The sequence below is a fragment of the Paenibacillus sp. J31R109 genome (assembly GCF_059692055.1).
This window is the reverse complement of the sequence record NZ_JCAUAR010000014.1, coordinates 57,672-115,342: the sequence shown is the minus strand read 5'-3', so window position 1 is coordinate 115,342 and position 57,671 is coordinate 57,672. Positions and strand designations below refer to the sequence as shown.

The 57,671-nt window shown below is 46.2% G+C and carries 44 protein-coding genes (2 of these 44 cut by a window edge); 12 read left to right on the top strand and 32 right to left on the bottom strand.

The window, feature by feature from the left end; genetic code table 11:
• Together AC58QT_RS27005 and AC58QT_RS27000 are read right to left on the bottom strand one after the other, a co-directional pair.
• A protein-coding gene (locus tag AC58QT_RS27005) for a hybrid sensor histidine kinase/response regulator (RefSeq protein ID WP_497411715.1) crosses the window boundary here: on the bottom strand, positions 1–580 show its 5' portion. The gene continues 2,387 nt to the left of window position 1, outside the view; the window shows 580 of its 2,967 coding nt (coding positions 1–580); it begins with the start codon at positions 578–580; the stop codon falls past the left edge of the window.
• 358 nt (positions 581–938) lie between these two features.
• The gene (locus tag AC58QT_RS27000; protein WP_497411714.1) at positions 939–2,207 is read right to left on the bottom strand and encodes an EAL domain-containing protein; all 1,269 of its coding nucleotides are present in this window, start codon (positions 2,205–2,207) and stop codon (positions 939–941) included.
• 267 nt (positions 2,208–2,474) lie between these two features.
• Here AC58QT_RS27000 and AC58QT_RS26995 point away from each other — a divergent pair, with 267 nt between their 5' ends.
• Positions 2,475–3,188, top strand: coding sequence for a response regulator transcription factor (locus tag AC58QT_RS26995; RefSeq protein WP_310502226.1), 714 nt, complete (start codon positions 2,475–2,477; stop codon positions 3,186–3,188).
• A 115-nt stretch (positions 3,189–3,303) separates the two neighbouring features.
• A complete protein-coding gene (locus AC58QT_RS26990) occupies positions 3,304–4,002 on the top strand; it encodes an MBL fold metallo-hydrolase (RefSeq protein WP_497411713.1) in 699 nt (232 codons plus the stop codon).
• A 495-nt stretch (positions 4,003–4,497) separates the two neighbouring features.
• On the opposite strand, the gene AC58QT_RS26985 is transcribed toward AC58QT_RS26990, so the two are convergent.
• The 3 genes from AC58QT_RS26985 to AC58QT_RS26975 all read right to left on the bottom strand — a co-directional run bounded on the left by AC58QT_RS26985 (position 4,498) and on the right by AC58QT_RS26975 (position 8,937).
• The gene (locus AC58QT_RS26985; RefSeq protein WP_497411768.1) at positions 4,498–5,763 is read right to left on the bottom strand and encodes a voltage-gated chloride channel family protein; all 1,266 of its coding nucleotides are present in this window, start codon (positions 5,761–5,763) and stop codon (positions 4,498–4,500) included.
• A 75-nt stretch (positions 5,764–5,838) separates the two neighbouring features.
• Positions 5,839–7,275, bottom strand: a complete 1,437-nt coding sequence (locus tag AC58QT_RS26980; RefSeq protein WP_497411767.1) for a SulP family inorganic anion transporter — start codon at positions 7,273–7,275, stop codon at positions 5,839–5,841.
• Between the two features lie 165 nt (positions 7,276–7,440).
• A complete protein-coding gene (locus tag AC58QT_RS26975) occupies positions 7,441–8,937 on the bottom strand; it encodes a DHA2 family efflux MFS transporter permease subunit (protein WP_497411712.1) in 1,497 nt (498 codons plus the stop codon).
• Positions 8,938–9,165: 228 nt separating this feature from the next.
• Between AC58QT_RS26975 and AC58QT_RS26970 the strand changes: the two genes are divergently transcribed.
• Positions 9,166–9,738 carry a TetR/AcrR family transcriptional regulator gene (locus tag AC58QT_RS26970; RefSeq protein ID WP_497411711.1) on the top strand — a complete coding sequence of 191 codons (573 nt, stop codon included), beginning with the start codon at positions 9,166–9,168 and terminating at the stop codon, positions 9,736–9,738.
• Between the two features lie 95 nt (positions 9,739–9,833).
• On the opposite strand, the gene AC58QT_RS26965 is transcribed toward AC58QT_RS26970, so the two are convergent.
• From AC58QT_RS26965 to AC58QT_RS26920, 10 genes are all read right to left on the bottom strand, one after another.
• A complete protein-coding gene (locus AC58QT_RS26965) occupies positions 9,834–11,483 on the bottom strand; it encodes an extracellular solute-binding protein (RefSeq protein WP_497411710.1) in 1,650 nt (549 codons plus the stop codon).
• A 177-nt stretch (positions 11,484–11,660) separates the two neighbouring features.
• Entirely contained in the window at positions 11,661–12,581 is a 921-nt protein-coding gene (locus AC58QT_RS26960; RefSeq protein WP_497411709.1) for a carbohydrate ABC transporter permease, read from the bottom strand.
• A gap of 26 nt (positions 12,582–12,607) precedes the next feature.
• Positions 12,608–13,567, bottom strand: coding sequence for an ABC transporter permease (locus tag AC58QT_RS26955; protein ID WP_497411708.1), 960 nt, complete (start codon positions 13,565–13,567; stop codon positions 12,608–12,610).
• A gap of 192 nt (positions 13,568–13,759) precedes the next feature.
• Positions 13,760–15,160, bottom strand: coding sequence for a Sapep family Mn(2+)-dependent dipeptidase (locus tag AC58QT_RS26950; protein WP_497411707.1), 1,401 nt, complete (start codon positions 15,158–15,160; stop codon positions 13,760–13,762).
• Positions 15,161–15,202: 42 nt separating this feature from the next.
• Entirely contained in the window at positions 15,203–16,276 is a 1,074-nt protein-coding gene (bglB, locus tag AC58QT_RS26945; protein WP_497411706.1) for a beta-galactosidase BglB, read from the bottom strand.
• A 93-nt stretch (positions 16,277–16,369) separates the two neighbouring features.
• Complete coding sequence (locus tag AC58QT_RS26940; RefSeq protein ID WP_497411705.1) at positions 16,370–18,004, bottom strand: response regulator transcription factor; 1,635 nt, start codon at positions 18,002–18,004, stop codon at positions 16,370–16,372.
• On the bottom strand, positions 18,001–19,782 hold the full coding sequence (locus tag AC58QT_RS26935; RefSeq protein ID WP_497411766.1) for a sensor histidine kinase: 1,782 nt from the start codon (positions 19,780–19,782) through the stop codon (positions 18,001–18,003). Before AC58QT_RS26935 ends, AC58QT_RS26940 begins: the two co-directional genes overlap by 4 nt.
• A 117-nt stretch (positions 19,783–19,899) precedes the next feature.
• Entirely contained in the window at positions 19,900–21,750 is a 1,851-nt protein-coding gene (locus AC58QT_RS26930; RefSeq protein WP_497411704.1) for a heparinase II/III domain-containing protein, read from the bottom strand.
• Between the two features lie 59 nt (positions 21,751–21,809).
• Entirely contained in the window at positions 21,810–22,961 is a 1,152-nt protein-coding gene (locus AC58QT_RS26925) for a trans-sulfuration enzyme family protein (RefSeq protein WP_497411703.1), read from the bottom strand.
• A 13-nt stretch (positions 22,962–22,974) separates the two neighbouring features.
• Entirely contained in the window at positions 22,975–23,772 is a 798-nt protein-coding gene (locus AC58QT_RS26920) for a phytanoyl-CoA dioxygenase family protein (RefSeq protein WP_310502239.1), read from the bottom strand.
• Positions 23,773–23,951: 179 nt separating this feature from the next.
• Here AC58QT_RS26920 and AC58QT_RS26915 point away from each other — a divergent pair, with 179 nt between their 5' ends.
• Positions 23,952–24,830 carry a helix-turn-helix transcriptional regulator gene (locus tag AC58QT_RS26915; RefSeq protein ID WP_497411702.1) on the top strand — a complete coding sequence of 293 codons (879 nt, stop codon included), beginning with the start codon at positions 23,952–23,954 and terminating at the stop codon, positions 24,828–24,830.
• Here the strand turns inward: AC58QT_RS26915 and AC58QT_RS26910 are convergent.
• From AC58QT_RS26910 to AC58QT_RS26900, 3 genes are read right to left on the bottom strand one after another with little or no spacing between them, the layout of a single operon-like run.
• Positions 24,827–27,670, bottom strand: a complete 2,844-nt coding sequence (locus AC58QT_RS26910; protein ID WP_497411701.1) for a family 78 glycoside hydrolase catalytic domain — start codon at positions 27,668–27,670, stop codon at positions 24,827–24,829. The genes AC58QT_RS26915 and AC58QT_RS26910 overlap by 4 nt on opposite strands.
• A gap of 26 nt (positions 27,671–27,696) precedes the next feature.
• Positions 27,697–28,410: an SGNH/GDSL hydrolase family protein gene (locus AC58QT_RS26905; protein WP_497411700.1), complete on the bottom strand. Its 714-nt coding sequence runs from the start codon at positions 28,408–28,410 to the stop codon at positions 27,697–27,699.
• The gene (locus AC58QT_RS26900) at positions 28,407–29,417 is read right to left on the bottom strand and encodes an aldo/keto reductase (protein WP_497411699.1); all 1,011 of its coding nucleotides are present in this window, start codon (positions 29,415–29,417) and stop codon (positions 28,407–28,409) included. Before AC58QT_RS26900 ends, AC58QT_RS26905 begins: the two co-directional genes overlap by 4 nt.
• A 188-nt stretch (positions 29,418–29,605) precedes the next feature.
• Here AC58QT_RS26900 and AC58QT_RS26895 point away from each other — a divergent pair, with 188 nt between their 5' ends.
• The gene (locus AC58QT_RS26895; protein ID WP_497411698.1) at positions 29,606–30,847 is read left to right on the top strand and encodes a BNR-4 repeat-containing protein; all 1,242 of its coding nucleotides are present in this window, start codon (positions 29,606–29,608) and stop codon (positions 30,845–30,847) included.
• A gap of 532 nt (positions 30,848–31,379) precedes the next feature.
• Here AC58QT_RS26895 and AC58QT_RS26890 read toward each other — a convergent pair.
• Genes AC58QT_RS26890 through AC58QT_RS26880 form a run of 3 tightly spaced genes read right to left on the bottom strand, consistent with a single transcriptional unit; the run spans position 31,380 to position 34,928 of the window.
• Complete coding sequence (locus AC58QT_RS26890) at positions 31,380–32,240, bottom strand: DUF8832 domain-containing protein (RefSeq protein ID WP_497411765.1); 861 nt, start codon at positions 32,238–32,240, stop codon at positions 31,380–31,382.
• Positions 32,241–32,265: 25 nt separating this feature from the next.
• Positions 32,266–34,713, bottom strand: a complete 2,448-nt coding sequence (locus tag AC58QT_RS26885; RefSeq protein WP_497411697.1) for a heavy metal translocating P-type ATPase — start codon at positions 34,711–34,713, stop codon at positions 32,266–32,268.
• Positions 34,714–34,727: 14 nt separating this feature from the next.
• The gene (locus tag AC58QT_RS26880; RefSeq protein WP_497411696.1) at positions 34,728–34,928 is read right to left on the bottom strand and encodes a copper ion binding protein; all 201 of its coding nucleotides are present in this window, start codon (positions 34,926–34,928) and stop codon (positions 34,728–34,730) included.
• 250 nt (positions 34,929–35,178) lie between these two features.
• On the opposite strand from AC58QT_RS26880, the gene AC58QT_RS26875 reads away from it, so the two are divergent.
• A complete protein-coding gene (locus AC58QT_RS26875; protein ID WP_497411695.1) occupies positions 35,179–35,349 on the top strand; it encodes a hypothetical protein in 171 nt (56 codons plus the stop codon).
• Positions 35,350–35,421: 72 nt separating this feature from the next.
• On the opposite strand, the gene AC58QT_RS26870 is transcribed toward AC58QT_RS26875, so the two are convergent.
• On the bottom strand, positions 35,422–35,745 hold the full coding sequence (locus AC58QT_RS26870; protein WP_310502247.1) for a metal-sensitive transcriptional regulator: 324 nt from the start codon (positions 35,743–35,745) through the stop codon (positions 35,422–35,424).
• Between the two features lie 122 nt (positions 35,746–35,867).
• Between AC58QT_RS26870 and AC58QT_RS26865 the strand changes: the two genes are divergently transcribed.
• The 4 genes from AC58QT_RS26865 (at position 35,868) to msrA (ending at position 39,031) form a co-directional block, all read left to right on the top strand.
• Entirely contained in the window at positions 35,868–36,437 is a 570-nt protein-coding gene (locus AC58QT_RS26865; protein ID WP_497411694.1) for a TetR/AcrR family transcriptional regulator, read from the top strand.
• 163 nt (positions 36,438–36,600) lie between these two features.
• On the top strand, positions 36,601–37,314 hold the full coding sequence (locus tag AC58QT_RS26860; protein WP_497411693.1) for a cytochrome c biogenesis CcdA family protein: 714 nt from the start codon (positions 36,601–36,603) through the stop codon (positions 37,312–37,314).
• Positions 37,315–37,333: 19 nt separating this feature from the next.
• A complete protein-coding gene (locus AC58QT_RS26855; protein ID WP_497411692.1) occupies positions 37,334–37,888 on the top strand; it encodes a redoxin family protein in 555 nt (184 codons plus the stop codon).
• A 27-nt stretch (positions 37,889–37,915) separates the two neighbouring features.
• Positions 37,916–39,031, top strand: a complete 1,116-nt coding sequence (gene msrA / locus AC58QT_RS26850; protein WP_497411691.1) for a peptide-methionine (S)-S-oxide reductase MsrA — start codon at positions 37,916–37,918, stop codon at positions 39,029–39,031.
• A gap of 68 nt (positions 39,032–39,099) precedes the next feature.
• Here msrA and AC58QT_RS26845 read toward each other — a convergent pair whose 3' ends face one another.
• Positions 39,100–45,009, bottom strand: a complete 5,910-nt coding sequence (locus AC58QT_RS26845) for a galactose-binding domain-containing protein (protein WP_497411690.1) — start codon at positions 45,007–45,009, stop codon at positions 39,100–39,102.
• A 488-nt stretch (positions 45,010–45,497) separates the two neighbouring features.
• Positions 45,498–45,758 (bottom strand): hypothetical protein, encoded by a 261-nt coding sequence (locus AC58QT_RS26840; protein ID WP_497411689.1) that lies wholly within the window; start codon positions 45,756–45,758, stop codon positions 45,498–45,500.
• Positions 45,759–46,028: 270 nt separating this feature from the next.
• Between AC58QT_RS26840 and AC58QT_RS26835 the strand changes: the two genes are divergently transcribed.
• On the top strand, positions 46,029–47,006 hold the full coding sequence (locus AC58QT_RS26835; RefSeq protein ID WP_497411688.1) for a GntR family transcriptional regulator: 978 nt from the start codon (positions 46,029–46,031) through the stop codon (positions 47,004–47,006).
• Between the two features lie 176 nt (positions 47,007–47,182).
• Here the strand turns inward: AC58QT_RS26835 and AC58QT_RS26830 are convergent, their stop codons facing one another.
• The 5 genes from AC58QT_RS26830 to AC58QT_RS26810 all read right to left on the bottom strand — a co-directional run bounded on the left by AC58QT_RS26830 (position 47,183) and on the right by AC58QT_RS26810 (position 51,844).
• On the bottom strand, positions 47,183–48,388 hold the full coding sequence (locus AC58QT_RS26830) for an MFS transporter (RefSeq protein WP_497411687.1): 1,206 nt from the start codon (positions 48,386–48,388) through the stop codon (positions 47,183–47,185).
• A 58-nt stretch (positions 48,389–48,446) separates the two neighbouring features.
• Positions 48,447–49,157 (bottom strand): SDR family oxidoreductase, encoded by a 711-nt coding sequence (locus AC58QT_RS26825; protein ID WP_497411686.1) that lies wholly within the window; start codon positions 49,155–49,157, stop codon positions 48,447–48,449.
• 262 nt (positions 49,158–49,419) lie between these two features.
• The gene (locus tag AC58QT_RS26820; RefSeq protein ID WP_497411685.1) at positions 49,420–50,004 is read right to left on the bottom strand and encodes a TetR/AcrR family transcriptional regulator; all 585 of its coding nucleotides are present in this window, start codon (positions 50,002–50,004) and stop codon (positions 49,420–49,422) included.
• Between the two features lie 143 nt (positions 50,005–50,147).
• Complete coding sequence (locus AC58QT_RS26815; protein WP_497411684.1) at positions 50,148–50,996, bottom strand: sugar phosphate isomerase/epimerase family protein; 849 nt, start codon at positions 50,994–50,996, stop codon at positions 50,148–50,150.
• A gap of 269 nt (positions 50,997–51,265) precedes the next feature.
• A complete protein-coding gene (locus AC58QT_RS26810; protein WP_497411683.1) occupies positions 51,266–51,844 on the bottom strand; it encodes a TetR/AcrR family transcriptional regulator in 579 nt (192 codons plus the stop codon).
• Between the two features lie 184 nt (positions 51,845–52,028).
• On the opposite strand from AC58QT_RS26810, the gene AC58QT_RS26805 reads away from it, so the two are divergent.
• Positions 52,029–53,225, top strand: coding sequence for an MFS transporter (locus tag AC58QT_RS26805; protein WP_497411682.1), 1,197 nt, complete (start codon positions 52,029–52,031; stop codon positions 53,223–53,225).
• Between the two features lie 73 nt (positions 53,226–53,298).
• On the opposite strand, the gene AC58QT_RS26800 is transcribed toward AC58QT_RS26805, so the two are convergent.
• From AC58QT_RS26800 to AC58QT_RS26790, 3 genes are all read right to left on the bottom strand, one after another.
• Positions 53,299–54,387 carry a response regulator transcription factor gene (locus AC58QT_RS26800; protein WP_497411681.1) on the bottom strand — a complete coding sequence of 363 codons (1,089 nt, stop codon included), beginning with the start codon at positions 54,385–54,387 and terminating at the stop codon, positions 53,299–53,301.
• Positions 54,388–54,392: 5 nt separating this feature from the next.
• Positions 54,393–56,189: a cache domain-containing sensor histidine kinase gene (locus AC58QT_RS26795; protein WP_497411680.1), complete on the bottom strand. Its 1,797-nt coding sequence runs from the start codon at positions 56,187–56,189 to the stop codon at positions 54,393–54,395.
• 97 nt (positions 56,190–56,286) lie between these two features.
• Positions 56,287–57,671, bottom strand: the 3' portion of a protein-coding gene (locus AC58QT_RS26790) for an extracellular solute-binding protein (RefSeq protein WP_497411679.1). It continues 139 nt past the right edge of the window; only the last 1,385 of its 1,524 coding nucleotides appear in the window; the start codon falls outside the window, past its right edge — the gene reads right to left on this strand; it ends in the stop codon at positions 56,287–56,289.

Here is a 57,671-nt window from a genome sequence, read left to right as displayed (position 1 = left end):
AACTATTTTTATAAATCGGTTGTAAGCTGACTAAGATCGTAAAGCCGTTATAATCATACTCATAATTCACACGTTCGCCCTGCCAGGCCCGTTCATAATAACCTTTGATTTGGGCCTGAAAAGCTGAAGTGAATACTTTCACATCATCTATCTTTTTGCCAATGAATTGATGTGGATACAGACCTAACATTTGCAGCAGCTGTCCTTCAATCACAATGAAAACGTATTCATCCCGATGTTTATGCAGCTTAAATGTGAAACCTGGCTGAAACCGAAGCATATCAATCAACTCTTCTTCGACTTGTCGAAGCTGCTGCTTATATTCCCGATTTCGTAATAAATATCGCAAGAAGCACGCAATTACGAAGACACACATCAACTGGTAAGTGATATATTTCCAGATCGTATCGGGCGACGTCCCATACACCATCCACACCAACGTATAGTAGAGGACAAAAAAGAATGTGGAAGCCGACATCCATTGTAACCAATAGGTTTTTATCTTGGCAAAGATTATGCTCGTTCCCGTAATCGTTGCAAGCCCAATCAGCAATAGCGGCAAAGAAATCGTTCCGTCCATAATGAATCTTCCTATCCATAAACATACAAAAGTGATAAATATTGAAAACATACCACCCATATAGGCAGATAAGAGTAAACCTACACCCCTGAAATTTAGACTAACCAGCGGTTCCAACTGAATACTATAATTCAGTAAGACAACCACCAACGCTCCGTGCGCCAATCCGATATACACTTTGGTTAACCAGGTTGGCCTCTGATCAAGCTTCATGATGAGAAAGAAGTGTTCTACAAATACGACAAAAACAGTTATTACGGAAAAATTGATAATCAAATCACGTAACAGAACAATCACCAACCCGTTTATTGACTCTAGTGAGAACCTTATCTAATCCTTCATCATTCTATCATGTCTCTTAAGCTAGTTGAAACAACATTTGTTCAATATGGCATACTTCGACAGGCTTACTATAATAATACCCTTGAACGAAGCGACAACCATACTCACGCAGCACCTGCAGCTCTTCTTCCGTTTCAACACCTTCCGCCACAACAGACAGATTCAATTGCTTCGCCATAGAAAGCATCGTACTCACAATAACAGCATTCACATGTCCATGTTGTAAATCTTTAATGAAAGATTTATCAATTTTCACTTTGTCGACGGGTAAGTCACGCAGGTAACCAAGTGAGCTATAGCCCGTTCCGAAATCATCCATCGCAATTCTCAGACCTAGCTTCTTGAGTTTCCCTAGCGCATCTGCTGCAAGTCTAGCATCTACACTTAGACTCTCTGTAATCTCTAATTCTAAGTATTTAGGATCTAAGCCAGTTTCCTCTAAAATCGTTGCAATGGTCATACTTAACCGACAATCATTAAACTGCTTGCGTGATAAATTCACCGCCACAAACATAGGAGGAAGCCCTGCATTCCGCCATTTCTGGTTTTGTTGACATGCCTCTCTCAGCACCCACTCACCAATTTCGTGAATGAGCCCGCTTTCCTCTGCAATCGAAATAAACTCCATTGGCGGGACATCGCCAAAATTAGGATGATCCCAACGAAGCAGACATTCCAACCCGACAACAACGCTCGAACTGATATCAACAACAGGTTGATAGACCAGCTTTAACTCTCGCTTGGAGATCGCTTTGCGCAGATGAACCTCAATATCCATCCTTCTCTGCAGCATTTCGCTACTGATTAGTGGAGCGCTAGGCTGTGCACAATCCACATAACCCACATGGGCAGCGGCGGGGTAGACACCTTTGACCCCATTTTGAATAGCGACCTTACATCGTTCTAAGAAGTAGGTAATGACCCCTTCGCCATTTAATCCTGCAATTAACATCTCTTTATGAAAATAATCGACCGCGCCAAAGCGCATCGCTTGGATCGTTTGAACCGAGCCTTCTGAAGTATGTGTACTTAGCATTATCACAGGAATAGGGCTATGGTCCATAATGAGCTGAAGTGCTGTAAGTCCTAGCAAATTCGGTAAGTCCATATCAATAAGGACTAGATCAGGCTTATCACGAAGCATACATGCCAATGCGGCACTGCCATGTGCTACAATTCCTGTCAGAATAAGCTGCTCATCCTGCTTCAATATGGTCGTAATGACCTCTTGAGTTTGTTCGGACACACTCACTACTAGTACTCCATACCTGCCTGTCAGACTCATTTTTTCGCCACCTTTTCAAGCCATTCTTACTTATAATCCCATTGTACTTTCCACTTATTAGGTTACTTACTTAAATCCCATGAATTTTTTAGCTCTATTTCGCTAATATTTTACTAACATTTTTTTGAAATCCCTATATGAAAACGGTTTACTCTTAAAATTCGACAGCGTATAATAGAATTATTAGCTAAATATTAGCAATATCACTCACCTCATCACTTTTTACGATATTCAAATTAGAAAACTATGCGTTAGGGGGTACTTCTAATGGACAGAGTTCTATTAATTGAGGACGATGATATTATCGGTGAGATGATCTGCATGTATCTGAAAGAGGAAGACTTTTTAGTTCTCAGGTGCCACAATGGACAGGAGGGGCTCACAGCCCTACATGATTTCCAGCCAGATCTGATTCTACTTGATCTTATTCTCCCAGACTTCGAAGGTACAGAGCTATGCAATTCCTTACGAGGGCTTACACCTGTTCCGATCATTATCATCTCCTCAAACTCTAAAGTCAGTGAGAAAATCGAAGCTTTTACCGTTGGCGCCGACGATTATTTATGCAAACCATTCAGCATGCATGAAATGAAGGCCCGCATTCAAGTTCTTTTACGCCGCTTCAAAAAGGAACTACCCGCTGAGCAGCAACCTGCTGATCCTGCCCCGATTCGCCAACGGATTACCGTTCCCGCTATGGAGCTCCAGATTAATTTAGAGAAACGAACCTTGCACGTGCGAGGCGAATCGATCGAGATGACCTTCTCTGAGTTTGAACTCATTCGATTGCTAGTTGAACACCCTGAACGGGTTTACCGCCGCGAAGACCTGATTAATGCCTTACGTGGATTCGATTCTTACATAAACGAGCGGGCGATTGATGTACATATTACGAATTTGCGCAGGAAAATTGAGATCAATCCCAAAGAGCCAAAATATATTAAGACCGTATGGGGCGTAGGCTATAAATTTGTCATCTAAGCGACTTACATATTGACCTGATCCTGGATTGGATTCGGTCTTATTTTTTTGTTCTTTTTACTGTAAAATCGCAAACACTTTCAACTATTTACTAGTTAGCCTTGGGAGAGGGGACATGAAAATGAAAGTTCAACAAGTTGTTGCTGGTGTTTATAGGTTACCACTTGGGACCGTCAATGCTTACTTGATCCAAGCAGAAGACGGTCTTATTCTGATTGACACGGGAACGCCAGGAAGTGCACCTAAGATCTTGGAGGGTATCCAAGCCATCGGCTGCAAGCCTTCTGACTTGAAGACCATTCTCCTTACACATGGCCATCCTGACCATGTAGGGGGTACCGCTGAACTGAAGCGCGCGGTTCCGCATGTGAAGGTCTATATCAGCGAAGTGGATGCGCCGATCGTGGAGAAAGGGCACCCGCAGCGTCCGCTGACGGCCACGCCTGGACTGATGAATAAACTGTTGTTCCGTTTATTCATCAAAGAAACGCCGATAGAAACCTTTGCTATCGACGGTTATTTGAAAGCGAATGCCACGCTGGATTTCGCTGCTGGTCTACACACGATCGCTGCTCCCGCGCACAGCGCAGGGCAAATCGCCTTGCTGCTGCCGAAGCACGGCGGCGTGATGTTTGCCGCGGATGCAGCGGCAAATATGATGGGCCTTGGCTGGAGCATCGGCCACGAGAACTTCTCGCAAGCGAGGCAGGACTTGATCCGCCTGGGGAAGGCGGAGTTCAATGCCGCTTGCTTCGGGCATGGCAAGCCTTTGCTTGCTGGGGCTTCGCAAGCGTTTCGAGCCAAGTGGGCGTAGGGTCGCCGCTGGTGCGCCTGAGTTAGTCGATTAATTCGACTAACTACTCTGTTTTCGCCGCCGGCGCGCACGAGTTAGTCGATTATTTCGACTAACTACTCTGCTTTCGCCGCTGGCGCGCCCCAGTTAGTCGATTATTTCGACTAACTACTCTGCTTTCGCCGCTGGTGCGCCCCAGTTACTCGATGATTTCGACTAACTACTCTGCGTTCGCTTCCGGCGCGCCTATTAGTCCGATTTTGCCGAACTAATCCTACTGCGCGCGTCCATTCATCCTAATTAGTCCGAAATAGCCCAACTAAATCGCTCCAAACACCCCTTACACGAGGAAAATGCCGAAATAGTTCGGTAGAATCGGACTATTGGACTTGTATCACAAAAAATCCTCGATTTAGTTCGGCAGAATCGAACTAAACGAGGATTTCACAAAACTGAAGTAGACACATCTACTCTTCAGGACGACCTGCTTGCTTACTTGCTCGCTCACTCACGTACTCACTCATCCTTCTTCTTCACCCTAATCGAAGCCAATGTCTCCCCTTCGACAAGAATATGTCTTCTCGATTTGGACAATCCGATCCGCTGTGAGGTGTAAATCCCTGAGTGACCGGAGAACAGATAGCTCACGAGGCAAGCCATGAACATGTAGAGGATTCCTTCGGAGCCAAACAGCTCTACGCCCATGATGAAGCAGGCCAACGGTGTGTTGGTGGCGCCGCTGAAAACCGCAATGAGTCCGAGCGCAGCCAAGAATGGCGCAGAAAGCCCCAAAAGATCAGCAAGCGAATTCCCCAGCGTAGCACCAATAACAAACAGCGGGGTTACTTCCCCGCCGAGATAACCAGCACCGAGCGTGAGCGCGGTGAATACTGTCTTCCACAAGAAGGCAAAGTGAGCGACTGGCGCTTCAAAAGCTTGCTGCAGCAATGGGATGCCCAGTCCCAGATAGTCCCTCGTTTTGAATACCGCAACAAGCGCAATAATCACAATTCCGCCGACAAATGCTCGCAGCACCGGGTTCGCGAATAACCGCGTATAGAGCCTTTTCATCCCATGGGTAAGCTCGCTAAATAGGATACTGGCTCCACCAAATAACATCGAAGCAATCACTACCTTGAGAACAACCCCGACAGATAACAACGGGACCGCCCCCATTGCATAATGAATATGATGAATCCCCCATGCCATGGTCACCTGATGTGCTACCAGACTAGCAATGAAACAAGGAATCAGTGCTTGGTATCTCATCATCCCGATAGCAGCCACTTCCAAAGCAAAGATGGTACCTGCGAGCGGCGTCCCAAAAACAGAGCCAAACCCACTGCTGATACCGCACATGAGCAGGATTTTCCGATCCGTCTCATCTACTCGGAAGATGCGCCCTATCCATTCAGCTAAGCTTCCCCCCATTTGAACAGCCGTCCCTTCACGACCCGCTGATCCCCCAAAGAGATGCGTGACAAGGGTCCCGACGAGCACCAAAGGCGCCATGCGCAGAGGAATCCTCTCCTTGGCCTCATGAAGCTGTTCGAGGATCAAGTTATTCCCTTTCCCTGCATTTTTACCGATTTTCAAATAGAGATAGGCCATGAATGCCCCGCCTGCAGGCAAAAGAAATAGCAACCTCGGATAGGCAATTCTACGCTCCGTAACCAAGTCTAGACTGACGAGGAAAAGCGCTGAAGCTGACCCCGTTACGATGCCAACGATGCTGCCATACCAAATCCATTTTACGAATGAAGCTAGTAAGGCAACATGCATGTATTTAGCCACAAAATCTATCACTTTGGGACGATTTTTCAAAGTAATTCTCACCTCTCGTGGAAAGGCCTCGTGTTACAGTGTTCCGACTCGATCCATAAGAAGCTTGCTCTCCGCGTTCAAGCCAATGATCGTTACGGTTTTATTGATTTGCTCGTATCTTTGTATGGTTTTGGCAATCGCCGTCACCGCTGAATGGTCCCAAACATGAGACGAGGCGAAATCAATAATGATCTCTTCCGGATCATTTTTATAATCAAAAAGCTCAACAAAATGCGCCATCGTACCGAAGAATAGCTGTCCCTTTATACGATACACCTTAGCGCCATTCTTCTCAATTGTTGATTGTGCCTTAATTTTCGCTGACCGCCACCCGTAGACCAATGCACTCAAAATCACACCCGATACAACGCCAATCGCTAAGTCAGATGTTGCCAAAACAGCAGCCACCGTCACGATCATGATTAACGCATCACTCCGAGGAATTTTCGCGAGCGTTCGTAACGAGTTCCAATCGAAGGTACCGATCGACACCATGAACATGACGCCAACAAGTGCGCCCATCGGAATTTGCTTCACGACATCGCCGAGAACGAGAATAAGGAATAGCAGGAATACCCCAGATACGAACGTAGATAACCGCGCTCTACCGCCGGATTTCACATTAATCACGGTTTGCCCGATCATCGCGCAGCCTGCCATCCCGCCAAATAACCCGGAGACCACATTCGCAATACCTTGACCTTTTACCTCTTTATTTTTATCGCTTTTCGTATCCGTCATCTCATCAACAATCGTCGCCGTCATCAAAGATTCCGTCATACCCACGACAGCTAGCGCTAAAGAGAACGGCAACATGCGCCAGATAATCTCTAGAGAGAAATCAATTTGTGGCACATGGAAAAATGGCAGCTCTTGCGTAATTTTGCCCATATCCCCAACCGTACGAAGATCCAAATGCAGACTCATTGAGATTATCGTCATCACAATAATGGCTACGAGCGGTGAAGGAACAACCTGTGTGAATCTCGGCAGTATATAGATAATCACAAGCGTACCTGCAATCATCAGCGGCATTTGCCAATTCGCTCCTTCAAAACTTGGAAACTGCGCCATAAAAATAATAATGGCCAGCGCATTCACGAATCCTGTCATCACCGAATGAGGGATAAAGGTAATGAATCGCCCAAATTTCAATGCCCCCATCACATACTGGAGGACGCCAGTTAGTATCGTCGCGGCAAATAAATACTCAATCCCGTATTTCGCTACCACAGGTCCCATTAACGAAGCCATAGCCCCTGTAGCCGCGGAAATCATACCCCTGCGCCCGCCTACGATGGAAATCGTAACTGCAATACAAAAGGATGCATACAACCCTACCATCGGATCTACACCCGCCAAAATTGAAAAGGCGATCGCCTCTGGAATCAGCGCTAAAGCCACTGTTATGCCCGCGAGTACATCCTTACGGACGTTGGATAGCCACGCCATTTTAAACTTTTGAACCAACAACCTATCTCCACTCCTTTTTTTGTGTTTCTTGACCTTTCAGTCTCAGAAAAGTCGGGTCCGTTCGTCAACTTGTCTCATTATACACAAATGTTCGACATCCCTCTATGCAAAAATAAAGAGCTCCTCCATGAAACGGAGAAGCTCCTAAGTTACATCGTTCTGTTACTGTGAAACACTAACCGATTTCCGACTAGTCACGACTTCTGGTTCAACTTCCTCAGCCTGACCTACACGTTTAATGAAGAAGGATAGCACCAAGCCCACAATCGCAATTCCAATAATTACGAGATAAGAATCATTAATCCCCTGAATGGATGCCTCTTTAATCATTTCTTTCGTAGCAGTCGCCGTTTTACCTGCCGTCATTAACTCGATGACATGTGATTTGGTTCTAGTCGTCATAACCGTAATCAATAGTGCGGTACCCACACCACCAGCTACTTGCTTGATAGTATTGGATATCGCAGTACCATGTGCATTCAGCCTAGCAGGCAATTGATTGAGCCCCGCTGTCGTGATTGGCATTAAGAAGAGTGCCATACCAAAACGTCGTCCTGTGGACATGAGAACTAGGTACGTATAACTTGTAGAATCCGTCAAATTGATGAATCCAAGTGTCGTTATGATCGTAATAACCATACCAATAATGGACAACCATTTCGCTCCGAATTTATCGAACAACTTACCAGCTACTGGCATCATCAAGCCCATCAGCAATGCGCCAGGGAGCATAAGAATACCAGACTCCAACGCGGTATAGCCGCGAGCATTTTGCAAATACAACGGAAGCAGCATCATATCTGCATACATAACCATTGTTACAGCGATGTTGATTAAAGTGGTCAAAGTAAACATGTTATGCTTGAACGCTCTTAGATCTAGAAGTGGGTCTTTAATGACTAGTTGGCGCCATGTAAACAAAATTAATGCAACTACACCGACAACAATCGATAGGATGACCTCCATACTGGACCAGCCTTTGCCGCCCGCACTACTAAAGCCGTATAGAAGGAAACCGAATCCGATGGTTGAAAGAATGGCACCCCATGTATCAATTTTGGGATACTGACGTTCAGACACATTTTTCAGATAGATAAAAGCAACAGCAATGACGATAACAACAATAGGGATGATACCGTAGAAAAGCGTACGCCACGAATAATGTTCCAAAATATAACCTGCAAGAGCAGGACCTACTGCAGGGGCAAAAATGATGGCCAAACCGACCATGCCCATAGCTCCTCCACGCTTATCTGCCGGGAAGATTGTCAAAATAACATTCATAAGCAGCGGCATGATAATACCTGCCCCAGCTGCTTGAATTAGACGACCCGTCAACAATACCTCAAAGCCTGGCGCCACAGCTGATACAATGGTACCAATGAGGAAAATAATCATGGACGCTTGGAACAACTCCCGCGTCGTAAAGCGCTGCATGAGGAACGCTGTTATCGGAATCAAAACACCGTTAACTAACATGTAACCCGTAGTCAGCCATTGTCCTGTTGAAGCGGCAATATTGAATTCGACCATGAGTGGCGGTAAGGCAACGCTCATAATCGTTTGATTCAGCACGGCAATGAACGCCCCCAGAATCATAACAAAGAGAAGGGGACCTTTCTTAATAGAACTTGGATCAAACGCTGCAATTTTACTCATCGTATTATTCCTTTCACATTCGACTTCTAACTAATTGACATTGTGTTGTATAATTAACTCGATGTAAATAGTATTATAGTCATTGAACCTCATGTTCACAAGCAACAGCTTTTTTAGATATGTATATTAGTTAACAGTTTCTATGGATTTGTAGTCTATCTATTAGATAATCCACAGTTCCCGAAGAAATTGTCGTATATAACATTTGTGGAGAGGAAGAACTGACTCATGTCTACCAACATACAACGGATAGACCCGCGAGTACTTCGTACACGCCAATTAATTCGAGATGCTTTCATTGAATTGCTTCAGGAATTCGAACTAGAGAAAATAACGGTCAATCGCATCGCGAAGCGAGCCACCATTAATCGCGTCACCTTTTATCTGCATTATCGCGATATCCCAGATATGATGGACAGATTGGCAGAGGATATGATTAATGATATCGATGCTATCCTTAAGCAAGCGCCGGATCCTCCGGGTTTTAACATGCAGATTGTTGTCAAAATGCTGGAGCATATCGCAGACAATTCGCGATTTTATAAAACGCTGCTCGCTTCCAAGCGGTTTCCCGTTTTTACAGAAAGACTTATGAAGCTGATTGCTGAATTTATCACCAGTCGCATCGACAAGCTGGAGGCAGCCACCAAGCTGACCGTTAAGCGCGATATCGCGATCTGGTATGGCTCCTCGGCCATCATAGGCACGATTGTCTTCTGGCTTCGCAATGATTTGCCCTACACGCCAGAGTTCCTGTCTTCACAGCTTGCGGAGCTCCTGCATCTGACCAAACCAGAATAATCCCCCGATCATACGGGCATCTTATTTGTTATCTAAGGTAGGAAAAAAATAAAGGAGCGAACCAAAAATCAGTTCGCTCCCCTACATGAACCTTATTATTTTTTCATCGTTTTATAAGCATCGCTTATCTCTTTGTCGTAATCTTTTCCTCCAGCTCTTTCCCAAGCAGCTAGCATCTCCGCATACGTCTTCTCGAAGTCCGTAGAAATAATGACTTTAGAAACCCCTTCATACAGGCTCTTCTCGATGGCTGCAACGGTCTTCTGAGCTACAGGGCGAGGTGAGTCGATAACTGTGTTCGGTTTGCCGAATTTTTTGAAAATATCATAATAAAGAACGAATGAATTAGCATACTCTTCACGCTGCTTTTGATCTGGAAGTGAGAGGGCTACTGATTTCAGCAGTTGTTCTTTGTTTAAGGCAGGTCCCCCTTGTTGAACAATAGCAAGGTCTCCCGCAAGTGATACCCACGTGGTTTTCTTGTTCAGTTCGGGATCAATCTGGACTTTAACACCACCGTCATCCTTCCAGTTAACTCCCTCAATACCACTTTGTACGGTCGCAAGATTCTTCGGTTCAACCATCCAGTTCAGATACTTCATAACTGCATCCGGGTTCTTACTGGATTTCGGAACAGCCACAAGCATAGAGAAGTCGGATACCTTGTTCATCACTTGAGTGCCATCTGGACGTTTGAATGGCTCTACAGGTACCCAAGTTGCTGTTGGAACCGACTTACGTGTAGCCACATTCAGGTTCCAAGGGGTGTCGTTGGAGTCCACGAAGCCGGCAGCACCACTGTTAACCTGTTGCGTAAATTGCTGTGAGCTCACATCGGTAACGAACTCCTTGGAGATTAGCCCCTCTTTGTACACTTTGTTCATCCATTGGTAATAGGCTTTTCCTTCCGGTGTAGCAACGGAGGAGGTGAAGACACCATTCTTATAGTTGCCATCTGGCGCATAGAACTGATTACTTGGACCATCCATATTGACGCCGAAGCCAAACATTGGACCATAATAGAAGGCTTTCATAGATTGGTTGATCGCAGGGAGCGCCCACGGAATCACTTTGTCTTTACCTACTTTGCCCGGGTCTTTTTCTTTAAAGGCCTTTAGCACTTGATAAAGTTCTTCGTTCGTAGTCGGAATCTTCATCCCTAGCGCATCAAGCCAGTCTTGACGAATCTTCATGTTTGGACCGGAATAGGTGTTTGCTTTCAAAGCAGGAATCGCATACCGCTTACCTTTGTACATGCCTACTTGGTCAAGCGCGACTTTGTTATTCTTAATCAAGTCCGGATATTTGGCAAGATAGCTGTCCAACTCCCATAATCCGCCTTGTTCCGCGTATTTGAAAATCGTATCCATGGAATAGGTTAGAATAACGTCAGGTGCTTCGCCGGATGCCATCCATACGTTCAATTTCTCCGATTCCTGGGCTCTAGGCAGGGAAACGAATTCCACGTCGAGGCCAACCTTCTTCGTCTCATCAATGACATATTTAATAATGGAGTTATTACCCAGGTTCTGCCCCTCTGGCGCATTAGCACGATCCCATAAGGTGACACGGATCTTGGCTGGTTTTTCAGGTTCCTTGCTTGGTGTTGCTGCGTTACTGCCACTAGGTGAAGTTGTTGCTGTGCTTGCTCCTCCATCCTTATCGGAACAGGCAACCAAGAAACCCGAAAGCATGAGCATAGCCGTCATACTTCCTAATACCCCTTTTTTAAACACCTTTACCATACTGCTTCCTCCCTAGTTTTCATTTTCAGGCCTACTCGTTGAACTGGGATTTGACCCACATCTTGTTGGGAATATATCTACTTAAGCGCTTGCATTGTAAATATAGGCGCAATCAATATGCGATTCTATTCGATAATTTTGACATTTTGTTAGTTTTTTTGTTATCAACTTTATTCTTTATCCTTTAACCGAACCGAGGAACGAGCCCTTCACAAAATACTTTTGCAGGAAAGGGTATACGATGAGAATCGGAACTGTAGCGAAGACAATCGTAGCTCCTTTCAGAGACTCCTCAATGACGTTGAGATTATCCAAGGATTGCATCGTTTCCAGTGAAGTATCCATCTGGGCCAGCAGCAATATGTTCCTCAGTTTCACTTGTAACGTATAGAGCGCCGAATCGTCGATGTACAAGACGGCAGCAAAATAGGAGTTCCAGTGACCAACCGCATAAAACAGAGAGATCGTTGCTAATACGGCACCAGATAGAGGAAGCACCACCTGTGCTAAGTATCGCAAATTGCCACAGCCGTCCATGACGGCCGCCTCCCGCAACTCTTCAGGGAGATCCTGAAAAAATGTTTTCATAATAATAACATTAAAAGCGCTAATCAAACCTGGAAGCATTAACGCCCATAAGCTATTCAACAACCCGAGCGACTTGATCAACAAGTAGCTGGGAATCATCCCACCGCTGAAAACCATGGTCACAATCATGAAATTCATAAAATATTTGCGTCCCTTCAAGTCCTTTCTTGAAAGGGGATAAGCCGTTGTAATTGAAAATAGCATATTAAGTGCAGTACCGGCTACCGTGATATAAATCGTTACCCCTAACGACCTGATGATATTGGAATCGGTAACGACCGATTTCATCGCATCAAGCTGAAATTCCACTGGCCAAAGCACAACTTGGCCCGTCTGTATAGCATGGCTGCTGCTAAAGGCATTAGCTATCGTATTAATGAAGGGAAATATGCATATGAAGGTGAACAGGATTAGCAAGGAATAGTTAACGATGTTAAAGCTAACGTCCCATCCCGAATACTTGCTGAATAAGCTGCGTCTATTTCCATATTTCCGTGCAGTAGCCGCCATATCTCTACCCCCTACTCGTTTGAATTTTACCAAAGTCCTTCCTTACCGAGACGCTTGGCGAAATAATTCGCACCAAGCACAAGAATAAGATTAATAATGGATTGCGACATCCCGATAGCCGTTGTAATCCCGAATTGACCCTGTTTAATCCCCGAGGAGTACACATATGTGCTAATGACCTCCGAAATATTCGTAACAACCGGATTCTGTAGGGCAAAAGGATGCTCGAAACCGATAGATACCATATGACCGATGTTGAGAATCAACAAGATAATAACCGTCGGCATGATGCCCGGCAGCGTAATATGTACGATTTTCTTCCATCTGCCTGCACCATCCATGACAGCCGCTTCGTACAAAGAAGGATCAATCATCGTCATCGCCGCAAGATAAATGATCGTTCCCCATCCCGCTCCAGCCCATACGCTGGACAACGTGTAGGTGATGACCCACCAGGTCTCATCGATCATGAAATAGATCTCTTCCATCCCAAAGAATCTCAACATACTATTGATGATCCCATATTTCGGGGAAAGCAGATTATAAATAATCCCGCCCATGATGACCCAGGACATAAAGTGAGGCAAATACAAAAGCGATTGCGATATTTTCTTAAAATATTTCGCTCTGATCTCGTTCAACATTAGCGCTAGAATAATCGGTGCCGGGAATCCCACTATGAGACCTAGCACGTTAAGTAGCAGCGTATTGCGGACGATCCGATAGAAATCTTGGATCTGTAGCATCTCCTTGAAATGATGCAGCCCTACCCAATCCGAATCGAGGATCCCTTTGAAGATGTTATAATCTTTAAAAGCAACGACAAGCCCTAACATAGGAACATAACAAAATACAAAGAAAAAGATAATGCCTGGGACAAGCAGTAAGTACAAATCGTAATTTTTGAACAACTCTTTTGTAAAAGCACTTCTTCGTTTACTGTCCGTCTGTGCAATTACATGGTGTTTCTGAGATTGTACTTCCATACCCTTGCTCCTTCCTTCACATACTAACCCCGTAACTTAGTCGAAAGCGTTTCCTCCGCTATTAAAAATGTACTGCACACCCTATTCTTCTAGGTATGTTGCAAGTGTACTTCCTTGCGAAAACGATTGACATGCTAGAAATTTTACTTTTTATTAGTTTTCTTTACTTTATCTTTACAGTCCTTGCTATTGTTAATCGATCCATAATTCGTACATACCCTGTAAGCACATTTCGGCATGTTTCATCATATCGTCAATAAAGACGAACTCATCTGCTTGATGAACATGGGTGTCAACGCCACCAGGCAGCCCCGCACCGAATGCGACACCGTTGTTCCGCAATTTACGAGCATAGGTGCCAGCCCCCATACGCAGCAGAACGGCTTCGTCCCCAGTCATTTTCTTGTACGCACGGCTTAACCGGACAATGACAGGATGGCTCTCTGGCACATATACCGGAAGTAGATGTCGTGTCAGTTCAGTATGGATGCCACTCGTGCCCGCTAGGCCAGCAACTGTACTTAATATCCCAGCGCCGTCATGGCTGACTGGATACCGAATATTACTTAGTGATTCCGCTCGATGGAGATCACAGGAAATGGTGCGTAAAAATACGATCAACGCGCCTGACTCACTATCGCTGCAAGCAATACCAAGCGACTGTCCGCTTTTCTCCGCGCCAATCTTTTCATTAAGGAAATGTAAGAAGGGATCCCAATTGGTAGTCAGTCCTTGCCCACTCAGGAAAGCAACCATATTCACGATGGCATTTCGTGAGCCTGTTGGACAGTCGGCCAGAAACTCGCTTCCTGCTGTTAGCACTAGCCTACCCTCATTGTCGTATGCGAACGACATATTGATCTGAAGGTTGACCGCAGCGTGAAAGTTTGCCACCTGATTGTCGGTAAGTTGTGCGAGAGAAAGCAAAGCTGAACAGGTCTCTGGAATCAGGGTAAGCATGTTCCCACCTTTCAGAGACAAGATCGTGAGCTGCGGTTTCGTGGAAGCAGATTCTTGTTCACTCGAGAACACCACGTTCATACTACCCATTTCCACATTGAAAATGGGGTATCCCGCATCAGGCGCAAATGCCATAACTGGAAGCTGTTCCCTCTCGAAATAGTAGTCGAGATCTTTCATGCCGCTCTCCTCATTCGTACCGAAGATCAAGCGAAGACGGCGACTGCCGGTAATGCCCAGATCCATTAGCGTTTTTAGCGCGTACAGAGCGACTACAGATGGTCCTTTGTTATCAGACGCACCTCTCCCAATAATCTTGCCATTCTCGATGAGGCCGCCAAACGGTGGGAACGTCCATCCCTCCCCTTCTTCTACGGTATCCAAATGTACGAGCACTGCAGCGATTTCCTCGCCTTGTCCGTATTCGGCATGACCCGCATACCCGTCCACGTTGGTCACTTCGAATCCTAACGATTCAGCTAGTTGGAGCATGTATTGCAGAGCACGATCGACACCAGCACCAAACGGTTTTCCCGGCTCCGGCGTAGCCATGATGCTTCTTATTTGTACAAGTTCGGAAATACCAGCCGTAATCGCATCCCGATATTTGTGAATTTCTTTCCCAATGATCATCGATATACCTCCCACTTTCCCCTATTCGCTTCTAACCAATAGTCAGTCGACATGATGAAGGCTCTCCACCAACATCAGCAGCGTCATGGACTGCCCGTAGGGCATCGGGCATAGCGGGATGTCGCGATAAAACTGTAACGTACGCCCCATGCGTGTTCCGTAAGATACGCCGTGAACAGCTCCTTTGGCGTCAACCTTATTCATGACCGCTTGCAGTGCCTTCAACCCGACTTCTTTGTAGACTTCACTGACATAACCTTTGCGAACAGCCTTCAATATGCCGTACGCAAAGCCTGCTGTTGCAGAGGTCTCCTCATAGGATGTCGGATCGTTCAGCAATGTCGTCCACATCCCGCTCGGTCTTTGCAGTTCCGTTAGTTTCTGAATCTGACGTTCTAGGGAAGAAAGCAGGAACACTTCCACACCGAGCGGTAGCTTAACAATATCAAGGTAGTCGACCAACCCTGCCGTGTACCAAGCATTACCGCGACCCCAGAGCGCTTCCGCGAAATTATGCCCCTCCTTGAAACTCCAGCCATGGAAAAATAGTCCCGTTTTCTTATCCGTTAGATACTTAAGATGGACGAGGAACTGACGGATACTTTCTTGGACATAGTGATCTTTGGTCAACAAAATGCCCATCCTGCCCATGAATAGCACCGTCATATAGAGCGTATCGTCCCACAACTCACCTTCGTTCGCATTGTCAATCGTCTCATGCGTGATCCCAAATTCCGGTGTACGGGGCATCTCATCAGCCGCATAGCTAACCCACTCTTCACATATCCGTAGATACTCTGGATTGCGCGTTTCTTCATACAAGTAGCTCAGCGTAAGCAGGGGACACATCGTATTGACGTTCTTCGGTGGAAGTCCTTCGCGAATCCGACTGTCAAACCAATCGGTTAGATACGTGAACACATCCTGATTCTGGGTTTCCTTGTAATACAAATAGAGGGAGAACAAGCCGACTCCCTGGGACCAATCCCATTTATCCATTGTAATGATGCTGATTGGTGTGTCTTCCTGAATTGTTGCCTCTAGATTTTTCATCCCACTAATGACTTTATGAAGCATGATCTCTATCTCTTGCCGCTGTATTTGCGTTATAGTCACGGTAAGCACCTCCCAATACGCACTATGAAGTGCTTGTAACCCTACTGTAACGCACACGCCCAGCAGTTTACATACGAGAATCTTACCCTTTTATTAGATTTCTTTACCTCTGTTCTTATATTCTTTCGGCGATTGGCCTTCAAGCCGTTTGAACACCTGATAAAAATAGGCATACTCCTTATACCCTACCATTTCGCCTACTTCATTCACCTTATTTTTAGGATCCATGAGCAGGCGCTTGGCGGTCTCTATCCGAGACTTTGATACCAAATCCACGAAATTTATTCCAGTTTCTGTACGCAGCAACCTGCTTAGATAACTCGAGCTCAGACCAAAATGTTCAGCGGTTGACGTCAAGTTAATGGGGTCGCCGATATGGCTGTTGATGTAATCAATCACCTTTTTTACAACAAGGCTGTACACCTTTTCCCCGCCTTCAAGCTTCTTTTTAACCGTCCCAATAAACGTCGTGAGGTAGGTAGACGCTTCCTTCATACTCGTGAGCCGATATACATCCTCAAGAATTTGGTCGACACTTTTCCCAAGACCGAACTCATCACCTGTTACACGGAAATAATAGCGGGCAACCGCAAGACAAACTTCGGAAAGCAAGCCCTTCACCACAAGAATATTCCCTTCACTGTAGGCGGTAATTTGTTTTAGAAAACGCTCCAAATACGCCATCACATCTTCACTCGATTTGTCCTCCAACATTTGATTGAACTGCTCTAAATCCTGAATAATTGAGAATTTCCCCAGTTCCTTCTCTTGCTCGCTATGTTCCGGAAATAACACACTTTCCTCCATTCGGAAAAAGCTAGAATCCATAATCGAAGAAGCTTCCCGAAAAGCATTCGGCAGCTCATGAAGTGATTTATACACGGAACTGACTGCAAGATGGCAGGAGACTTGCTCCTTCCTTTTAGCCACATCAATAAACTCATTGCAGAAGTTCTGCAGCTTCATTCTGTACTCCCGGTGCGACAATACCTTGGGAAACAGACATACAAATAAGAGATCGCTATTACGCAAAGACTCAATTACATAGAAATCACGCTTGGCAGCTAAACTATGCGCTTGTTCGGTAAGGCGGAGTTGCATCTGTTGCTTAAGCTTGCCCCCGTTCGCTACACCAGTCTGCCCCGGTTCATCTACTATACGGACAATCTGCACAGCATATCGGCTATATTGAATCTCCAGCTTCTTCACTTGTTCCTGCCTATCCTCTGTACCTGTAATTAAATCACCGATTAGCTTACTTCTAAGCGAGGGCATAGAATCGCTATGTTGTTTCTCCAACTCGACGTAAGCAGACGCCATCTTAACCGTATTCTCATTCTCCTTGCGCTTAGAATCAATCTCTGCTACAGCGCTCCTGATCACTTGGCTTAGCTCTTCGTAATTAATGGGTTTGACGATAAAATCGAATACACCCAGTCGAACAGCCCTCTTCGCATATTCAAAATCTTGGTAACCTGTAATTAGAATAGTTTTGGCCAAAGGATAATTCCTACTCATCTCTTCAGCTAAATCTAGCCCGCTTAATCCAGGCATTTTGATGTCCGTCACGAGAATGTCTGGCTGAAGCTCCTGAATTAACCGTTTACCCTCTATGCCATCCTCCGCTTGACCGACTACGGTACAATGTAACGTATCCCAGGCGATCATTTGCACAATCGCTTGCCGAATCAGCGGTTTATCATCAATAACGACGACTTTATATGTCATTTGGAGCTCTCCTCCGTTAGGATGGGAAGACGAATCCGAATCGTTGTCCCCTGATCCATTTCACTCGTAATACTTAAGCCGTACTCTTCTCCAAATAAAATTTGAATCCGCTTATGCACACTAATAATCCCGACGTTCGTATGCTTATCCTTCTGTTTCAGCTTGGAGTGCTCTGGTGGGTTGAGCAAATGTTCCTTCGTTTCTTCATCAATACCTACGCCATTATCTGACACTTCGAGATAGAGAACGTCTTCGTTGATCCAGCTGCCAATACTGACAATTCCTTTACCTACTTTCTCTTCAATGCCATGTTTAATCGAGTTTTCTACGAGTGGCTGCAGAATAAATTTAGGAACCCTATAGGCCATCAAGCTCGTGTCAAAATAATAATTAACCTCAATTCGATTGCCATAGATAATCTGATGTATAGATAAATAACTCCTAATATAGTCCACTTCTTCCTGCAGGTAGATGATGTCCCCCTTTTTACTGATACTCTCTCTGAGCAGCTTGCCAAGAAGGTAGATCATTTCACTGACTTGTTCGTCACCACGCATCTTGGCTAAGCTATGTATGGACTCCAGGGTATTGTAGAGAAAATGGGGGTCAATCTGCGCTTGCAGCGCTTTATATTCGAACTGCAGCGTGCGATACTCCGCTTTTTGCTTAAGCAGTTTCTCCTCATAGACCGTGTGGATTAACTCGCTGATCTTCTTCGCCATTGAATTAAATTTCTCCGCGAGCAGCCCTACCTCGTCTCTACTTCTGGGCACAATCACTTTATGCGTAAAGTCTACGGAGAAGTGAGTCATACTCTGGAGCAGCAATCGAACATTCCCTGTGATGTTTCTAGAAATGACCACTGCTAGAAAGAACGCCAGGGACAGTGAAATTAGAATGGTGCTCAATGTCCAAAATTTGATAACTTCCGTGCCACGTGTTAATTCGTTAACAGCGATGACTTGGACAATCATCCACTTGTCATAAGGTGTTGAAATTATAGTAGAAATGTACGTTTGCCCTTCAAATTGAAAACCCTCATTGAGACCAGGCTTCTGATCGTACATCTTGTTTTCGATAAAATAGCGAGTCGGCTCGGAAACAAGCCTATCGTACATTAGCGGCTGGAGGACTTCGTTTAGGATGACGATGTTTCCCTTCGTAAGTTCGTCCACATTCGTGTAGATGCTGCCGATCAGATTAATGTCCACACCGACAATAATGATACCCGCATAACGACTAGACGTAACATCGTATACAGCCTTCTCCATGAAAATAACGTTGCTAGTACCCGGAACCCAGGAAGTACGACCACGCTTATCTTTAATCATCTCTACGTCGAGATTCTTCAATTGCTTATTGTAGTTTTGGGTCGCACTGCGTTCGAACCCGAATGGGTTACCCGCCGTATCAATGACCATGACCGATAAGTATTCATCTTTGGAAAATACTAGATCTTTCATAAACTCACTAATGACCTTATTTTTCATATACAAATCGGATTCACTTGCGTCTTCAGAAATGCCCAGCGTCGTATTGAGCGCGGAATTGCGGAATTGTTGAAATACATGCTCCTCGATGTCCTTGGTCCTCTTCTCGAGATTTATACCAATTTGCTCAATTAAATATTGAGAAAAAACGGATGTATTCTGCTTGATGACGCTTACAGATACATAGTAATTAACGATACTAATCATTAGCACAGTCAATAAGATCATGACTGTAAAGGACAACAGAAACTTTGTACGCAATTTCAAATTTAAAAATTTGGAAATCACCTTAGACAAACGCTTCACCCGCATTCTGATGGAATGGCAAGTGCGTGAGCCCACAGCTCACGCACTGATTGTTAGCATTATAAACCTTTCCATGGTAAACGGCTATCACTTCTGCTTTCACTCTATCGTGTAAACGGCACGGTACACCGCTCCACACCCTTGCCTTCTAACCAATGCACCGGATCGTTGCTTAGCTGTTGTATCTTCGTAGCCCTCGAATACATAAATCTCAGTGCCCACGCACCCTTCCATTCGAAGCGTCAACGTGCGTTCTGCCAACATCCAGCGTATCGACCAGCTTTCATCCGTTGTGCATACACGCAAATTCATTAAGTGCTGATAGCCATATTCGCTCCCGATGGGCGAACACGGCTGCGTTTCGAACGCTGTCTCCATCTTCCCTTGGCAGTGGAAAAGCCAATCTGTCTGATGTTCCTCCGCGGTGATAACCTCAAACGTATCCGAGATGCATCCTTCTTGAAGATGAATATCGCGTACATAATCGACACCAGGATATACCTCCTTGGCTTTGGCACAGATGCGATTCCTGTCCGGTTCGAATTGTTCAATAAATCCCCGTTCCGAATAGACCTGATCGACCCCATTGACGATGACCGTATTATGGGCGATTGTCTTCCGCTGCCATTCTACAAACAAGAAAGAACCATAACCATTCGAAGAAATATCGTGAGACCATAAGTGGTCTGCATCGAACAGCTCGATATTCATTAAATCAGGATGCGCATGGCTCCGCGTATTCAGTCCGTATTTCATAAATAAAGCCGTTTTTCCTGCGCGTAACGAGCAAATATGAGAGGCTGGATAATTTTGCGTAGCGCGGAGCATCTCTTCCCCTGCATATTCCCCTTTGCCAAAGAGGAGACGCTGAACCCACCCTTGGGGTGAATTCTCGATCATCCCTCCATAAGCCATCGTTGGCCGATAGTACGCCCCATAGGATCTGGAAAGCGCATATTCAAAGGCTGGATCTGGAAACAATCGATTCGCGTACTCATACTGTCCCGCATAGTGAGTCAGTGCGATATTGGGCCAGCCATCATTCGGATTCGGGAAAACACCGTTATCAAACGCGATCTCAGCTGGGAACACGTACATCCGTTTTACGATCTCTTCCATCCCATTGCATGTCACATCATACATACGGGCGAACAACAGGAAATAAGTGAACGGTTCTACACAATAGAAATGATAGTGAAAGGAGCCTTCGTACCAGAATCCTTCCGCTGTTACACCCTGCTGCAATTGCTGCACCAAGCCGAATGGCCCCTCCAAGGCTCTCTCCACGTAGCTGCTATCACCGAAGAACATCCCCGTCATGCCCACAGCCGCTTTCATCCAACACGTAATGTTGTGAATACTCGTACAAAGTCTTTCCAGCAGCTCTACCTGGGGATCGAATAGATGACTTTTGTAGTGCCGAAGCTCTGTGTCGCTTAGCGTTTCCTTCACCATCTCCATGCCCTGCAATAGCCAAATCATGCCAACCGCATCGCAGAGATTAATGCCAGCTATTTTTCCAACATAACCGGCGGGAACGTCTACCTGGAGCTGCTCATAATGGTCACTATAGAAGGACAATACTCGGCGGATATAGGCCGGATAACGTTCATCGCCCGTGAGTCGATACAACACCCCTGCGTAAAAAACATGTTTATGCGCTTCATCCCGGTACAAATAATTCCAAGCTTGATCGAATCGGGCACCCTTGTTGACGTGACCACAGCTTCCGCAGCTATTCACATGAGGGGCTTCCCGCTCAAAATCAATCCTGCTCCCGCAAGCTTCACAGAAATAGTTATGACCCCACCCCGTAATTCTCTTTGGATCATCTGCGTAATGAGTGACCCACCACTCCGTGGTCTCAACCAGGGTATCATAGACGGTCTTCGCCCAAGCTTCCGTCCGAATTTTCTCTTGAATAGCTTGCCAATCCTGTACATAGCTCACGTCAACACTCGTCTCCTTCATACTACTTGCAATTTCCGATCGACATTGTCCCTTAACGACTAGCGTGTCATTCCGACCAGTGCGCGATCTAGATCTTCGATTATCGAATCTGCACTCTCCAGACCAACCGAAATGCGCATCAGACCGATCGGAATTCCTGACAAGAGGGATGTCTCCTCGTTGACCCATAGCCCAGGTGAATTAATGAGACTCTCGAAACCACCCCAGCTGGGACCTTCTTCGAAATAGCGCAAGCTTTTCATCATTTTCATAATCTGCCCTTTGTCGCCCTTAGGCACGAAGCTCATCAAACCGGAGTAACCGGACATCTGCCTGCACCCGAGCTCATATTGCGGATGGCTAGGCAAGCCTGGATAGTAGACAGCGGATACTTGCGAATGACCCTCGAGGAAAGCAGCGACCTTCTTGCCATTCTCCTCATGCTGCCTCATCCGAACTGCGAGAGTTCGCAAGCTTCGAATAAGCAGCCAAGATTGGTGAGGATCCATAACAGCTCCAAACAAGCTTCTTTCGTTATTGGTAATTGATTCTAGAATCTGCTTACTGCCTATGATGACACCACCGAGAATGTCGCTGTGTCCGCCCAAATATTTTGATGCGGAGTGAACTACAAGATCAATGCCATAGGCAAGCGGATTCTGATAGAGCGGCGTCGCCCATGTATTATCAATAATCGTCGCAATCCCATAAGATTTCGCCAACGCGGAGATGGCCTGCAAATCCTGGAGCGAGAAAATGTTGGATAGCGGACTTTCCAAATAGATAACTTTCGTGTTCGGGCGAATCGCTTGTTCGAATTCCTCGATGCTTTCCCCTGATACGAGCGTAACCTCACAGCCGAACTTCTTCATGTAGGTATCCAGAAATGCTCTTGCCGGTACGTAGGCCGCTCGAGGGCAAATCACATGGCTATCTTTCTCCAGGTAGTAGGACAAAGCAGCGCTTATAGCTGCCATACCTGAAGAGAAGCAACGTGCTTCCTCTCCACCCTCGAGGGCTGCGATTTTCATCTCGGCAATCTCCGTCGTCGGGTTGGCCACGCGCGTATACGAATACCCGTGATTGACCGTTTTCCTTGTAAATAGCGTGTTTTGAAAAATCGGTGGGACGATGGCACCCAAATAGCGGTCATAATCGTCACCGAGATGAGCAAGCAGGTCTTCCTTGCTCTTAATATCATCTTTGTCCATGTCTGTCTTCCACCTACGATCTGGAGGCTAAGAGTGGGAACATCCGACCTGCCAACGGTTGATTGTCCTGCAAGTTCAAATCCATCGTGATCGCATGCTTCTTCCCGCTAAAAGTCGTTCCGTCCGGCATGTAAATGATGGCTAATGCACGTCTAGGTTTATCCGTTACATTCGAGTGCGCATAGTGAAAAGTAAGTCCATTATGAAACGTACAGCTTCCTGCTTTTAACGGCACCTTCACAGGCTTCGCATTCTCATAATCGGTCCCTTTAACGAACTCGAATAAATCCTGAGGATTGGCCAAATCGATATGATTCAGTTTACCTGCATTTTGCGATTTCGGTACAAACATCATGCAACCATTCGACTCATCCACGTCATCGAGTGCGATCCATATCGACATCGCTCCCTGCTCCGTCATTGGCCAATAAGGGTAATCTTGATGCCACGGGGTCGGTTTCGAGTCACCTGGCATTTTCCACAGGGCATGATCGTGAAAGAGACGAATGCCGCTAGCTCCCGTTAGCTCGAGTGCCATTTGCGCAAACCGCGGATTGAAGGAATATTTATGCATGCCACCATGATCGCGCCAGACGTTAACACGCTGGTTAAGCACGCGGTAGTAGCTGCCGCCTTTTTTATCCGTTTGTAAGGATAGCGCTCCCGACTCCTCGACCATCACTTCTTCCATGTATTGACGAAGCTCAATTAATTCTTGCTCATTCAGTACATTATCCACTTGCACGAACCCGTTCTCTTGATAAAATGCGCATTGCTCTGCGGTTAAAAGCGATTGAATCCCGTTGGTCATGGCAGCCAGCTCCTTTTGTACTTTCTGTTCTTTAATTTCACTTTATCATAGGTACAAGGGAGCCGACTTGGTGAATCCGTCAGAGTTTGAAGGTGATTTGCCAGCTTTCCTTCTTTTTAAATATCCTCTATGATAAAAAGAAACGAAGCACTTATCTTCCTTTCCGGAGGTCTTGCCCGATGACCCGACTTGAAAATGAAACTTACCTGGAAGCGCATGAATTCCCCTTTCATCTCGAGCAGTACACGTTTAAACAAAAAGAATCCGTCAAACCACACTCACACGAATTCATCGAGTTTGTGTATGTGGTAGAAGGATCGGGTCGCCATAGCTATGCAGGAGCGGAATACCTTATTCAAGAAGGGGATGTCTTCGTCATCGAGCCGGATGTCGAACATGCTTATTTCGTAGATGAACATCTCATCGTTTATAACATCCTTCTTGCTCCTTCCATTTTAAGTCACGAACTGCAATCGTTATCCAACGTCACATCGTTCGTCGACTTTTTCTATGTGGAGCCTTTTCTGCGGCAGTCCGTCCATTTCCAGTCCCATCTCAGGCTGAATCCACATCAACGAATTGAGATGAAGCAGCTGCTTGACCGCATCCTCAGTGAGTACACCGATAAGATGCTCGGTTATCGCCTGCTCGTGAAGACTAGGCTCATCGAAATGTTCGTATTCCTCAGCCGCTGTTACGATCAAATGCTGCACAAACCAATGACAGCGCTTGCTTCCGAGCATAAAATCATTGAGCGTGTAGCCGAATTTATCGAGCTGCATCACGCGAATCCGCTGTCGCTTGCCCAAGTCAGCCAGATGTGCGGCATGAGCCAGTCCGCCTTCACCTCTAGGTTTAAGCTCTACAAGGGCAAGACCTTCATCGAATTCCGCAATGAAATTCGCATCCGGATAGCGAAAGAGTTGATGCTCTCTTCGAATAACAACATTTTACAGATAGCGCAAGAGGTCGGCTTCGACGACTTGAGCTTTTTCAATAAGCTTTTTAAGCAGATGCATGGCATTTCGCCAGGCAAATTCCGCAGGAACCAAATCTAGCCGATCACACGAATCTGAATATCCCAATCCGCCAACTGCTCATGGTCCGCTGTTACTTGAATTTCTAGCGGAACAGCTACGTGCATCACTCGTTTTCCATCTTCCTTTGACCACGATACATCGATACGCCCGTAAGCAGTCGGAAAGATTCCTTCTGCCCAGAGCAGTTCAGTCACAGGCGGGGCGATTCGAATTTTTCGGTAGCCCTCCTCTAATTTCTCAATGCCCAGCAGCTGATTCCCAAGGACAAAAGCTGGCGCAGCCGACCAAGCATGCGCATGACTCCTTGGGAATACCTGAAAAGTTTCCCACGTAGTGCTCGCGCCATATCGGATCATTGGACCCCAGTCGGTCTTAATCTGTGCCAGTGTGCGATCCAGTTCACCGAAGCGCTTCCACACCTCGAACAAATAGAACGAGAAAAAGGGAGAGCCAATTTGAATCCAATCCTTCGGTGGATGAAGCAGTTGCGGCTCGATAATGGCCGCCTGTCGTTCTCCCAGACAGTCCGCCAGATACAGCAACACATGTGTCTGGAGACTTGTCGTTGTCGAAGGCTTCCCGGTACGGTGGATACCGTCAAGATAAACCTGAGCCTCATCGTCCCATAAATGTTCATCAATCGCCCGCTTCAACTGCTCTGCGTGTTGAAGCAGCTCCTCCGCCTCGCCTTCTAGTCCGAGCGATTTCGCCATCTCTGCTGCGATTCGATGACACTGGGCCAACTGCGCCTGCTGCGCGGTGACTACACCGACTGAAGGAATATCGATTCGCGCCCAATCAAGCATATTCCAAGAGCTGGTATCGAATAAGCCATCCCCATTGAGAAAACCTCTATACGCTTCAAGTGTGATCCTGATTTCTGGATAGATCGACTCGATGAAGGTAGGATCGCCACTGTAATCGACATACTCCTTACAAGCGATTATCCAACTAAACGTCCACATCGGAATAGCTGCCTGCCAATCCGTAGGGAGCAAGGCAAGCAGAAGCGGACTTTGACTCCGCGAACGCGGTACCATTTCTAAGCAATGCCGGACTAGCTCATAGGAACCGAACAACTGATAGTTAACAAGTGCGCTCACTCGGCAATCACCTACCCAGAATACCTGCTCATATGTGGGGCAATCGACGAATGTATCCTCCATGCACATGTGCGATGTATGTCGGGAGATCTCCCAAATGTCATTCAGCAAGGGATCTGAACAGCGAAATAACGCTTTATCCGTGCCCGGGTAGCTAGATTGGTTCAGCTGGACTCCGTGAATTTGTGTCTGCCTGCTTGCCCTGCGAACCGCCACAATCATGTATCGGAAGCCCATCCGGGTGAAGCTCTTGAACACCTGCCTACCTTCACGGCATATGTATCGGAATGAATTATTGCAGCCGGATGTATAGGCATTGACGCCATTGACGCGGTTCTCGAAGCCGTAGACATCAATCACTGTCCCATGGGGTGCCTCAACTTCGAGTTCAACCGTACCTACGTAAATTTTCCCGAAATCCAATACGATTTCGAGATCCCCGCCTTCTACGGGATCTGGAAGCACTGTCGGCAGCCGATGGTCATGGAGCAGACGCTCCAGCTGGTTCGTAATCGAATAGTGCTTAACAAATCGTTTACGCATCATCAACGAATAAATCATTTTATTAACGAGCACATGCCTAGGATGAACATTACGGCACATGTCATGGTACGCCTCGAATGCCTTCAAGGTGGTGGAAGCCCCGATGTCCAGCAGCAGCGCATGCTCGTGATTCAAACCCGTACTCTTCTCAACGCCTCCGTATACAGGTTGAAAACCATCCGCATACGACTCGATGCTCTCGATCGGGCCGATAGTTACGAATGAGGCGTCCTGATCGTCACCCTGAGGATGAGCGAACAGCAGTTCCCTATCGAAGTCAAATTCCATATGGCAGAACAAATCATTATGAACACCGCAAATTTCCATCATGAACAGATGCTCGCCAGCTGCCAGCCCTATCTCGTCATGATGGGCATACCAGCGGTCATTAATCTTGAACCGTCCCTGAACGCCGTTCCATTTGGAATGTGCAAATGTTAACCGACCTTTGGTTTCTGTCTCAACTACCAGCCTAACAGCCAAAAACCCGCTAAATATCTTCGCATTCGCATCGCGCGAGCTTGGAAACAGATTATCCCGCATGTTGACGGAGATTACTTGACGGATCGGTACAATTTCACTAAGTCCGATGATTTGCTTCGGCCGGACGATCTGTGTCGACATTGGCTCGATGACTCGGGGATATAGCCTCCCCCAAGGCGCACCGCCGTAGGAAGCAACTACCTCACTCCTCGCCCAACTCTCGTCATCATAGGAAGGAAATACCCATTGTTCACTCAGCGCATTGGCATCGTATATTTCCATCCAACCCAAATTCACGTTTCGCTTGACGACATCGGTATCATAGCCCTCATGTTTACAACAGAGCCATGTCTCATCTGTGCCGATCACTTGCATACTGGCGGCGCCCTGCAAGCATAATTCTGCTATCAGACCCGCTTCATTCTCAATGTATTGATAATTGGAATGACCGTAGTGCCAGACCTGCACGGCAATGACATTTTTATCTGGCTGCAACAGGTGAGTAATATCAAACTCATCGTAATACCAGTGATCCGCGGTTGAACGGATAGGTCCATCTCCAAGCTCTGTTCCATTCACCCATAACCTATACTTCGTATCCGCAGAGATAGACAGCATCGCTCGATTGGATACCTCTGTCTCGTATGTAAACGTTTTTCGAAAAAGGATGTGCTCATTAATCGGTCTCCGCTCTCCCGACTTCCATATCCAATTCGCCTGTTCGAACATGCGGCGCTCCCCACCTTTTGTAGAAGTTATTCGTGTCCTTCGAATATGCGAGCTTCGATCCGTTCAGCCAACTGGACATGTAGTTCGCGATCCGGGTGATTGATACCATTGGCCAATCTAACATGAGGTTCTTGCCCCTTCAGTAACCAATCCTCGAATAGCGCATAAACGTCCACATAAGCCAGCTTTTCTTGCTCCAAATACGTCCTCAGCGCATGCGTATACAGCCCTAAATACCCCTTCTCTGCCACCTTTAAGAAGCCAGGCAATACAGCTCTGTCTTTCTCATGCATGTTATTGTTGTCGTGCAACATCATCATGTTTGGCGTAAGAAACAGGAGATCCGCTTCAGTATCTCGCTTCACAGTTCGTACGAACGCCTCCATTTTCTCCAAATATGGCTCAAGCCCTGCTTCCCCAGCATGGCAATCGTTCACCCCGAAGCTAATGGTCACAAGATCTGGTTGATACGCAATCACATCCCGCTGCCATCTCGCCTCCGATTTCACAACCGTATCCCCCGATACGCCAGCATTAATGACATTCAGAATGGTCGTCGGATACCGTTGCACTATTAATCGCTTAAGCAGATTGTGGTAGACTTGCTCATGCTCGATGGTAGCGTATTCCATACATCCTTGAGTCACACTATCACCGAAAGCCACGTAGGTAACGGGACGGGCCCGGACATCGTCTGCTTTCTCCTTTAGGCGCTTATGGAATCTGGCAAAAGCACTCATAACGGATCCACCAACGTATCCGGATTATGATAATTGCGTGGCCAATTGAACGGTTTCAATTGCTGCACTAGCTCTGGCGGCAACGGCTTGCCATCCGATACTTTGAGATTGAGTTCCACTTCCTGAACGCTGCGCATTCCCGGAATGACGCAGCTTACCGCTTCATCCGACAGACAAAAACGAAGCGCAACTTCCGCAAGCGTCATTGTCGCATCGTAGTCACGAATCATCCGTTTGATCGCATCCACCTTCTCCAGCGTCCGCAGGAAACGCTCACCCTTGAAATAGCTCCGTCTTACATCGCCTGGCGCAAACGTATCGTAAGTTTCCGGTATCCAGCTGCCGATTAGCGAACCTTCATCAAAAGGGACCCGTGCAAGGACAGCGACGCCATTCTTCTTACATGTAGGTAACAGTTCTTCCGCAGGCCTCTGTTCGAAAATATTATAAACAACCTGCTGGGCTTGAATCAGCCCTGCCTCAGCAAGCGCAATACCGTCCTGCGGACGATAATCGCGAATGGACACGCCGAATTCACGGATTTTGCCCTCCTTCTGGAGTTCCGTCAACGCCTCATGCCATTCTAGATCCTCTAACCCCTTAGGGAACCAGCCGTGCAGCTGATACAAATCAATCGCATCCACACCTAGCCTGGTCAAGCTGTCTTCACACTGCTTGCGTATGTGAGCTTTCGGATAGCGCCCATTCATTGCTGGATCAAGCTCATTCGGATGCGGCCATTGAACCGGCTGCACCTTAGAAGCGATATAAATATGATTGTGGTGCCATTCCTTGAGTGCCTGACCAATGACTTCCTCAGAGTGGCCTTTCCCATACATTTGAGCTGTATCTACCAGGTTGATTCCCCGCTCCCATGCTGCAAGCAAGGTTTTAACTGAATCACGGTCATCCACTTGACCGAAAGCCCCGCCACCGCCAATCTGCCAGCCTCCGAAACCGATCTCTGAAATATCCCATCCCGTATTGCCAAATTTCCGATATTGCATAAGAAGCATTCTCCTCCCTCGAATCACCTTTCAGTATAAGGTGTTTGCGAAGCGATTTTCTTGGTCGATCTGCCAGAAAAAGCACGCCAAATTCGTGCTTCACAGCTCCTAAAGGATGCGGTAGAATGTAGGAAATTCTGGACATTCTCACGTATCTGCGTCCGAATATATGGAGGGACGAAAAGTAGATGAAGAAGGAATTGATTGCTATGCGAGGCGAACAACATGCAAGTTTTACCGAGGATGGAGCGTGGTGTTTCTTCGCTGACCCACGGGCTGTCCGGTATGTCGGACAGCAGGACCGTACCTATGTCGGTTGGTTGACGCAGCAAGGCCATGTCATGATCGGTACCTATGATCATCGTGACGAGTCAGTGAACTCCGTCATGATTAAACCAAGTCTGCAGAAGGATGACCATGCGAATCCCGCGTTGTATGTCCCTGCCGATGGACGTGCAGTCATCTACTACTCGGCTCATAATGGGAAGACGATGTATTACCGTCAAATGGAAACAGCAGAGGATATCACGTCCTTTGGCGCTGAACAGGAACTTCCCGAGAATACAAGCGGCATGCATGGATATACCTATCCCAATCCAATCTATCTCCGTCAGGAACACCAGCAGTATTTATTCTGGCGCGGCGGTAATTTCAAACCTAATTTCAGTTGTTTACATGATAAAGAGGGGACATGGTCGGAACCCCAAACCTTAATCATGGGAGAAGGCGCCCGCCCCTACGTCAAGTATGCCAGTAATGGCGAGGATACCATCTGGTTTGCTTTTACGGATGGGCACCCGAATATAGAACCGCACAACAGCATCTACTGTGCTTGCATCCAAGATGGCAGCATCTCTCATGCGGACGGTTCAACCATTAAACCGCTATCCGACCTGCCTATGCTTCCCCGTGAAGCTGATGTGGTGTTCGATGGAAGCTTGCATGATACACAGGCATGGATTTGGGATATTGCGGTGGACGAGGGCGGTCGTCCTGTCATCGTATACGCCGTCTTCCACACCAATACGGATCACCGCTACTGGTATAGCTATTGGAACGGCCACGCCTGGGAGAACCATGAAATGACAGCCAGCGGCTCCTGGTTCCCCCAAACCGTGCAAGGCGCCGTGGAACGGGAGCCTTTCTATTCGGGCGGTCTTATTCTCGATCATGCCGATCCAGCCAACGTGTACCTATCGCGATCGGTCAATGGTATTTTCGAAATCGAGCATTGGCACACGACAGATCACGGTAAAACGTGGGAATCCACTGCCGTGACCAGCGGTTCCTCTCACAATAACGTGAGGCCTGTCCTAGCTAGGAACAACGGGCAAAAAGACGCGCTCCTTCTGTGGATGTATGGGGATTATGTGCATTTTACTAACTATGAGACGGCTTTGAAGATGAAGTTGGTTAAGGGGAACAGGTAGGCATAGGATTTCGCATCCAGAACACCGCCTGTTGGGATTTACGCCGTTTATCCTTCCTTATCTCCACTATCCCCTTCGCTCAGGCTACAATTCCCTGACTACCATTCAACAACTTTTTTATTCTGAGCCAAAGGGATAGTGAGAATAGGCGCCTCATAACCAAACGATGATGGCCTAGTACTGGGAGCAGAATAAGCCCTTGCATCCTTCCTATTGAAGGACGCAAGGGCTTATTCTGAACTCATTTCACATCAACAACGAACGGCACTGTGAACACTTCTCCGTTATGCTGGCATAGGATTTCGCATCCAGAACACCGCCTGTTGGGATTTACGCCATTTATCCTCCCTATCTCCACTATCCCCTTCGCTCAGGCTACAATCCCCTGACTACCATTCAACAACTTTTTCATTCTGAGCCAAAGGGATAGTGAGAATAGGCGCCTCATAACCAATCGATGGTGGCCTAGTACTGGGAGCAGAATAAGCCCTTGCATCCTTCCTATTGAAGGGCGCAAGGGCTTATTATGGTCTCATTTCACATCAACAACGAACGGCACTGTGAACACTTCTCCGTTATGCTGGAACTGTCCCCACAGCTTATAGATGCCCGCTTCAGGAAATGCGGTGGCGAACTTAGCAACAGGGCCCGTTGAATTCTCCTCAAGGGGATGTACATGAATGTACTGCTCGGCATCGGCTGACAGAATCACAACATGACCCAAGGCGCCTAAGTATGGCTGCAAATTCGTGATCTCTTTATTCGTCTGAGCATCTCGAATTGTAAAACGGAGCGTTACCTCATCTTTGGCCTTCAAGCTGCTCAAGGAAAGTTCAACAGCCTTACCGCTAACTTCTTGCCGCAGCTTGGCATCTGCTTTGAGCACGGTGTGCTCCGCCTCTTTACCGGCAACCTTCACCCATTGACTGAGCGTTGTGCTCGTTCCGCCCTTAGGAATAAAATCAGCGATGAGCTTGTAGTCCCCGCCTGCATCGAAGCTTGTGCTGACCGTAAACTTGCCATTTCCTTGGTAGGTCGGATGGATATGTTGAAAAGAAGATAGATTGTGATTCACTATGATCAAGTGCAGCAGCTTCTCATGATTAATTTCAAAATCAGTCACTGCTTTGCCAACATCGTCCGTAATTTGGATCGTTAATTCCGACTTCTCATTGGCTTTCAGACTTGTCGATCCGAACGTGAACGATGCTTTCAGATTCGTGGATGCCTTCGGCATTTCGCCCCCATGTCCGCTATGTTCATCGGCACTTGCTGGGCTGGAGGCTGTCTCGTGACTGCCATGCTCTCCCTTGCTCGAGGCCTCTCTGACACTGCCGCATGCGCTCAGAAGCAATACGACAAGCATAGCTGAGATAAGCCCTATTTTATGCATATACACGCGCTTCTCTCTCCTAAATCTAGGTCAATTCTTTACGAATCTTCACACGTTGCAGACGAAGTGCATTAAGAACGACAGAAACTGAGCTTAATGCCATAGCTAGGCCCGCCACCCAAGGCGCCAATAAGCCAAGCGCAGCAATAGGTATCCCTAACGTATTGTATCCGAGTGCCCAGACCAAATTTTGTTTGATGTTGCGCATCGTTTGACGACTCATGTAGATGGCATCCGGAATGCTCGCTAAATCCCCACGCATAAGCGTTACATCAGCGGCTTCCATCGCCACATCCGTACCCGTCCCGATCGCCATCCCGATATCAGCCGTCGCTAGCGCCGGTGCATCATTAATACCATCTCCAACCATCGCCACTTTCTTTCCTAGCGCTTGGAGTTTTTTCACTTCTGCCGCTTTGCCTTCTGGTAGAACCTCCGCAAGAACATGTTCAATACCCACTTGATTTGCGATCGCTTGGGCCGTCCGTTCATTATCGCCGGTGATCATAATAACCTGAAGGCCCATTGCCTTCAAACGGCTAACCGCGGCATGCGACGTTTCTTTGACAGTATCCGCAACAGCTACTATACCCCCGTACCCTTTATTGATGGCGACAAGCATAGCAGTTTTACCGGACTCCTCAAGCTGCGACATCGTGTCATAGGCAGCCTTTGCATCTACACCGAATTGCTCCATAAGTCGTCGCGTTCCGATGAGCAGCTCTTTCCCTTCAACAACAGCTTGAATGCCATAGCCCGGGATCGCTTCGAATGATTCTACTGGGGGTAGTTCAATGCCCTTCTCTCGAATCCCAGCCACGATCGCTTCTGCGAGAGGATGCTCCGAGTTACTCTCCGCGGCGCCTACAAGTCGTAGGAACTCCGCTTCGTCACCTTCCGCGAAGACATCGGTAAGTGCTGGCTTTCCTTTGGTGACCGTACCTGTTTTATCTAAAATAATGACATCAATCTGATGCGTCTTCTCTAGATGTTCGCCGCCTTTGAACAAAATGCCCAGTTCGGCCGCTCGCCCGGATCCCGCCATAATCGAAGTCGGCGTCGCTAAGCCTAGCGCACAAGGACAAGCAATAACCAAGATGGCTATAGCTTTCTCCAAAGCCCCTGCAAAATCACCCGGTGTCACGAAGAAATACCACACTAGAAAAGCAATAAGCGCGATACCCACTACAATGGGAACAAAAATCCCAGAAATAACGTCGGCTACCCGTTGAATCGGCGCTTTCGAGCCTTGCGCTTCTTCGACGACTTTAATAATTTGGGCGAGCGCCGTTTCTTTCCCCACCTTCGTTGCTTGGATACGAAGCCTACCATTTTTGTTGATAGTAGCTCCTATTACAGCATCACCAGGCTTCTTGGTTACAGGCAGACTTTCCCCAGTGAGCATAGATTCATCCACAGAGGAAGAGCCATCAAGCACTTCGCCGTCTACCGGTATTTTATCTCCCGGACGGACCAGCACGATATCCCCCGTCATAACTTCGTCAATGGGTATGTTGAGCTCTTGACCTTCACGGATAACCAACGCGGTCTTGGCTTGCAGCCCCATCAAAGACTTAATCGCTTCGGATGTCCGCCCTTTAGCAAGTGCTTCAAACAATTTACCCATGATGACTAATGTTATCAGCACAGCACTTGTTTCATAGTACAGAGACGGTCCGTGATGCATGCCACCGCCACCGATCGCCCAATCGATCGTCAAATACAGACTATAGAAGTACGCTGCCGATGTTCCTAGTGAAACCAGAACATCCATGTTGGCAGAACCATTGCGCAGCGCTTTATAAGCACCTTCGTAGAATTGTCTTCCGATATAGAACTGAACCGGCGTTGCCATCAATAATTGAAACCACGGATTCATGAACAATTCCGGTATCCAAATCCATGTGGTAAACGAAAAGTGACTGACCATCGACCACAGCAACGGCAATGACAAGATCGCAGATATCAGCAGCTTACGCTTTTGCTTTCCAATCTCTTGCTGCCTGTGTTCAGCGGGGTCGCCTTGCTCTTGTTTCAGAACGGCTTTGAAACCGAGCTTCTCCACCCGCTTCTGCATGTCAGTTACCGTAAGATCCGCTGGATTGTACACAACATGAGCCGTCTCCATGGCAAAATTAACTGTAGCCGTTCTCACACCAGGCAACTTGTTTAAGGTCTTCTCAATCCGCTGGGCACAGGCCGCACATGTCATGCCTTCAAGCTGTAAATCAACGGCTTCCTTCGCCGTATCATAGCCTAGCTTCTGAATGCTTTGTTCCATCTTGGCAGCATCTATGCGACTAGGGTCATACGTTACCGTTGCTCGCTCCATGGCGAAGTTAACATTAGCTTCCGTGACCCCCTCCAACTTGTTCAAACCCTTTTCAATTCGATTGGCACAGGCGGCGCAAGTCATTCCCGTGATCTGCAGGGATGTTTGCTTCGTGATTGTTGCAGCATCCGCAGTTTCCATGATCTACACCTCTTTTAGTTGACGTCGTAGCCTTGCTCTTCAATCGCTTCTTTAATCGCATCTTGTGTCAGCTTAGTTTCATCAAAGGCCACATTCACTGTTCCATTTGTTAAGTCCACTTTTCCGGTAGCACCTATTGTTTTCAAAGCTCCCTCAACGGAATTCACACAGTGATTACAGGACATGCCTGCTACTTTTAACGTTACATTTTGCATATGGTTTATTCTCCTTTATTAGGTTTATTGTCATTAAATTTAGTATACCCCCCTACCCTATATAAAGTCAAGTCAGAGACTTAGCTTTTCTGGGGGTTACCATAGGCATCCACTACATATGTTTCTACACATGAAGAGGATGAATTCATACCCTTGCGCATATCCTATCCATAAAGCACCTTCGGAACATCCTGCCTATCTCGTTTAAAAAGCAATAGATCCGTGTAATTAAACACAGGAGGTGTTTATTATGAAGATCATGATCACAGCTGCAGAGGCTATGGAAAAAGGGGTGTGGCAAGAGCTCCTTCGTCTCTTCGGCAGAGATAAAGATGAGGATATTTGGCCTCAACAGGAGTTTATTCTAACGGAACAGCAGGCAATTCATTTGAAACTAATTAAAAATAAGCCTGGCGACTAACTTACATAGGGGACCTCATCTATATGGTGAAGTCCTTTTCGTACGTTGGTAGGATATTTACGTCCCTAATCTTTATTTCATGAGTTTATTTATCGTGGTTAATAACTCAGTTATCACTTCTTCATCGCCTTCTTGAATGCGATCAATGACACAGCTTTTCATATGATGCTCAAGTAATTGCTTGCTTACCCCATTTAATGCGGATTGGATGGATGAAATCTGATTCAGCACATCGTCACAGTACGTATCCTTCTCAATAAGCCCCTTAACCCCTCGAATTTGCCCTTCGATCCGGTTCAAACGCGTAATCAGATTACTCTTGGCTTTATCGGAATGGTGACTCTTTCGTTCACTTGTAGTTCCACACATATCGTGTGAATGGCTCTCCTCCGTCATCACAATCACTCCCTATTGATTGCATTTTAACATAGCCCCCCACCCTATGCAAATAACAAAATGGGTTGCATTGTCATAAACGACCGGTCTAATATATAGGGGTAATAGAAAGGAGATTTCCTATGAAACCCAATACTCGCGACACGATCATCGCCGCCGCGCTTGACTTGTTTTATTCGCGCGGTTACACAGCGACTGGTGTGCTCGATATCACCAAAGCCGCAGGCGTGCCTAAGGGCTCGTTCTATCACTTTTTTCCAAGTAAGGAAGCGTTGGCTGAAGCGACCGTCATTGCCTACACCAAGAATAATCGTATCGAGCTCCTGACTGATTCCAGCCCTTCCCCACTTCAACGTATCCATAATCATATCGATTATCTCCTAGATTTTGCAGAGCGGGACGGCTATGTGCGAGGCTGCTTATTCGGAAACTTTTCGACAGAAATGCCCTCTCAGAGTGACTTGGTTTCGCGTGCTGTTGCGGCCGCCCTCGACAATTGGGTCAAACAGCTCGCATTAACAATTATCGCGGCCAAAAAGGCTGGTGAAATCACCACGAACTCTGATCCTGCGAGACTTGCCACCCACATCGTTGCCAGTATCGAAGGTTCCCTTTCTCAGTCCAAGGTTTCCCGCTCCAGTGCACCTCTAGAACTAACCATCACTACAATCTTTACTGACCTTCTCTACTAGACAAACTAGACAAAATAGACAACTTTATATGCAGCAAGTTGCCCAAAACAGCAGTTCAAAGTAATTTCCGAGCTGCTGTTTTTGACATTCATTTTTACACAAAGCTTGCATTTACTAGACGACCGGTCTATTATATAGAAACAGAAGAAGGGAGGCTACCTATATGCTCACAGAACAGGTTTTTGTCGGAAGCGTTTTTATTGCAGGATTACTATCTTTTTTCTCACCATGCATCCTCCCCTTACTTCCTGTGTACATGGCTCATCTCGGTGCAGTTTCACCTAGAAGTAACGCAAGGGCAATTGAATTAGGAAGGATGAAGCTTCATCCCCATCTGATCGGTAATACCTTATTTTTTATCTTAGGCATCTCTTCCGTCTTCTTACTACTTGGATTTGGGGCAGGAGCCTTGGGGACAGTTATTAATAGTTCCTCGTTTATCGTCGTTTGTGGTGCCATTGTTGTTGTATTCGGGATCTTTCAGACAGGTCTTATCCAACTCCTCTTTCTACAGCGGGAGAGAAAATTAACGATTTCAACGAGTGAGGAAAAAGGTTTCACAGCGGCATTCTTACTTGGCTTAACCTTCAGCTTCGGATGGTCGCCCTGTATCGGTCCTGTATTAGCTGCTGTACTTAGTCTTTCTGCTAGTGAAGGCTCGTCGCTAGTTGGCGGAGGTTATATGCTGGTGTATACGCTCGGACTCGCCATTCCATTTCTGATTCTCTCCATCTTTTCAGATTTGTTATTAAGTAAGTTAAGAAAACTGAATGCCTATACCCCTGCAATAAAAGTTATCTCTGGCATCTTGCTGATTGTGATGGGCGTATTACTCATGACGAATAACTTGAATATATTTGCTCTTATTTTGAACTAATTAGGGAGGCGATTCTATCATGATGATAAAAAGAAATTGGATAATCTCTACAGCTATCTTGCTTACGCTGCTAGTTCTCACGGCTTGTGGAAGTACGCAAGCTGCACAGTCCAAGAATTCACCGCAAACTGCTTTAAATAAAGGACAGGCTGCACCTCCGTTTACATTGAAAGACTTAGATGGTAAGAACGTAGATCTAGCTAGCTTTGCTGGGGAAAAAGTTTATGTGAAATATTGGGCTTCTTGGTGTTCGATCTGTTTAGCTGGGTTGGATGAAATCGATGAATTGGCCAGTCAGGACAATGATTTCAAAGTCATTACGATTGTTAACCCCAATTATCGAGGTGAGCAATCTTCCGAGCGTTTTACCAAGTGGTTTAAGGGGTTGCAAGCCGACCAAACAGGAACTCATCTAACCGTTTTGCTAGATGAAGATGGCAAGTGGGCTCAAAAGTTTGGGGTCAGAGCATATCCATCCTCGTACTACATCGGTTCCGACGGCATTCTGGCGAAATCGGTGCCAGGTCATAACACGAATAGTGTGATACTCAACAATTTTAGCGACATTCAATGATGATTGAATCTTCTAGGAGGACATATAATGAAAAGATTTGTTCATATAAGTAGTTTGCTGCTCCTACTGTTTGTTACAGCATGTGCCAGCCCAAGTTTCACTTCACAGTCTGCAACGAAAGCGACGAAAGCGAGTAAAGCACCGACAACTACCCGTTCAGAAAACCCAAATGATACTATTGATTACTCGAATAGCAAGCTGCAAACGATCTATTTAGCTGGCGGATGTTTTTGGGGCGTAGAAGCTTATATTTCACGTATTCCTGGTGTACAGAATGTAACTGTAGGTTATGCTAATGGGATAGGTGAGAATCCCACTTATAAAGATGTTGTTCGAGAGGATCGTAAGTTTGCCGAGGCCGTTGAAGTTAAGTATGATCCGGAACGAATCCCGTTATCCGACTTACTGAAACGTTTCTTCAAAATTATTGATCCGACTAGTTTAAATAGACAGGGGAACGATGCAGGGATTAGTTATCGTTCAGGTGTTTATTATCAGAATGAAAGCGACATCTCCGTTATTAATGAAGTGATCGGTAATGAGCAGAAAAAATATGATAAAAAGATCGTCACAGAAGTATTGCCTTTAACGAATTATTACTTGGCTGAGGAAGAGCATCAAGATTATTTAGTGAAAAATCCAAATGGCTACTGCCACGTTGATTTGACGATTCTAGATGAGCCTATCAAAGTAGATCCTACTTTGTATACACGACCGAGCAACGAAGAACTGAAAGCCAAATTATCGGATCTTCAATACAAGGTCATTGTACTTGGAGCTGAAGAACAAGCTTTCTCCAATGAATACTGGAATACGTACGATCCTGGTATCTACGTTGATATCGCAACAGGAGAACCTCTTTTCTCTAGTCGTGACAAATACGATTCCGGCTGCGGGTGGCCCAGCTTTACTAGACCGATTGATCCGGATGTCGTAACTTATGAAAAGGATACCCGATATAACTTAGTTCGTACGGCGCTTAAGAGCCGTGTAGGAGCTATTCATCTCGGACATGTGTTTGATGACGGTCCTGCCGAATCGACAGGAAAAAGATATTGTATCGATAGCGCCTCTATCCGGTTCGTTCCACAGGATAAGATGCAGCAAGAAGGCTATGGATATTTACGTGCAGCTGTGGAATGAATAGATGCAAAAAAAGACCGGGAGCACTTCTTACAAGTGCTTCCGGTCCTTTCTATGTTATCGCGTCTTTATTGATAGACTTCCATCTCAAATAACGAGTAACCATATTGCGTATTACGTTGGGTGCCCGACATTTTGACATACCTAGCGTTGGTTGGGCTGAAGTCAATGTTAACAATGCCGCCTTTTCCAGTTGTCGTTGCATATACAGGTGACCATGACTCGCCATCCGTGGATACTTCGACTGTGTACGCTTTTCCAGAAGCATTTTCCCAGTTCAAAATGACATTACTAATTGAAACCGTTGCTCCCAGATCAACGCTTATCCATTGTGGATCGCTGAATGCTGACTCCCAGCGGGAGCCTTTATTACCATCCACCGCATCACTGCCACCTCGCAATGGGTTCTCGGACGTAAGTGTCGGCTTGTTCAGAGCAAGATTAACTGCCGTGTTCGGCGTGATCACCTGTTGAACCGAAGCTTCGCCAAATCCAGTCGCCGGAATGCTGATTACGTAATTGCCGGCTTCGGTGAATAAGGAAGCGTCTAGCGTGATTTTCCCCGGTGTTACGGTATATTTCGCTGTGTTTAACGCAGCTCCATTCACCTTCACCGTTTGGATAGCCTCTCTCCATGCAGCATCATCTACATAGGTAATTTCAATCGGCTGATCTGTCGTATTCTTCGTTGTATCTGCCGTTATGACAGGTGTTATTACGGGTACTACCGGTGCAGTTTCAGCGCTGCCATACACTTCAAATTCAAAAAGTGAATAGCCATATTGCGTTGTCCGTGTCGTACCGTTCATCTTCACATATCTTGCGCTCTCTGGAGCAAATGTAAGATTATCGATACCTGCCTTACCTGATGCTGTCGCATAAACCGTCTTCCACGTTACGCCATCCAAGGAAACTTCCAGCGTGTAGCTTTTTGCTGCTGCATTTTCCCAGTTCAAGCGCACAGAGTTAATGATATGCTCCACGCCCAAATCCACTGTGATAAACTGTGGATCGCTGAAAGCTGACTCCCAACGGGAGCCTTTATTGCCATCCACCGCTTTATTCCCGCCCTGAAGCGGATTCGCAGAGGTGATCGTCCGTTTGTTCAAAGCAAGATTAAGAGTCAAATTCGTGTTGGTAGTCACTTCCTGCTGCACGATCGCATCGTTGTAGCCTGACGCTTGGACGCTGATTGAATAGCTGTTAGCCTCTGCAAATAGGGACGCGTCCAAAGTCAATTTCCCAGACGCTACGCTATACTGAGTAGCAGATACAATCGCTCCGTTTAGTTTCACTGCGTTAATCGCATTACGCCATACCGCATCGTCCGCGAAAGTGATTTCGATCGGTTGACCGATCTTATTCGACGTGGTATCTGCGTTCATTGTAGGAGCTGCTAACGCGTTAGATGGGTTACCATATACTTCAAACTCATACAACGAATAGCCATATGCCGTTGTCCGTGCTGTGCCATTCATCTTCACATATCTTGCGCTCACAGGTGAGAACGAGATTTCGTTAATACCTGGTTTACCCGAAGTTGTCGTATAAACCGTTTTCCAATTGGCTCCGTCTGTGGAAACCTCAACCGTATAACTCTTGCCTGCAGCATTTTCCCAGTTCAGAAGTGCACGGCTTATGGTGTGCTCTGAGCCCAGATCCACCGTGATGAATTGAGGATCGCTAAATGCAGATTCCCATCTTGTATCCTTGTTTCCGTCAACCGCTTTACTACCCGCTTGCCCAGGATCCGCCGAAGTGATTGTCGGTTTGTTTAGCGCAAGGTTCACAGTTGAGCTCGTGATGATAACTTGCTGAACGACAGCCGGCGAGTACCCTTTTGCCTCAATCGCAATCTCATAACTGCCGACCGCAGGGAATACCGAAGCATCCAAGGTTACCTTGTCTGCTGCAACACTATACTGACTTATGTTCAGTACGTTTCCATTGACTTTCACTGCGTTGATTGCACTACTCCAAGCTGCATCTTGGTTGAACGTAATGTCAATCGGCTGACCAACTCTATTCATAGTCGTATCTGCTGTTAATTCTGGTGTATCCAGAACACCTGAAGGGGTGCCGAATACTTCAATTTCCCAAAGAGAATAGCCATACTGCGTTGTGCGTTTCGTACCGTTCACTTTGACATATCTAGCATCCACAGCTGGGAACGTAATGTCATCGATCCCTTCATGTCCGCGTGTTGTCGTGTAAACAGTTGTCCATTCTACGCCATCCTTAGAAACTTGAACCGTGTAGTTTTTGCCTGCGGCATTTTCCCAGTTCAAGCGTACACGGCTAATTTTGTAGGCCGATTTCAGATTCACTGTAAGGAACTGTGGATCACTGAAATCAGACTCCCAACGCGTATCCAACTTGCCATCTACGGCAAAAGCTCCACCTTTGTTCGCTTTCTCCGAAGTAAGGGTTGGTTTATTCAACGCAAGGTTAACCGTAGAACTCGTAATTACATTTTGCTGAATCGCAGCATCCGGGTATCCGTCCGCTGAAATCGTAATCGTATAGCTGTTTTCTTCTACAAATAAGCTGGAATCCAACGTGATTTTACCTGCTGCTACGTGATATTTCGAAGCATCCACGCTGTTTCCGTTCACTTTTACTGCTTTAATCGCGTTTCTCCATGCTTCATTATCTGCAAAAGTCAATTCGATTGCTTGACCCGTCGTATTCTGTGAGGAATCCGGTGTTAATTGTGGTGCTATCTTCTGATTCATGTCGCTAACTTTCGTAGGATCAACTTTCACAAGACTTTTTGGACCTACAATTGCAGAGCCGGTTACGCCAGCTGCGTTATGGAAAGTAACCGTAACAGGCGCATTCGTCGGGTTCCAAATCATTGATGAATACGTTGTCCCCTTTTTGTAAACCGTAGCTCCAGACCATCCTGTCGCCCAGATCTCGTTGGAACGCTGACCCAGCGTGGCCATGTTATGAACGAACCAATACGTATCGAAAATTTCGTTCTTCTGTGTACCTTCAACTGTCCATTTATTAAGAACACTTTGTGGATCGCTTAGCGATTGGATAGGCCAAACGATGTGCTGCCACGTATCCTCAGGACCTTTTTTATCGGTAACCATACCGTTATACAAGTTAGCCGCTTTGGCTGGATTGAAGCCATAGCTAGTCAAATATTCGCCAGTAGGCAACCAGTGGATACCATACACATGTACAGGATCTCCACTGAAGAACGTACCAAAGTTGTAGGCACTTCCGTATACTTGACCGACCGATTTGTGCTTAAACCCTGGCAGCCAGTTGTCGTTGTCATAATTGAACCAATATTGCTCTACAGCTTTGAGCTCTGTGGTGAAGCCATAAATAGCGATATCGCGACTAGCTTTATTACCGGATAGCAAGCTCCACATGTACTCCCCGACCCAGCCGAAGAGTGCCTCGCCCGCTGCTTCTTGGTTGTTCCCGCTGTTATTGTCTCCATATCCGCCAGCCCATGAATGACCTTCATACGGATCGAAGTTACGAAGGAACGGATACAGAGAATCGTTTTTGGATGGGTTACCATAATCACGAATGAGGTGATCAACCATCTCGCCATAATTATCTTTAAAATCCTGGTCATATGTTGCTAGAATAGCGGAAGCAAACGCATAATAGCCATATGTAAAATGGTGGTCCGTTAGTCCTGTGTTGGCACCGAATTCACTGGATTTGTAATACATCGTACCCCAAGTCGGATCGTAATACATGAAGTATTCCGGTTCGCCCTTCGTGTACGTATACCAGTCGGTTAATATCGTTTTCAATCTGCTTAGGAACACATTTTTATAATAGGTATCGCCAATTTGATCGGCAATCAGTACACCCATAGCCAAAGGATGAAGAACTTTTCCTTGCCAATAAGCATCGCCAGCCATGATATTTTTGGAAGTCGACTCATCGAGGAAGTCCAATTGCTCTAACAGAGCAGTACGTGAGTACGTTGGATCACTCGGCTCCGTAAACTGAGGCACGATCCCATAAAATTTGTCTACCGTGGTAAAAGAATTGCCTTCATGCACCTTCAAAGTACCTCGAATGGACGCATAAGCAAGATTCGTCAGCGTCGACTCTGTTAACTTCCATTGATGCGGCAGCAAGGTCATCAAGGTTGTTGGCGCTAAATCTGCCCGCTTCTGGTCAATCGTAACTTCGAATTTCGTCGTAACATCCGATGTATTTTCGTTAAAGTTCGGAGTTACCGTCGTATTCGTGACGAAAGCGTACGCGTGTTGATAGAAATAGTTCAAATCGCCGGCTGTAGGAATGGTAGCCAAAGATAAATAATTTTGCCCATTACCAAGTCGAACTTTGATTTTGCCCCCGACTTTCGTAAAGGTAGAACCTTCCGGTGCGAACACGCCGTAGTGGCGAGTAACGGTTTGCGGTTTCGGAGCGCCATCTAAGTTGGTGACTGTGAACCCGATATGGTCCGCTTTTACAGTAGCACCTTCTGTTGCCAAGATCGCATTGTTGTTGTCATCGAAAAACTTCGTTGTAGCAGGAAAGTATAATTCCGGTGTTGTAGGATCACTGAACTCGGAGTATAGATAAGGCGAGCCTTTGACAAAAGTCGTTTTCATTTTTTCTGTCTCATTGTCGCTTAATACAACAGTGGCTGCCCAGTCGCTATACCCGGATATTTTGTTCTTAACGCGGGATGCACTGATATTGCCAGACATCAAGTACACATCGGGATCTCCACCTGCGTACTGCGAGTTCCCACTCTCATCCACCCAGCCCGTGCCGGGGTTCAGAATACTAAGACCTTGGTTCGTATATTTGGATTTAAGCGGAAGTGTGATGAGACTGTCACTCAAATCTTTAATCAATACCGACTGCCACCAGTCATTGGATGCAATCGGCGCAGCGACATTATCCGTTTTATTGACCGGTGGTCTAGGCTGCGGCATTGAAACATCGTTTGTTAAATAACTGCCCTTTCCAACGTTTACCGTAGAAGCAGTAGGCAATGTCGGAATGGTATAGGTTGGTTGAGGATCCCCTGGCACGTAATCATACACGGAGAAATTGAATAGCGAGTAGCCGAAGCTAGTCGTTCTGCTAATGCCTTTCATTCTCACATAGCGGCCGCTAGCATACACAGGCGTGTCCATTAAGCCTTCTCGTCCGTTCATTTCTCTGTAAATGGTTTGCCAATTGACAGCATCATCCGATACTTGAAGGTCATAAATTCTACCTGCTGCATTTTCCCATTCCAAACGAATCCGACCGATCGTGTGAACGCTTTCCAAATCCACATACAACCACTCATCGCTCGTGTCTCGGGAGGACCACCGTGTTTTCAAATCCCCGTCTACCGCATTCTGTGGGATCATCAGTGGCTTGTCTTTCTCAGCTACTTGGTAGGAGGAAGCGACAACTGGTTTCTTTAATGCGACATCCTCACCTAGAACAATCGGCCGAGGATTACTTCCGCCTGTACCGTACACCTCAAATTCATAGAGTGATACACCATAATTTCCAGCGCGCTCTAGTGACAGCATCCGAACGTATCGCCCAGCTCCCGTTAGCGCAATCGTATCCACGCCTCCATCACCGGTCTTGTTCTCGTAAATATCTTTCCACTCTGACTCATCGTTGGACACTTGAATCTTATACGACTTGGAATAAGCATTCTCCCAACGAAGAACAACTTGATCAATGGTTGCCGCAGCACCAAGGTCAACATAAATCCACTGTGGATCTGCACTAAAGGCACTGCCCCAACGAGAGTCTTTGTCTCCATCTACCGCTTTGTCTGGTGACAATCCTCCCTCCATCGAGGAAGCATACGTTGCTCCTTCATACGAGATCAGTTGCGAAGTGCCGGCAGCTTTTGCAGCCGTTGCCCTTGGGGTAGGTACAACGTTAAATACGCAAAGTGCCATGGATGAAGCGATTGAGAAAGTAATCATCTGAAAAAACTTCTTGCGCATACTTCTAGCTTGTAAAGCCATACCTATTTCTCCTCCTTAGATGTTACCCCTATGGGGCTCAAGCTGTGATGACAGTCATGGCCAAAATGGAACGATTACACGCAGATTTTGTCGACTAGTTTTCACAGCCTGATTATATTCTCCACTGGTAAAATAAAACAATGAGCCCATCTACCTAAGGTTTTGAGTCTAGATAGTCCAACTTATCTGTATGCAGAAAGCACAGTAACTCCATTTTCACATTCATTTTTTAGACGAGTTAAAACCGCAAATCCAAGATGTACACTGTACTCATCGCGTGTCTATTCCCTCAATTATTTTATGTAAATTAATGGGTATAACTGCCTATAAAATGCTATTTATGTTTGTAAGTTCTATATTATATTTTTTATGTAAAAAGATAACATATCATTTTACTAAAGTTTCCGTAAAAACATTGAAGACGCACGTAAACAGAACCAGCTCATTTTTACTGGAACTATTTCCCATTTATAAGGATGCGTGCTAGATCACTTTACCCCTTTTGAATGTTTAGCCATCGATAAAAAGAGATCACTCACACGACTTCTGGCAAGAGATCTAGATTCAGGTGTTGCCCCCATACCCACGTACTGACATGCTCCTCGACTACAAATTCCAATGGTTATAGCCGCTTTTTCAGCTGGTGGAAACTGACTGAACTTGAATTCCAGCGGGCCTTCCTTTAGTTCAATGTAACCAACATTTTCAACAACACCTACTTGGCATACCGGACAATTGCAAACACCCATGATGTCTTCATCCTTTTCTGTTCTGACTGTTCAAGCCCCAACGAGATACGTTCGCAACTTGAAGGATCGGCGATGGTGATTTTCATCATCAAAAAGCTTCTTTTTTAGGTAACAGAAAACTATCCGTAGCATAACATATAATTACATATTTAACTAGTTATTTAGTCTTTTATGTCAACATTTCCATATGCTTTTTGGGGTGATTTGTTTTTATTTTGTAGAGTGATGCGATATAATAAAGCTTGTCGAGCTACAGAAAGGTGATCATTCATGGACGAAAAAAAGCTGCCACTTCGAGTAGCTCCTGACCTAGCCTTTAATGTGAATACGCAAGTCAAGGAACAATTGAAATGGCTGATTGGTATTGGCCATATTGAACCTGGCGATATGCTTCCATCCACAAGTCAATTGGCTGATGAATTAGGGCTTAATTTAAATACAATTAATAATGCTTTCACTCAACTTCGTTATGAAGGGCTTGTCACCATGCAGAGAGGGCGAGGCACGCAGGTTGTAGATGGGATCCAAACGGAAAGGCTCCGAAAGGAACGGCTTTCTATGCAAAAGCTGTTAGAGAAGACCATTTGTGAAGCCGTTTCCGCAGGCCATGATTTACAGCAACTTTTCACGGCCAGTCTCGCATATGTGCTGTTGAGCACGCCTCGAATTCAAGGGAAGTTACATGTTGTTCTTATCGAATGCAGAGAACATGACCACCATTTCCTCCGTGAAGCTATTGAACTAGCAACCGATTGTACCGTATCGTTGCTCTTTCTAGAGGATCCTTATCCGAATGGGGATGAGTCTGACGAAATACTGCGTCATGCTAATTTCATTATTACGACGCTTATTCACGAGGATGAAGTCAAGTCCCGCTTCGCCTGCTACGACAAAAAAATAGTGGTCATCGGCACTACCGTCGACACTTCCTGTCTTCTCCAAATTTCCAGGCTAAAGTCGGATACGAATGTCACGTTCGTTTGCCTTGGTAATACGGGTGGAGAATGGATGGCGAACCAGGTCCGTGATGCGGGTATTGATCACATTCACTTTGGGACTTTAGGGTGGAATGACCGCGAGGGATTGCCCAGTGTATTACAGCAATCTGATATCATTTATGCTTCCTCCTCTGTCTTTCCTGAATTGAAGAAGTTAGCTTCCGAGAAAGTGGAGTTGTTCCCCATCCGATTAGAGAAAACCAGCAAAAGCTTATTAGACGAAATCTCCAAACAAGGCATTAGACGCTAGAAGTACAACTGTCTGTAAGGATCTCCTCCCCCTGTATGGCGTCTACCTTTCATTCTTCCTTAACTCACCATTCGTTACTCTTATGACGTATACAAAATATCCCCTTCAATTCCACTCATCCCTCATGTTTCATAAGGTTGATTTGAGTGTAGTTGCAAGGGGATATTTGTCTCTTTTTATCCTATCTTAGGCGTAATCGTTGGTGATACCATACTCATCCGGTTTTTCAACGATAGGATTAATGTAAAGATTGCAAGGAAGGCCACAACGATAGCCAAAATCCATATCGCATTGTTAAAGCCGAATGCTGTGGACGCTACCCCGCCACCGTAGGCGCTGAGGCCTTGAAACAAGTAAGCAACGACCAACACAGCGGAGATAAACTGTACGCGGTACTGAACAGGCGAGTTGATAACGACAATCCCGATTCCTCCAGCTGCAGAGAACCCATAACCAAGTCCGCCTAGGACCGACGAGACCATGAACAGAGCGAATGAATGTAATTCCGAAGCGCTAACCAACATAACGACTGTTAAAAACACAGCGATCATGCCAGCCCGAATGGATGTCCTTGGCCCTAAACGCCCTGCAATGGTTGCACTAACAGCACCAAGCAGATACGATATCGACAGAACGATTCCAATCACTAGAATGTCATTCGTTCCAACGACATCACGCGCGATCTGCGCTCCTAGCGATAAAAATACAGCACCATTGGCGAAACCCGCTCCTACTGCTAAGGCGGCTAACGCATAAAGTCCCCATTGTCCTGGCGGAATTTGAATGCCTTGCGGCTTCCAGCCCGTTTTTCTCACCGCTTTATTATCGGGAATGAAGAAACATAAGACCATGCTAATCAAAACAATGGCGGTCAACACCCAGTAACTAAAATGCAGTGGTGATGGGGCATATTTAATGAGAACTGCACCGATAATCGTTGCAAAAAACAGCCCACTAGCTTGTGTGATGGTATTAATGGATCCAGGATATTTCTGATTGGACTTCGGGTTAAATTCGACCAGTGCCGCGGCGCCAGATCCTGCTGTCAGCCCAACCCCAATACCTTGTAGTATGCGACCGCCAAATAGCCAAAATACATTCGGGGCTGAGGCGAAGGCTAATGCACTTATGAGCAGAAAAGTGAGTCCAATTAATAACGTGTTCCTGCGACCGATGTAATCCGATATGTTTCCTAAAATAATGAGGACCAGTATCAGCACGATCGGATAGGTCGCAAAAATACCTGTCGTTACTGCTTTGGAAAGATGCCACTCCGAAGCATAAATGGGAAAAACAATCGAAGGAGCTGTACTTGCCCACAAGCTAACTGTTAAGATCCAGGCTACCGCCCAGAAAGCCGCTTTCGTTGACAATGTTTTCATTCACGTTTCCTCCTTCACATTACGTATTTCTGCATCGTGCAAATGATAGAAATCTCGTTTACTTCTTATCTTGAAATAATTGTGGGTACAAGCTCGCAACTCCACCTGCTAGGTTTTTCTGCACCTTACGACTCGTATCGTCAGCTAGGATCTCCAAGCTATCGGCTTCAATGCCGTCAATCGCCATTTTGGCGACATCCGTAGGATTAACTTTTGGCGCTTGAATATCCGCAGTCATGTCAGTATCCATAAACCCAACGTGCAGACTGGATACTTTTATGTTACGAGGAGCCAAATTCAGTCGCAGTACGTTAGTCAATCCCCATTCCGCTGCCTTAGCCGCGGTATAAGCGCCTGCACTATCAATGCTGAACCAGGACAGGGCTGATAGCACATTCAGAATGCTGCCTCCGCCATTACGCTCAATGATTGGTGCAAATGCACGGGTCATAGCCAACGTTCCGAACACATGCGTATCGAATTCAATATGAATGGTTTCCAAATCACTATCCAGCAAGGACGCCCCCGTGGAGGATCCTGCGTTGTTAAGCAGCAATGTCACATCCGTTGCGATTTCCGCGGCAGCTGCGACCGATTTCGGATCCGTAATATCTAATTGGAGCGGAATAGCTCCAGGAATATCAATTGTCTCTGGATTTCTAGCACCGGCATATACTTTAGTCCCTCTAGCAATCAGTTCAAGCGCTAATTGGCGACCAAGTCCTCTGTTTGCTCCAGTAATTAATGCGATTTGATTTGACATGTTCATCGTATTTCCTCCTGCTCATTTTGTAGTTATTTTTCATTAAAGAATGTTCATTCTTAAATGGGATAAAAAAATGTGTTCTGTGCTCTGCCCTACGCGATATAGCATACCTCATTTAAGAACGGTTGGTCAATAACTATTTCTAGCCATTCCTTATATAAATAGGTTCTCCATCTCACAATCGCATTATACTTGCGGAAAAATGAGGTCATTTCAAGAATAATCATTCTTAAAATAACAAAAGAATACCTATGGCTACGGCATCTTACATGAAGATAGACATAGCCACCGCGACAGCATCTTCCAATACTTTGCGATCTGTAGCTGTTTTGGCCAAGACCAGCAAACCATTTCTTGTGCTTAAGAGAAACCGAGCCAGCTCACGAATTCCATGCTTGCTTTTGAGTGCCCCTTTTTGTTGGGCGCGAATCAAGAAATGATAGAACGATGTTTCCATATCGATCATATAAGCTTCCACACGCAGCGATATGACTGGGTCGCTATTCCCTATGTTCATCGCCGTGTTGGCCACAAAACATCCGCGGCGTTGCTTCTCATCCTCAAGTGATAAATCGATCAACTTCGTAAAGAAGCGCTGCAAAACTTCCTTAGGCTCTCCCTCTTCTTCGAGGATGTGGAACGTACGTTCTTTGGCTACCATCCGGAAACGGTCTAAACACGTTAAGAATAATTTCTGCTTATCCCCGAATGTATCATACAAACTTCCACGGTGAACACCTGTATGCTCGACTAAGTCTTGAATCGATGTTCTTTCGTATCCTTTTTCCCAGAACAGCTCCAGCGCTTTATCTAACGCTGCTTCCTGATCAAACTCTTTGGGTCTAGCCATGGTTGATAACCCCCTTCCCCTGCTATCATACATGTTTAAGAATGTTCAGTAAAGAATGATTGTATAGGTAACAACAGCCTTGACTACTAAAATAAAGCTCCTGAGGAATAAAATCTCAGGAGCTTCTATTTGTTGGCTCTTCGTCAGCCGTTGGCGAGCTTCCTGACACAATCAAAATCATGCTTCAGACGCTCGAAGCCGGATTCTGGTGTATGGCACTCCAACGTCACCCAGTCGTTGTAACCTGTTTCTCGCAACGCCTGAAACAGCGGTTCATGATCGACTTCACCTTCGCCTAGCCGACATGGGGAGAACGTCTCAACTCCCCTTTGGGTTCTGTTCGTGAAGCTGCCCGGTGCACTGCTGTCTGAGGTTCTGCGTTCATCTTTGATATGCACGTGCTTCAAGTGCCTGCCCAGCTTCTTGACCGATTCGAAGCCGTATTCGGTACCTGCAATGTACATGTTACCAGCATCGTGGATGAAACCCATCCGCTCGCTGTTCACAAGTCGACTGAGCTTCAATGCGTCATCTGCCGTCTCGACGAGGGTTTCGTTATGCAGCTCAACCAGCACATCCACGTTATAAGCCTTCGCTTCTTCCGCACAGCGCCCCAACCAATATGCAGCCTTTGAATAATGATAATCCTGCGCTAGAAAAGCGTTCGGACCTCCCGCCAACACGCGTATCATGGAGGCCTCTAGTTGGCCTGCCGCCTCCAGCAACCGACGAAAGTCGTCGAAAGTCGCTGCAGCTTCTTGATCGCTGGCCGACGAAAACCTGCCTGTATACGTAGCTAAGACAGGAATGGCAAGCTGCAGTTCTTCAGATAATGCGTGCAATTCCTTAAGCTGGGTCCTGCTTGTCATTGGAGACAGATGATGTTCGCGGGCAGCAATCTCGATTCCGTCAAAGCCCAATTGCTTTGTGAGTCGCATCGCCTCCTGTATACTGTAGTCGATCAACACGCCGCTGAACGCTGCGAATTTCATGAACATGACTCCTTTCCAAATTAGAGGATATTTGTTTTTAACCCCTGTTGCACTTTGATGTCGTTCAATTGGCTCCATTTTATCAATTTCCAACCTGCCGTAGTTGACTTTTCTATTGAAGAACTTTTACATTTCTTTCGTTATGAGAAGCCTAAACACAAAGAACCCCGAAATTATGAAAAACATAATTTCAGGGTGGAATACTTCGACCGAACGTCGGATACACTATTCCTGCACTTTTACCTTTAATAAATCGCCTTATTCAACCATCAGCGTGGATGTAGTCCATAAAATGCAGCTTCAACCAGTTGTTTTACAAACGTATCTTGCAATGGTTCGCCTGTGACCAGCAGACGATAAAAAAGAGGACCATAAATCAAGTCCACACAGATCACTAAATCAATCCCCTGTCTCAACTTCCCTCGTTCTATCCCCTTATGCAATATCGCAAGCGCCTCTGCTCTACGAGGGAGGATGTAACGGGTCCGGCAAGCTTCCATTAAGACAGGATCAACTTGACCCTCGCCGATTATCGCAGCAATCATATGTCCTTCTTGGCTAACCATGAATCTACATAGGTTCGTAGTATGGGTCAACACGTCTTCGAATACGTCACCTGAATCTGGGACTGGCAGCCTCTCTGTTGCCGCGTCCAAGAAACCATCCATCACTACAGCGGCTTTATTGGGCCACCATTTATAAATAGTCGCTTTACTGACTCCCGCACGTTCCGCAATCTTCTCGACTGTGACACCTTTGAATCCATATATCAGAAGAAGCTCGTAGGAAGCAACCAGGATGGACTTTTGCGTGCTCGGATCTCGCGGTCTTCCTCTTTTGGATGACATGATTGCCCTCTCCTTCGTCCGGGAATTATCTATAACTTAGTATAATAAGATTCTAGAACTTGATAAAGATTAAAATCCCCTATTTACAAAACGATACGTTCAGTATATATTATTCCCATCTCAATTAATAGACGTACCGTTCAGTAATTAGGAATTTTACTTATGAAGTGAAAGGATGATGACAATGAATCAACCTAATGTTCATGATAAGAAAAGCCTCTCAACTGGCATGATGTTTCTTTTTGCCGCAGCATGCGGACTTATTGTTGCCAACCTCTATTATTCGCAAACGCTAGTAGGCCCGATCAGTTCAGACTTGGGTCTTCCTTCAGGAAGCGCAGGCCTTATTGTCACTATTACACAAATTGGATATGTCGCTGGCTTACTATTCATCGTGCCTATTAGCGATATGTTAGAGAATCGCCGCCTTATCGTTACGCTAATTGCTTTTATAGTTCTTGCCCTGTCTGTGGCTGCTTTTTCTCGAGGGAGTTTTCTGTTCATGACCGCATCGCTCATGATTGGGCTAGGCGCTGTCGTCGCGCAGATTCTAGTGCCCTTCGCGGCTTATCTATCGACCGAGGAACAGCGTGGCCGCGTGGTTGGCAATGTGATGAGCGGGCTTCTGCTCGGCATCATGTTAGCACGTCCGGTTGCAAGCTTAGTTGCCGGCGTGTGGGGATGGCAAACGATTTTTGCCATCTCGGCTGGACTCATGGTGTTATTGGCGCTCTTGCTGAGAAGTCGGTTGCCAGTTCGGCAGCCAAGGCAAGGTCTGACCTATGGACGATTAGTTGCCTCCCTACTCCAATTATTCAAACATACCCCTATTCTCCGACGTCGTGCCTTCTATCAGGCTTGTCTATTCGGCGCCTTCAGCTTATTCTGGACGACTGTGCCCTTACGTCTAGCAGACCAATACGGAATGTCTCAACAAGGCATTGCTCTGTTTGCCTTAGTCGGTGTTGCTGGAGCCATTGCAGCGCCAATTGCAGGAAGGTTGGCTGATCGAAACTGGAGCCGCGCCATTACGCTCAGCGCCATAACCATTGCTCTAATATCCTTCGTACTTCTAGCACTTGTTCACAACAAATCCAGTGTTTCACTTGTATTGCTTTTCATTGCGGCGATTACATTAGATATGGCTGTTTCCGGCAATCTCGTTGTCGGACAACGGGCGATCTATTCATTAGGAAATGAAACGAAAGGGCGGCTCAATGGCCTTTTCATGGCTATCTTCTTTATTGGGGGAGCCGTAGGATCATTCGTAGGCGGACTTACCTATGCGCATGGGGGATGGGTGCTAACAGCTTGGATCGGTGCTTTGCTTCCATTCCTTGCCCTCTTATATTTCCTTACTGAATCCAGAGCTAAAGCTTAAAGTACCTGACATACTCAACTACAAAAAGGCATATCAACTGCATGAATAGCAGTTAAATATGCCTTTTTTCATACTAGCGTTCCATCCGTTTCTTGAACTCGGCAGGCGTCAATCCGAATTGCTCCTTAAACACTTGAGAAAAGTGAACACTATTATCATAGCCGACGGCATTGGCAATCTCGTAAACTTTTTTATCGGTTCCGAGCAGCATTTCCCTTGCCTTGCCCATGCGAATTTGAATCAAATAACTCCATACGGTGGTACCGGTTTCTTGTTTGAATATTTGCGCAAAGTGATTTCGACTGATGGCCACCTGATCCGCGATTTCTTGCAGGTTCAGCTTTTCCGCGTAATGCTTGCCCACGAAATCCTTCACTTCCTCAACAGCACGACGTGTTGGATGGTCCTTCATCGCCTTCGATACCGCAAATATGCGATAAGCCCCTTCCTCCAAGCGCCTCACCGCACATAAGCGAAAATAACTACGCACCTTCTCCTGCGGAATCGTTTTTTCCCACAGCCCTAGATCCTTACCCTCATGCAACTCAATCCGGACTTTTTCCTTCTTGAGCTCCTCGACGATCATTTCGAGCCATGCCATCGATAAGGGATTCAGCAAATAGAATCGTTCACCAGCCAAGCTCTCGAGCATATCGAGCGTGTCGACCACTAGCAAGGGCAGCGTTTCAAACTGAACGGTCTGCATCTGATTAATCCAGCGACGTACCATGCTTTGATGATGAGGTAGAGACCGCATGAGCTGAATGCTCGCTTCTGCCCGCCTCCGGGACGATACTTCTTGGGCTGCTCTCGCTAGTGCGCCATCTAATTGCTGCTGATCGACCGGCTTAATAATATAATCAAGAGCACCCAGCCGCATGCTGGATTTGGCAAAATCAAACTCATCGTAGCTGGACACAACTAACGTAGTCATCCAAGGATAACGTTCGTTCACTTTCCCGATCAATTCCAGCCCGCCCATAATTGGCATCTTCATATCGGTCAAACATATATCCGCATAATGAGCATCAAGCCACTTCAGCGCAATTGCACCGTTTGCGGCTGTTCCAGCAACGACCGTCTCTTCGCTATACTGTTCCACTTTACTAGAGAGACTTTCTCGAATTAGCGGCTCATCATCGACAATAAGCACACGCAGCATAAAGGTTATCGCTCCTTCTCGATGTTGTGTTTGAATGGTAAGCGTACAGTTACTTTCACTCCGCCTAGACGGCTATCTGAATCGATGTCAACACCGATCCCGTTCATTTGGTAGAATGCACGAATGCGGTAATGGACATTCAGCAGACCGACGTTCGTTAAGGTCGTATATTCTTCTTGATTTCGCATGGGTTCGCGCAGACGTGATCGGAATGCCTCTAGCCGCTCTGGATCATACGCTTTCCCGTTATCCTCGAAAACAACACAGACCAGATTCCCCTCCCGACGGACGGTTACCTCTAGTCGAGTAGGCTCCCCCGTTGTTTCAATCCCATGCTTAATCGCATTCTCTGCAATGGGCTGCAGCACGACCTTGGGGCATAAAGCATTCCGACAATCTTCAGGTAAATCGATATGAAAACTTACCCCATCACCAAACCGAATCTGACTAATATTCATGTAGTGAATCACATGGGATATTTCATCCTCAACCCTCACATAGGTATCTTTAAAATTAGATGTATAACGGAGCATGCGTGATAGGGAAATAGAAGCTCTTTCAATTCGATCGTGTCCGGCCAAATGGGCCATTGAATTTATAGATTCTAACGCATTGTATAAGAAATGGGAGTGAATCTGTGATTGCATCGCTGAGAAGGCGGCCCGCTGCTGCATGAGCTTCGTATCGGTCAGCTGTTGGATCGAAGTATCTAGTTCCTCGAGCATTCGGTTAAAGGAATGGCTAAGATCCGATACTTCATCGGCACCTTCAATATGAAGGCGGCTTTTGAAATTGCCGAATTGAGCCTGCTTCATATTCGAACGAAGATTAGACAAACGGCGGGTGACTGACGTAGCGACGAGAGCCACAAACATAATCCCCATGAGCATTCCGAGCGAGGCGACCACAATCGTTACATTACGAACGCGATTAATACTATTCGTAATATCATCCATAGATAGAATGGCGACGGTCTTCCAACCTGTATATGGAATCGTATCGAAAATAACTAGCTGATTCGTATTATTGCGAATGAAGCTACCGCTGGATTCAGCGAATTGTTCAATGATGTCCGGTTCAAGGACACTTCCAATCTTTTCGGAGGATTGGTGGACTAAAATGGTACCATCTGGCTTCGCTATTAAGCTGATCCCTTGTTTGCCTAGCTCCATCTTGTTCAGAATTGCTTGAGCGGGTTCAAGTGTTATGTCCATCTTGAGGATGCCTTTTGCTTCTGGCTTACCGAACTGACCTGCCAAACTCAGTAAAATTTGCTGCTTTGGGTTGTTGTTAACATATAAGTAGCTCGTACTCGGCCCCACTCGATGCTGAATCTTCTCCCAGCTTTTGACTCCACTCAACCAGCCTTCATCCTTGAGCGAGTAATTCTTAGATAACGCTGCCGACAAAGCGTAATGGAATTCCCCGCCTTTATCCGACCGCATCGATACGGACACAATTTCAGGATGACGTACAAGCAAGTATTGTAAAAAATTACTTTCCAAAGAACGATAGCGGGAAATAAGCTCGACCTGATCCTTAGGGTTGATCTGGAGCCACTTATTGAACTCGGTACTCGTACCCAGTACTAGAAAGCCTCGTTCGTACTCCATGTATTGTCGGTCCAGGTTCAGATTGGCCTGTCGCAATATTTGCTCACTAAAGTGAATGACATCTTGTCGAATGGTTCTAGACGTATCGTAATAGCTGAAAAATCCGATCATGGCAACAACCGATACTAAAATCGTGATTAGCAGGCTAATCAGCTTCCATTTCAAGGACGTTTTTATTTTCTTGAACATAGAAGCCCCCTTGTTCTCTACCTTCGCATATGGCGTAAAAAGCATAATCCTCGCCCAGTACTAGACTTGGGCGAGGTTATACTTTCTAATTCTAAAATTATTTTTTCCTGTTTTTATTGTACCAGTCCGTACGATCCTTGACCATCAGGTCTCCACCTTGCTTGCGCCAAGTTTTGACGAATTCGTCGAAAGAGTCAATAGGCTCCTTGCCTAGTAAAATTTTGCTAGCTGCTTCGTTGAACATCGTGGTAATGTTGTAGCTATCCTTCGCAGCTGGCATACCAACAGTTTCAGTAGGGAAGCCTTCCTTGGAGACTACATCACGCGCTGCCTTCATTTTGCTATAGGCTACGGGATTATTCAGTTTGGCTTCTTCGACCGTTTCATTGACATCATGAATCTTGAAGACATAATTGAACGCTTTAAACTTATCGATTTTCGCAGCATCTACAACGATTTTACCGCCGTCCTTCTTATAAGTATCACCTTCTTGACCCAAATCTGTAAATAATTGCCCTTCTTCACTTATAAGCCAATCGAAATATTTAATAATCGCTTCCGGATTTTTCGTATTTTTCATGACGATATAGGTTTTGCCAACTGGGTTCCAGCGCGCTCCGAGTGGACCTGCATACCCTGTACCGCGCGGAGTAGGAACCACTACGACATTCGGCTTCTCATTAGGGAGCGACTTATCGAGGTCCGCCTGCCACGTCCAAGCTAGTCCAGCTGTATGGCTCCACATACCTACGAGACCGGATTTAATTTTCTGCTCCCACACTGCTCTGGAGTTCAACAAAAACTCGGAATCCATCACTTTTTCATCGACCATCGTTTTCATAAAAGAGAGAGCCGGCTTCATATTCGGATGAATGTTCTGGAGGATGACATCATTATTGTAGAGCACTTCCGTCCACTGGTTGTTTACACCAAACATGCCGAACAAATTCTCGCCCCAGGTTAATTTCTCACGCATGGAGTACGGGATCTCATCCTTCTTCCCATTACCATTCGGGTCTTTATCCCGGAAAGCTTTTAGAACTGTCATCAATTCATCCGAGGTTTTTGGGATTTGTAATCCCAACTTATCGAGCCAGTCTTTACGCACATACGTCACGGAACCCGAAAAAGCAGAAGGTTGAGGAATAGCCAAAATTTTACCATTAACCGATACCGCATCCCATGAGGCTTTTGGAATATATTTCTTAAGATTCGGTCCGTATTTATCAATTAAATCGTTTAGCTCCAGTACTTTCCCAGAAGCGACCAAATCAGCGTCAGGTCCAGAATAGGATTGGTATACATCAGGAAAATCGCCAGAGGCAAACTTAATCGTAAGCTGTTCAGCGTACTGTGCTTGTGGCAAAGAGACTAAGCTCAAATCGGTGTTTGTTTTCTTTTCTAGGTAAAGAAGATTAGGATCATTTTCTGCAAGTGGTGCTTCCTGGTTGTCGGAAACGAACATGCGAATTTTCGCAGGTA

Bases quoted from the DNA above. Each gene is read 5' to 3' on its own strand.
- AC58QT_RS26960 (WP_497411709.1), bottom strand. From the start codon at position 12,581: ATGGCGGCTACTGCACGGAAATATGGAAATAGACGCAGCTTATTCAGC.
- AC58QT_RS26795 (WP_497411680.1), bottom strand. From the start codon at position 56,189: ATGTTCAAGAAAATAAAAACGTCCTTGAAATGGAAGCTGATTAGCCTG.
- AC58QT_RS26965 (WP_497411710.1), bottom strand. From the start codon at position 11,483: ATGGTAAAGGTGTTTAAAAAAGGGGTATTAGGAAGTATGACGGCTATG.
- AC58QT_RS26995 (WP_310502226.1), top strand. From the start codon at position 2,475: ATGGACAGAGTTCTATTAATTGAGGACGATGATATTATCGGTGAGATG.
- AC58QT_RS26820 (WP_497411685.1), bottom strand. From the start codon at position 50,004: ATGGCTAGACCCAAAGAGTTTGATCAGGAAGCAGCGTTAGATAAAGCG.
- AC58QT_RS26855 (WP_497411692.1), top strand. From the start codon at position 37,334: ATGATGATAAAAAGAAATTGGATAATCTCTACAGCTATCTTGCTTACG.
- AC58QT_RS26815 (WP_497411684.1), bottom strand. From the start codon at position 50,996: ATGAAATTCGCAGCGTTCAGCGGCGTGTTGATCGACTACAGTATACAG.
- AC58QT_RS26805 (WP_497411682.1), top strand. From the start codon at position 52,029: ATGAATCAACCTAATGTTCATGATAAGAAAAGCCTCTCAACTGGCATG.
- AC58QT_RS26830 (WP_497411687.1), bottom strand. From the start codon at position 48,388: ATGAAAACATTGTCAACGAAAGCGGCTTTCTGGGCGGTAGCCTGGATC.
- AC58QT_RS26955 (WP_497411708.1), bottom strand. From the start codon at position 13,567: ATGGAAGTACAATCTCAGAAACACCATGTAATTGCACAGACGGACAGT.
- AC58QT_RS26875 (WP_497411695.1), top strand. From the start codon at position 35,179: ATGAAGATCATGATCACAGCTGCAGAGGCTATGGAAAAAGGGGTGTGG.
- AC58QT_RS26910 (WP_497411701.1), bottom strand. From the start codon at position 27,670: ATGTTCGAACAGGCGAATTGGATATGGAAGTCGGGAGAGCGGAGACCG.
- AC58QT_RS26860 (WP_497411693.1), top strand. From the start codon at position 36,601: ATGCTCACAGAACAGGTTTTTGTCGGAAGCGTTTTTATTGCAGGATTA.
- AC58QT_RS26905 (WP_497411700.1), bottom strand. From the start codon at position 28,410: ATGAGTGCTTTTGCCAGATTCCATAAGCGCCTAAAGGAGAAAGCAGAC.
- AC58QT_RS27000 (WP_497411714.1), bottom strand. From the start codon at position 2,207: ATGAGTCTGACAGGCAGGTATGGAGTACTAGTAGTGAGTGTGTCCGAA.
- AC58QT_RS26810 (WP_497411683.1), bottom strand. From the start codon at position 51,844: ATGTCATCCAAAAGAGGAAGACCGCGAGATCCGAGCACGCAAAAGTCC.
- AC58QT_RS26885 (WP_497411697.1), bottom strand. From the start codon at position 34,713: ATGGAAACTGCGGATGCTGCAACAATCACGAAGCAAACATCCCTGCAG.
- AC58QT_RS26880 (WP_497411696.1), bottom strand. From the start codon at position 34,928: ATGCAAAATGTAACGTTAAAAGTAGCAGGCATGTCCTGTAATCACTGT.
- AC58QT_RS26890 (WP_497411765.1), bottom strand. From the start codon at position 32,240: ATGCATAAAATAGGGCTTATCTCAGCTATGCTTGTCGTATTGCTTCTG.
- AC58QT_RS26800 (WP_497411681.1), bottom strand. From the start codon at position 54,387: ATGCTGCGTGTGCTTATTGTCGATGATGAGCCGCTAATTCGAGAAAGT.
- AC58QT_RS26975 (WP_497411712.1), bottom strand. From the start codon at position 8,937: ATGAGTAAAATTGCAGCGTTTGATCCAAGTTCTATTAAGAAAGGTCCC.
- AC58QT_RS26865 (WP_497411694.1), top strand. From the start codon at position 35,868: ATGAAACCCAATACTCGCGACACGATCATCGCCGCCGCGCTTGACTTG.
- AC58QT_RS26900 (WP_497411699.1), bottom strand. From the start codon at position 29,417: ATGCAATATCGGAAATTTGGCAATACGGGATGGGATATTTCAGAGATC.
- AC58QT_RS26835 (WP_497411688.1), top strand. From the start codon at position 46,029: ATGGACGAAAAAAAGCTGCCACTTCGAGTAGCTCCTGACCTAGCCTTT.
- AC58QT_RS26845 (WP_497411690.1), bottom strand. From the start codon at position 45,009: ATGGCTTTACAAGCTAGAAGTATGCGCAAGAAGTTTTTTCAGATGATT.
- msrA (WP_497411691.1), top strand. From the start codon at position 37,916: ATGAAAAGATTTGTTCATATAAGTAGTTTGCTGCTCCTACTGTTTGTT.
- AC58QT_RS26840 (WP_497411689.1), bottom strand. From the start codon at position 45,758: ATGGGTGTTTGCAATTGTCCGGTATGCCAAGTAGGTGTTGTTGAAAAT.
- AC58QT_RS26985 (WP_497411768.1), bottom strand. From the start codon at position 5,763: ATGCATGTTGCCTTACTAGCTTCATTCGTAAAATGGATTTGGTATGGC.
- AC58QT_RS26870 (WP_310502247.1), bottom strand. From the start codon at position 35,745: ATGACGGAGGAGAGCCATTCACACGATATGTGTGGAACTACAAGTGAA.
- AC58QT_RS26920 (WP_310502239.1), bottom strand. From the start codon at position 23,772: ATGACCAACGGGATTCAATCGCTTTTAACCGCAGAGCAATGCGCATTT.
- AC58QT_RS26925 (WP_497411703.1), bottom strand. From the start codon at position 22,961: ATGGACAAAGATGATATTAAGAGCAAGGAAGACCTGCTTGCTCATCTC.
- AC58QT_RS26940 (WP_497411705.1), bottom strand. From the start codon at position 18,004: ATGACATATAAAGTCGTCGTTATTGATGATAAACCGCTGATTCGGCAA.
- AC58QT_RS26915 (WP_497411702.1), top strand. From the start codon at position 23,952: ATGACCCGACTTGAAAATGAAACTTACCTGGAAGCGCATGAATTCCCC.
- AC58QT_RS26950 (WP_497411707.1), bottom strand. From the start codon at position 15,160: ATGATCATTGGGAAAGAAATTCACAAATATCGGGATGCGATTACGGCT.
- AC58QT_RS26990 (WP_497411713.1), top strand. From the start codon at position 3,304: ATGAAAATGAAAGTTCAACAAGTTGTTGCTGGTGTTTATAGGTTACCA.
- AC58QT_RS26895 (WP_497411698.1), top strand. From the start codon at position 29,606: ATGAAGAAGGAATTGATTGCTATGCGAGGCGAACAACATGCAAGTTTT.
- AC58QT_RS26970 (WP_497411711.1), top strand. From the start codon at position 9,166: ATGTCTACCAACATACAACGGATAGACCCGCGAGTACTTCGTACACGC.
- AC58QT_RS26825 (WP_497411686.1), bottom strand. From the start codon at position 49,157: ATGAACATGTCAAATCAAATCGCATTAATTACTGGAGCAAACAGAGGA.